The sequence below is a fragment of the Ochrobactrum sp. EDr1-4 genome (assembly GCF_049199085.1).
Classification (GTDB): domain Bacteria; phylum Pseudomonadota; class Alphaproteobacteria; order Rhizobiales; family Rhizobiaceae; genus Brucella.
The window spans coordinates 111856-168415 of sequence record NZ_JBLZOF010000001.1 but is presented as its reverse complement, the minus strand read 5'-3'; the positions used below and the strand labels follow the sequence as shown (position 1 = coordinate 168415).

Below are 56560 nucleotides of genomic sequence, written 5' to 3'. Positions count from 1 at the left end.
GTCACGCAGAATGCCGCCAACGCCAGTGGCAGCACCCTGATAAGGCTCAATGTAAGATGGGTGGTTGTGGCTTTCCATCTTGAAGACGACGCAGTCGCCGTCACCAATGTCTACTACACCGGCATTCTCGCCCGGGCCCTGAATGACGCGCGCGCCAGTGGTTGGCAGTGTACGCAGCCACTTCTTCGACGACTTATAGGAACAATGTTCGTTCCACATGGCCGAGAAGATGCCAAGTTCGGTGAAGCTCGGTTCACGCCCGATGAGATCGAGAATGCGCTGATATTCGTCCGGCTTCAGACCGTGGGATTGAATGAGTTCCGGCGTGATTTCGCGCTTATTGGAAATAGTCATCGAGATGAGGGACCCCGTCGCAGGCTGCGGTACCCGAAAACTTCTGCCGAAGGGCGGACACCTAAGGTTTTAAGGGGTCTCTTTAACCTAACTCTGCCAGAAGCGCGACAGGAAAATGCTGATTTCCCGGCTCAAATGCTACCTTCGTAGCCTGCTTGTTCATTTTCCAGTAGTCGTCGCAAAGTTACAAAGCCATTTTCGATGATCTTGCGGTCTGTGGGTGACGAAAAAGCTATGCGTACCCGGTGATATGTCTGGTCCACGCGTCCGGGTTTGAATTCGTCTTCATCGTCGATCAGGATGCCGTTTTCATAAGCGGCTGCTTTGAATGTCCCTGCCAACCATGGTTCCGGCAGTTTGAGCCAGAGGATAGGCACATGTGGCGACGAGTTGAATGTGTAACCCGCAAAGATTTTTCGCGCCAGTTGCTCTCGCCATTCAACTTCTGCCGAGCATTTATGCAATAGCGTATCAGCTTCACCGGATAGTACCATCTGCGCGGTCGTTTCTGCGAGTAGGAACGAAACGCCACCTGTCATCAGCTTATGCGTAACACGAACCCGCTGCGCGCAATGCGGAGGGCAGGACACCCAGCCACAGCGCAAGCCAGCACTGACCGCCTTTGAAAGGCTGCCAATCAAAAATGTGCGTTCTGGCGCAATATCCGCAATCTTTGGAATATTGGTGGGCGTCATGACGCCATAGGTATCGTCTTCGATCAGCCAGACATTGTGCCGCGCTGCAATGTCAGCGATGGCACGGCGGCGCTCAAAGGGCATGGTGGCCAGCGTGGGGTTGTGAATGCTTGGCATCAGGAAGGCCATTGTCGGGTGTTGCTGATTGCATACCCGCTCAAATTCTTCCGGGATCATGCCATATTCATCGCTTGCAGCGATAGCTGTGCGGCGACCGCTAATCCGCACCGACCGGCTGACTTGCGTATAGGTCAGATCTTCAAAAACAATTCGATCACCGGGCGAGGTGAAGGCTGTTATCACAGCAATCGCACCGGCATGTGCGCCGTTTGTAACCACGATATTGCTTGCATCAGCAGGAGCGTTTTCCTGTGCAAGCCATTGTCGTCCCGCCTCCAGCCAATGCTGTGGAAAGTAGCGCGTGTAGTTCACAAACTCATGTGGGAAGTCGCGGATAGTCGCACCGATTAGTTGATCCAGAACTCCTTGCTGGCCCACGTCCGGCGCTGCCGTTGTGTCGAACCTTATCTTGTCCAGTGGTGCATCCTGAATGCGGGTTCCGGCAATGCCATCGCTTGAATAAGCGGCGGGAGCATTTTTGCGATCATGTTTGGCGAGGACATAAGTTCCACGCCCAACTTCGCCGGTCACAAGCCCGCGCTCATGCGCAAGCGCATAAGCTCGTCCTATTGTACCGATTGTCACCTTTAAATCGAAAGCGAGATTGCGCTGCGGCGGTAGTTTCTCTCCCGCTGGCAAAGAATTGTTCGCAATTGCCTCTTCAATCGCGTCAGCGAGCTGAAGGTAGAGCGGGCCAGATTTGTCTGATAGGTTGGGAAGCCAAGTTGTCATGGTCACAATATAAGCATTGTATCGATATTTGAGTCAATTGTATTTACGCTTTAGCGCATCGGATTGATGCAAAGTTAGGATTATACGCAGCAATAAGGCGTTTTGCGATGACATTCGTCCCGATTGAGTATGATGAAATAGATACAATTGATACAATGCGGGTAGTTGAACGTGAAATCCCGGCGAACACGCGTTCTGTCTGGCAGAGATTTGCTGCGTGGGTTTCCCATCGCGCAATGTTGCGTCGCAGCCGTATTCAATTGATGGATCTGACCGACGAACAGCTCGTAGACATTGGGCTTTCGCGGAGCGCTGCTGATATGGAAGCGCGCAAAGTACGCTTCCATATTCGATAATTCGGCCTAGCCGCAGTCTTTCTGGCCGGATGCCCAGCGATTGATGTCTGCACTGATACGGCTACTATGCGCCTGCTGCATCATTGGCCCAAAAGCTTCAATTCGTGCAGGATTGCCTTCTGCCTGAACAACAAGCAGTGGGCGTCCTGCAAGATTGCGCGCAGGCACCACCAACATACGTGGGCGTCCAGTGAAAGAGTTCAGTTCCGGCGCAAAAGCGTAACCGCGGAAGTCCTTGTCCTTGGATTTAAACCAGCAACTATTGGCACCCACGGCGATACGCTCCATGGTTGCTAAGGCTGCTTTGCTGGCATTTGTGGAAGCCGGGCGAGGCGAAGGCTTCGGTGCGCAAGCCGCAAGAATTGAGAGCGCGGACAGAGCTGCAAGCGCGATGGTCTTATTCTTCAAGGAAGACTCCATGGGGCGTTTTGAAGATGCCAGCACAGCCCAGCTCGCTCAAAACAAATAGAAATTATGTTTAAAGCGTACCCGATGAGGGTACGCTTTGGATTGGATGGGGTAACTCAGGCAAGCTGAGGCATGAATGCCTTCAATCCGTCACTCATCTCATTTGTAATAAGCTCGAATATCGGATCCTGGTTTGCTTTCACCGCATATGTGTCGAATTTTGGGTATGCATCCAGCAAATCGCTCTTGCCTGAAAGCTTCTTGAGCGGCTCCATCAGAAAACGAATTGGCACGAGCCATGCATCGGCAAGAGTTGGTGCATCGGTGAGTGCAAAATCATTATCGGTCAGACGTGATTCCACAACGCTCAAGCCGGTGTTTAGCTTAGCGAACAGCCGATCAATGGACGCCTGATCCTTCTCAGGCTTGCTCAATAGAATCATCAGCTTCATTGCTGGTCCGAGTACGTCCAGTTCAGCGACGCGTGCGAGAAGCCGGATCAGTGCGCGCTCGCGCGGCGTTCCGGGCAGGACAGGCGTTTCAGGAAAATGATCTTCGAGATATTCCGCGATGACGGCTGCTTCAAACAGCGTTTCACCAGACCCTGTAATCAGCACTGGAACACGCTTAAGTGGTGTCACATGGCTGAAATCCGCCGGAAACGGATAAGGAAGGCTGATCGGTTTGAACGGAAGTTCCTTGAGGTAAAGAACACCACGTACAAAAGCGGAATAGGGGGAGAGTGGGCGTGAATATAATTGCATCGTTATAGTTCCCCGATTCGGTTGCCGCAGGAAGTATGCAATGCCCAAGCTGCCACGAATTTACATGACGCGCTAGTCGATTGCGTTTAGCGCATGCACTGAATCAGCTAATGCATATAGAATAAAAAACGGCCCTCGTTTGAGACGAAGGCCGCTTCAAAACTTTTATTTAGGTGTGCCTTTTTAAGCAGCAATTCCTAATGCGCCTGCAAAAAGTGCACGGCCATCATTGCCACCATGCGCACCTTCAATCAGGTTTTCAGGATGTGGCATCATGCCGAGAACATTGCCGCGTGCATTAACGATGCCGGCAATATCATTGACCGAACCGTTCGGGTTGGTGCCTTCCGCATAGCGGAATACAACCTGACCTTCACCTTCGATGCGCTTCAATGTTTCCGCATCGGCGAAATAATTGCCGTCATGATGCGCAACCGGGCAACGAATGATCTGGCCTGGCTGATAGCTGCGGGTAAACGACGTATTGGCGTTGCTGACTTCGAGCTTTACTTCGCGGCAAACGAACTTGAGCGAGGTGTTGCGCATCAGCGCACCCGGCAACATTCCTGCTTCAACCAGAATCTGGAAGCCGTTGCAAACGCCGATAACCATCACGCCTTTGTCGGCTTTCTCACGAATAGCCTGCATGACCGGCATACGCGCTGCAATCGCACCGCAACGCAAATAGTCACCATAGGAGAAGCCGCCGGGGATCAGAATAAGATCAACATCATCAGGGATGGATGTATCTGTCTGCCAGACGGTGATTGGTGCCTGACCGGAAATTTTGGTGACGGCTGCAATCATGTCGCGGTCACGGTTAAGGCCGGGGAGAAGAACGACTGCTGCTTTCATGGCGTTTTATGTCTCTTTGAATCTGAGGGCTTCAGAGCGCGTCAAGCGATCTGAAAGCGCGCAAAAAATACCTGCTGAGCGCAGTGCGTCAGGCGATGACGATTGCGTAGTCTTCAATAACCGTGTTGGCGAGCAGCTTCTCGCACATGGCTTTGATTTCGGCTTCAGCTTTAGCCTTGTCCGAGCCTTCGACTTCGAGATCGAAGACCTTGCCCTGGCGGACCGAGTTGACGCCTTCGAAATTCAGGCTGCCGAGCGCGCCGACAATAGCTTTGCCCTGCGGGTCGAGAACGCCGTTTTTGAGTGTAACGGTGACGCGTGCCTTAATCACTGAGTAGTTCCTGATTTACTTAGCCAAATGAAAACAGCCCGGTAACTTTCGTTCCGGGCTGTGCGGATTTTACTTCACAAGCGTAGGGCCGGAAGGACGGGGCGTTTCGTTCTCGTTCATGATGCCGAGACGACGTGCCACTTCCTGATAGGCCTCAACCAGTCCACCCATATCGCGGCGGAAGCGGTCCTTATCGAGCTTGTCATTGGTGTTGACATCCCAAAGGCGTGCTGAGTCTGGCGAAATTTCGTCGGCGACGACGATACGCATCATGTCGCCTTCAAATAGACGTCCACATTCCATCTTGAAATCGACAAGCTGGATGCCGATGCCGAGGAACAGACCGGTGAGGAAGTCGTTGACGCGAATGGCGAGAGCCATAATGTCGTCGATTTCCGCAGGGCTGGCCCAGCCAAAAGCAGTGATATGTTCTTCCGTGACCATTGGGTCGTTGAGAGCATCTGCCTTGTAATAAAACTCGATGATCGAGCGTGGCAGGACAGTGCCTTCTTCAATGCCGAGGCGTGTGGACAGCGAACCTGCTGCAACGTTACGGACAACGACTTCAAGCGGAATGATTTCAACTTCCTTGATCAGCTGCTCACGCATGTTGAGGCGGCGGATAAAGTGAGTCGGAATGCCGATACGGTTGAGTTGCGTGAAAATGTGCTCAGAAATGCGGTTGTTCAACACGCCTTTTCCGTCAACAACTTCATGCTTCTTCGCGTTGAACGCGGTTGCGTCATCTTTGAAGAACTGGACAAGAGTACCGGGTTCAGGGCCTTCATAAAGAATCTTGGCCTTGCCCTCGTAAATACGGCGGCGACGGTTCATGGCTTTTCTCGGATTTCCAAAAATGTGATGATCGGCTTTTGCCGCTATTCTCGCGGGCTACGTATAGCAATTGTGGGCTTTTAACAATCCTGCTTTGTACCCGTTCCCCCGTTTTAAGCGTTTCAGAGCCAGATAAATCAAGAAAGTGACTTTTGGCTCTTGTATAATCTTGCGCCCCTTGCCAGCTTTAGGCAAGAGAACGGTTGACGATCTCATATAAGTTAACAGCTTGGGAGTTCTATGAATGGCCACTGGCATGGACGATCGCCGCAACGCTTTTGAAAGCAAATTCGCACTCGATGCTGAATTGCGTTTTAAGGCTGAAGCCCGCCGCAACAAAATTCTCGGTCTCTGGGCTGCAGAACTTCTCGGCAAGCATGATGCGGATGCAGACGCCTATGCGCGTGAAGTTGTTGCAGCTGACTTTGAAGAAGCAGGCGATGAAGACGTGTTTCGCAAGCTGCGCACTGATTTTGATGCTGCCAGCGTGAGCGTTACAGATGCAACCATTCGTGAAAAGATGTTTGCTTTCCTTGAGGAAGCGATCCAGCAGGTCCAGAAAGACTAACTCGTCATAAAGGGCGGAAATGCTGATAGCGCATCCCGAAAAGTGGAAATCGGTTTTCGGGATAAGATGCGCGTTAAAATAAGCAGACAGCATTTCCGCCCTTAGTTTTGTAATGCAGGGGAATAAGCATGTCTTTGTCTTCGCGTCTTCGTGCCGGAGAAACCGTTCTATCGGCTTGGTCATCCTTGCCGGAAGCACTCACCGTCGAAGTGTTGGCGCATAGCGCTTTTGACGCTGTAACGCTCGATATGCAGCATGGCGGTCATGATGAGCAAAGTGTGTTGCGTAGCCTTGGGCTCATTCTCAACGCAGCCAAGCCGCCAGTTGTGCGTATTCCAGTCGGACGCTTTGACATGGCAAGCCGGGCACTCGATTTCGGCGCACAGGCCGTCATTGCACCCATGATCAACTCGGTTGAAGATGCACGTAAATTTGCCGCTTCAATGAAATATCCGCCGATCGGAGAGCGTTCATGGGGCGTGTTCCGCGCTAATGCTGATTACGGCACGCCTGGCTCTAACGATTATCTGGTCACCGCTAATCAGGACACGCTGGCTTTTGCCATGATCGAAACACGCGATGCATATGATGCGCTGGATGCGATCCTTGATGTGCGCGGCATTGATGGCGTTTTTGTTGGTCCTGCCGATTTTTCTATTGCGTGGAGCAACGGTCGTGAAGCAAATCCGGATTCAGAAGCCATCATTGAGCCGATTACGACAATTGCACGCAAGGCAGCTGCGGCTGGTAAATTTGCAGGCATCTATTCGCCATCAGCAGAATTTGCACGGCGCTATATCCCGCTTGGTTTTCAGTTTTTAACGCTCACCAGTGATGGTGGCTACATGCGCCTTGGTGCTAAAACACTCGTTGACGCCATTCGCGCTTAAAAAATAAAGCGGCAGATGTTTCATCTGCCGCTTCGCAAGTTAGTCTGAATCTATTTCATCAGAAAACTATATAATTCGTTGATTTAATGTGTTTTTGGTGGCTCAAGTTTAGTCATAAACTCAGCAAATACCATTGAGCCTTCTGGCCATGGCCCATGCCCAGACTCTGAATTGATATGTCCTGCATCACCGGCATCAATAAGCAGCGCACCCCAGTCTTTCACAATTTCTTCCGCAGCTTCAAAGCTTGAGAACGGATCATTGCGACTAACAACTGCAATGGTTGGAAACGGCAGACGCTCACGCGGATAAGGGCCAAATGTCATCAGGTGCTTGGGCCTGATCTTGTCATTCGAGACATCTGGGGGCGCCACAAAGAACGCACCAGCCACCTTATGCTGAATTTGCGGCATTGCATGTAGAGCTGTCGCAACGCCAAGCGAATGGGCCACAAGCACGATTGGCTTTGTCGCTTCATTGGCGGCTTTAACCAGCTGCGCTACCCAATCGTCTTTAACTGGCTTCGACCATTCGGCTTGCTCAACGCGTCGCGCCGTCGAGAGTTTGCTCTCCCAACGGGTCTGCCAGTGATCAGGTCCGGAATTGGTGTAACCAGGAATGATGAGAATATCGGAATCTTTAACTTTCATGATCCCTATTTAGAGCCGTTTCAAAGCATCTTCAAGGTGAGCTATAGCGCTGATGCATGAACGCAGGTGATGCAAATGATGAACAGCTTGTTCGCAGATCGCGATCTTGTGAAACGCTCTCTAAATTGTGATCTTTAGCGGGAAGATAACACCAAAGAGGATTTTGCGACTATGGCCATCAGCAGAAGGACGATACTCGGAACTGCGGGTGCTGCCGTCATGAGCAATATTCTTTCCGCACGCGCGGAAACGCCGTCGAAGGAGAATGAAATGATTGAAACTGAAAACAAAGTAGCCAATCAGAAAGTGGCTCCAAGTGCTCCTCTACCATTTGCAATGACGACGCCTGTTCGGGTGGCGCGCATTGGTTTAAAGGCGCGTGATGCTGAAACTCTGGCTGAGTATTATCGCGACGTTGTCGGCCTTCGCGAGATGACGCGCCGTGGCGCTTCGATTGTCCTTGGTGCTGGTGATCGCGAGTTGATGGAAATCGAGCAGTTTTCAGCTGCGAAAGCAGATGATCCACGCAGCGCTGGTCTCTATCACACTGCTTTTCTGCTACCGACACGTGGTGATCTGGCGCGCTGGTCGCGCCGCGCCATCGACAAGCAGCTGCCCGTTGCGGGTGCATCGGACCACAATGTCAGCGAAGCGATTTATCTCACCGATCCTGAAGGCAATGGAATCGAAATTTATTCCGACCGCCCACATAAGACGTGGCAGTGGAATGGTGATCGCGTGGTCATGGGCACAGAAGCGCTTGATGTGAAAAATCTTCTCGACGTTATTGATCGCGAAGGTGGTGAATGGAACGGTGCACCACAGAATACAGTGGTCGGTCATGTTCACTTGCGCGTTGGCAATGCCAAAGATGCGGAAGCTTTCTGGAACAAGGAACTGGGCTTTAACACCGTGCAGACCTATGGCGATAAGGCCGTGTTCTTATCGACCGGCGGTTATCACCACCATATCGGTGCTAACGCATGGCAGAGTTCAGGCGCTGGCTTGCGTGACAAGGACCGGACTGGTCTCGCATGGGTGGAAATGGAAGACACGCGCGGCGGCAACAACCACGTCTTCGAAGACCCATGGGGCAATGTGATCAATACGATCAAAAAGAGTGCCTGATATTAAAACAATAAAAAGCCCCATGTTTACAGAAACATGGGGCTTTTTTCGGACTCAATTTATGAAGACTAATGTTTAGCCGAAAACGCGCTTGAAAATCGTATCGACATGCTTCGTGTGATAGCCGAGATCGAACTTTTCGCGGATCTGCTCTTCTGAAAGCGCTGCACGCACTTCCTGGTCAGCAAGCAGTTCTTCAAGAAAGTCTGCACCTTGTTCCCAAACGCGCATCGCATTGCGCTGCACGAGGCGGTAGGAATCTTCACGCGAAACGCCAGCCTGTGTAAGCGCCAGCAGAACGCGCTGCGAATGCACTAGACCGCGGAACTTGTTCATGTTCTTGAGCATGTTTTCCGGGTAGATCACCAGCTTTTCGACAACGCCAGCCAGACGGTTCAGCGCGAAGTCGAGTGTGATGGTGGTGTCTGGGCCAATTGCGCGCTCAACGCTTGAATGCGAAATATCGCGTTCATGCCAGAGAGCGACGTTTTCCATTGCAGGCACAACCGACATACGAACCAGACGGGCGAGGCCGGTCAGGTTTTCTGTCAGAACAGGGTTACGCTTGTGCGGCATTGCCGACGAACCCTTCTGGCCGGGCGAGAAGAACTCTTCTGCTTCCAGAACTTCCGTGCGCTGCATATGGCGGATTTCGATGGCTACATTCTCAATCGACGAAGCGATAACGCCGAGTGTTGCAAAGAACATAGCATGGCGGTCACGCGGGATAACCTGCGTGGAAACTGGCTCTGCTTCGAGGCCAAGCTTTTCGCAGACATATTCTTCAACACGTGGGTCGATATTGGCGAAAGTGCCAACAGCACCCGATACGGCACCGGTTGCGATTTCCGCTCGTGCTGCAACGAGACGTGCGCGGTTGCGCAGCATTTCGGCGTAGAAACGGGCGAAAGTCAGGCCCATTGTGGTTGGTTCAGCATGAATGCCATGGCTGCGACCGATACGAACGGTATCTTTGTGTTCGAAAGCACGCGTTTTCAGTGCTGCAAGAACGCGGTCCATACCGGCGAGAAGCAGATCAGATGCGCGAACGAGCTGAACGTTGAGCGTTGTATCAAGTACGTCCGAAGACGTCATGCCCTGATGCACGAAACGGCTGTCAGGACCGATAAACTCAGCAAGATGCGTCAGGAACGCGATGACGTCATGCTTGGTAACGGCTTCGATTTCATCAATGCGCGCGACATCGAATTTTGCAGCGTCGCCCTTTTCCCAAATGGTCTTTGCGGCTTCCTTGGGGATTACGCCGAGTTCGGCAAGCGCCTCACATGCATAGGCCTCAATTTCAAACCAGATGCGGAATTTGGTTTCGGGAGACCAGATGGCGACCATTTCTGGTCGGGAATAGCGCGGGATCATGGGCATATCCTGTTTTGGCGGCCCGTCTGCCGGGCTGCAGGTCTTGGGTAAAGGGAATGCGTGGTGTTTAGCAGAGCCTGACGCTCCGCTCAACGCACATCACCCCGGAAAAATCTATTATCGCGCTGCTTCTGCGGCTTCGCGAATGGCTTTGATGTTGGCGGCATAGCTCTCGACAGAGTTGCCTTTGTAAACAGCAGAACCCGCAACGAGAATATTGGCACCGGCGGCAACAACCAGACCAGCGGTTTCTGGCGTGATGCCGCCATCGACTTCAATATCAATTGGGCGGTCGCCAATCATGTCACGCACGCGTTTGATCTTATCGAGCATTGGAGCGATGAACTTCTGGCCACCAAAGCCCGGATTAACTGTCATCACAAGCACAAGATCAACGTCATCGATAACATTGGTCAGCGCTTCGACAGGTGTCGCTGGATTGAGCGCAAGACCGGATTTTTTGCCGAAAGCACGAATATTCTGCAACGAACGGTGTGTGTGCGCACCTACTTCGGCATGAACAGTGATCAGATCACAGCCAGCATCGGCAAAAGCTTCCAGATAAAGATCGCATGGCGCGATCATCAGATGGGTATCAAAGAATGCCTGAGTACGCGGACGAATTGCTTTGACGACCTGCGGGCCGAACGTGATGTTTGGCACGAAATGGCCGTCCATAACGTCGATATGAATCCAGTCGGCACCGGCTTCGAGCACGGCGTCGACTTCTTCACCCAGACGCGCAAAGTCGGCGGACAGAATGGATGGGGCGATTGCGATAGGACGCATGGTTGTCTCCCTTGGCAAGCATTTGCCTTATTCAAACAAAAAAGCGTCCGGCCAGTTTTGACCGAACGCAGATATTGAGTTTAGCCCCAGCGCTTGTGGAACCACATCCACTGGCCGGGGTATTCGCGCACCCAGCCTTCAACGGTATCGTTGAGAAGCTGCGCAGTTGCGGCAATGTCGATCTCGCCTTTTTCGTCACGCGGCAGTTCCATGCGCTCTTTCAGCTCAAGCCGGTAACGGCCACCGGGCAGACGAATGCAGCGCGCCGGATAAACATCGCAATCGTACTGACGCGCAAGCTTCGCGAGCAGCGGATTGGTCTTTACCGGACGGTCGAAGAAGCTCGAAGGCACGCCGCGCTGGAACTTCTGGTCTACCAGCATGCCAACATTGCCGCCATTATCCAGAACACGCGCCAAGGACCATGCAGCACCGGCCTTGGAAGGCACCAAATGCCCCATATTTGTCTTGCGCGCTTTGAGAACGGTCTTGGCGATATAAGGATTGTTCGGCGGGCGGAAGAGGGCGGTTACATCAAGACCAAACGTACCGGCACAGATCGGCAGAAGCTCGAAATTGCCCGTATGCGCGGTGAAAAAGATATGCGGCTTTGTTTCATTGCACAGGCGCTCGAAAATGGGAATGCCGTCAACTTCAATCAGGCCGGGTTCGGTCGCATTGGGATCAAAATCAAAGATCGCATCGAGGAAGATATATTCCGCGAAAAGACGCGCCATCGAATCCCACATCTCGATGGCGATCTTCTCAATTTCAGCGTCGCTCTTCTCTGGATAGGCATGACGCAGATTGCTGGTCGCAACCTTATGCCGTGGTGTGAGTGGCCCGACCTTGCGCGCAAACCATGCCGAAAAGCGGATTGCGCTTTTGGCAGGTAGCAGACGCAACAGCGCCAGCGCGATAAACACAGCCTGCGCCCACAGCCAGTAATTAAACTGCTTGAGCTTACGCGACCACTTGAAGAGAAGAAGCTTGAACTTGAACATCAAATGCTTAGTCGATCTGCAATACGATCTTGCCGAAAACGTCGCGGCCTTCCATGCGCTTTAAGGCAGTGCCGATGTCATCAAAGCCAACGATAGTATCGATGACCGGATGAACAACGCCCTGCGCCATTTTCTGCATCGCATCAGCCATATTTTCCATACGGCAACCGAAAGAGCCGAGGATTTTAAGCTGCTGCTGGAAAAGCTGCATCAGGTTCATATTGGTCGAAACACCAGAGGTCGAACCACAGGTCACAAGACGTGCCCCGCGCTTCATGCAAAGCATTGACCCTGCCCATGTGTCGGCACCAACATGCTCAAACACAACGTCAACGCCCTTCTTCTTGGTGAGCTTGCGCACAACACCTTCAAAGCGGTCAACACGGTAATTGATGACGTGATCAGCACCGAGCGCCTTGGCCTTTTCGATCTTGTCGTCGGAGCCAACAGTGGTGATAACCGTGCAGCCCATTTTCTTGGCAAGCTGAATTGCAGCCGAACCAATGCCCGAACCGCCAGCCTGAACCAGAACGGTTTCGCCCGGCTGAAGCTTCGCATTGTCAAACAGCATATGCTCGACCGTACCAAAAGTAACAGGAGCGACAGCTGCGCCAATTGCGTCAACACCGGGAGGTGCTGGAACGAGCAAACGTGCTGGCAGATTGACGGCTTCACAGGCGAAACCATCAAGATGGAAGCCATGAACACCACCGACATGTTCACAGAGATTGTCGCGACCTTCGCGGCAGGCCTTGCAAAGTCCACAGGTGCGTGCGCCATAGATCGAAACGAGCTGGCCGGGCAGAACATTCGATACGCCCGGACCAATTGCATCGACAACGCCCGAAGCTTCGGCACCGATGATGAGTGGCATCTTGCGCTTGGCAAATGCCATGCCGCGCCAGCCCCAAACGTCGATATGGTTGAGCGCAACGGCCTTGATCTTCACGGTCACTTCGCCATTGCCGGGAGCAGGTGGCGGAGCAATGTCGGTCATTTCAAGACGACGATCGTCGAGAAGCTGCAAGGCGCGCATGAATTTATCCTTTTCAAGACATAATCCCGGAGAGCATTTTGCCGACCGGGATTACCGAGAATGTTCAAGCATGTCTCCCAAAAGTGGGAACCGGTTTTGGGTTAAAGACATGCGTATAAGCAAAGAACGAAAGCGCGTAGCGCTTTAGATTTGGACCCGATTAATTCGGATTTGCCGTCAATACAAGACTTGTGTTCTGTCCACCAAAACCAAATGAGTTCGAAATTACGGTAGAAACCTGCGCATCACGCTTCACATTTGGCACTACATCCAGCGGGATCGCCGGATCAGCATGGTCGTAATTGATGGTTGGAGGCAAGGTGCCAGTTTCAATCGTCAACAGTGAGAACACTGCTTCAATCGCGCCAGCAGCAGTCAGTGTATGACCGATCATCGACTTGTTGGACGAAACCGGGATCGAAGAGAGACGTTCACCAAAGACTGTGGAAAGAGCGAGATATTCCATCTTGTCATTTTCAGGTGTCGAAGTGCCATGCGCATTGACATAGGAAAGCTGATCTTCAGTCAGGCCCGCATCGGCAAGTGCCGCGCGCACAGTGCCAATCGCAGGCGAGGCGTCTGGCTTTGAACGGGTACGATGGAAATCGTCGGCCTTTTCGCCGCAACCGGCGAGAATGCCAAGCACCTTTGCACCTCGTGCAATGGCGCTTTCAAGCGATTCCATAACCAGCGCGCCTGAACCTTCAGCCATCGCAAAACCATCGCGATCTTTCGAGAAAGGCTTCGAGGCCTTTTCCGGCTTATCATTCTGCGTGGAGAGTGCCGAGAGCAGCGAGAAACGGATAAGCGATTCAGCCGATACAGAACCGTCCGTACCAATCGAGAGAACGCGGTCGCTTTCGCCACGGCGAATGGCTTCAACGCCAAGCTGGATAGCAGTTGCGCCCGAAGCACATGCAGTCGATAGCGTTACGGGCAGGCCGCGTGTGCCGAAAATCTCTGACAATCGCTCGGCGATATAGCCAAACTGTGTTGTGTTAAAAAGCTCATCCTGACGCGCACGACGGCAAGCTTCGAGCAGAAGCTGATAGCTGGCCGGGCCTTCGTCCTTAACGCTTGCATCAAGCGCAAAGCGGCTTTTCCAGTCGAGTTCAACCGGAGGTGCTGCGAGGAAAAGCGGACCACCAAAATCGCTGACCGAAAGGCCAGACTGTGCAAGGGCTTCTTCACCTGCAAGACGCGCGAGCGCCTCAGACAGAGCCGAAGAGCCAACATTGCTTTCAGGCAGAAAATCCACAGTGCCTGAAAAGCGTGTTTTTAGGCTGTCCGTTGGAAAACGGGTGATTTCATGAATACCGGAACGTCCGCTGGTCAGTGCTTCCCAGTTGTCTTGCTTGCCCTGTCCGAGCGAAGAAACAACACCAGCACCTGTGATAGCAACAATTGGACGGCCGAGATGGTCTGTATATTTGCTCATCTTATGCTCTCACCAGCTTTGCAGCACCCTCAGCGCGTGTTGCGCCGATGGTTGTGACAATGGCTTCTTTGACGTTGCCATTAATGGCTTTTTCAGACGCGCTGGAAGCAGCGATAGCCTCGCCCTTCCAGACGGAAATCGCCGCGAGCGCAAGAGCGAGCGGAAACTGTGCTTCGCGCAGATGACCGGTCAGACTTGTAATGCCACGATAGGCGGCAGAAATACCTTCAAGGGCCGCTTTCTCAGCAGCGGTTGCCTTATGTGCGCCGGAAGCGCCAGACACCACATATTCAGGTTCTTTGCCGCCATTGGCAGCAAGCACAAGTTCACGAACCGTCTTGGTGAGATCGGCTGCATCGCGGCGAACCTGCGCGCTTTCGATATTTGCAATCTCTGCATAGGCGCGGGCACCGCGCTTTTGCGCATGGTCTGCGCTTTCAAGCACAAGGAATACGCCGCCAGAGCCGGAAATCATGCCGCCACCGGCAGTTCCATCTCGGTCCCAGAGCGATGCCCAGCCGTCATGCTTGAGCAATCCGCCAAGCTCATGGCCAAGAATCATGTCGAAATGTTCGGAATTATACGATCCGCCAACCAGTGCATGCGTGCTTTGGCCAGAGCGAATGCGCGCTGCCGCCGTTTCAATCGCTGAAATTCCCGAACCTTCTTCGCCCATGAATGTGCGCGAGGAGCCGGTCACCTTATGGACGATGGAGATATTGCCTGCGAGCAAATTGGAAAGCTGAGCCAGAAACAGGGTAGGGCGCAGCTCGGTCGAGAGTTTCTCGTTGAGCATTACACCGCGATTGTTACTGGTGCGGCCTTCTTCAAGAATCTGCATATCGACGGTAATGTCGCGTTCGCCGCCACCGGCGCCTACGATCATGTCCATGCTGGCGCAGAGCGCTTCGTCATCCTTGATACCAGCATCGTCAAGCGCGAGGCCTGCCGCATAGGTACCAAGCCGCTGCCATGTCTCCATCTGGCGCTGGTCGCCACGCTTTGGGATTTGCAAACCCCAATCGACTTCGCCGAGGGGGTGAACGGTGTAAGGCGCAAAGGCTCCTTTTTCGAGGCGCGGTTCAGAACCTGCCGTGGAAAAAGCGTTCCAATGCGCATCCAGCCCTTCGCCTAGCGATGAGATGATGCCAATGCCAGTGATGACGACTTTATTGCTCTGCATGGTTCGGTCTACCCGTAAATGCTGATCCAGAAACGGAATCAGGGCGAACACGGATGTTCACCCTCTCATACCGTCAGGTTTCGTGGCTGTTTAGCCTTTTTTGGCGGCAACCAGCTCGTCGATCTTGGCACAAAGATTCTTTAGAACGAAGTATTCTTCGGTCGGAGCTTTGCCTTCGTTGACTTCCTGAGTCCACTGTTCAAGCGGAATCTTGATGCCGAATTCTTTGTCGATCGCAAATACGATGTCGAGGAAGTCTAGGCTGTCGATGCCAAGATCATCAATAGTGTGGCTATCCGGCGTGATGGTGTCACGGTCGATTTCGCTGGTTTCTGCGATGATGTCGGCGACTTTGTCAAAAGTAGAGGACAAGTTTCGATTCCTTTATTCCTGCAATGCCTCATGGGGCATGCGTCTGAGTATCTGCGCGTATCTAGCGTGTTTCCGGCGATAGGGAAAGTCATATTGCTTTCACAATAACCAGAGCTTTGATCGCGCATATAAGGTGTCTGCTATGCGAAGCGCAACATAAAGTGGATTACAATTTTTTGAAATGGGGACAAAATTGCATTGGTTAGGGTTCGCTCCTTAAGCTCTGAATGAAGTGCCAAAGCCCAATGATGCAAAACCCTATCATTACGATTGCGAGTGCATAACGCACAAAATGGTCGCCGGACGCGATGGCTGCGAGGCCTGATGTCGCACTTGCTAAGGCGCTGAGCCCCTGGGGATGTTTAAAAGCTGTTGCCAACGCTGTGTCTTGCTGACGTGCTTTCGGAAGTCCTTGGATTTTTGGTTCCATTGGCTCGACGAATGGCAGCGTCAAGGCCATTGCAATTGCTCGTGATCGCACACGTTCCACACGAGCCAACCAGCCTTTTCCGAATGTCGATGCTGTGGATAGGCCTTTGAGCCATGAGGCGCGTGCATCACAAAGCGCATTGATGATCTCCACGGGTGACCGACTGGAGATGGCAGCAATTGTCTGAGCGCCGATGACGCCATCTTCATGCTGGTTGACGGTACCTTGCAGCATTTTTGCCGCACGACCAGGCCCGGAATTAACCGCAAAATCGAAAACAGCGTAATCAACACCGGAAGGTAAATTGTCGCCATCAGTCTTGTTCCAGAATTGTTGCTGGTAAATTTTTGATGCGTCGGTCGGTGTAAGCTCCCTCACATCTTGTGGTGATACTGGATGCCCCCGCCATGCAGATAATGTATTGAGCGTAATTCCCATATTGGTTGCGCCTCCCGGATCATGGGGGTTATCAACAAATCCACCTTCTTCGCTAAAAATATACTCAATGGTTTTTTTGAAATTGGCTTTCATGTATAAAAACCTCAATTTGTATATTATAAAATAAATGTAATAGTTAAATATACTTGATATTATCGCATAATTTGAAGGAATAATATAAATTTTATTCTTCATGATTCATTTGAAAACACTCAATCGATTTCGGCATTTGGCTCTTGCACAGTAAGCGTTGATGCTGCTTGATATAGCTCTGTAACGACTTAAAAATGGGCGGATAAAGTGACATCGGAAATATTTGGATATGCCCCAGATGGGCAGGCGGTTCATCGTTTGACCATCGCCAATGGCCCGCTTGAGGCAAAAGTAATCACATGGGGCGCAGCCATTCAGGATTTGCGTCTGGAAAGCCATGAAGCACCGCTTGTCATTGGCTATCGTGATTTTAATGACTATCCCGCGCATTCACCGCATTTGGGTGCTATTGCCGGCCGCTTTTCAAACAGGATACGCAACGCTCGTTTTGAGCTTGATGGTACTACCTACGACGTCGAGCCAAACTTTGAGGGCATTCACAATCTTCATGGCGGCAGCCAAGGGCTTGGAAACCGGGTTTGGGATATTGTGGAAGCAGGTGCGGACTTTGTCACCCTCAAGATACTGTCCAAGGACGGTGAAATGGGTTTCCCCGGAAACCTGAACGTTAGTTGTACCTATACGCTGAAGAATGATGGTACGCTGGTCGTTCATCTCGAGGCTGTAACGGACAAGGCGACCCCTTGCAGCCTGCTGCATCATAGCTATTTCAATCTCGACGATGGCGGCGAGGGCGATATTCTCGACCATCAGCTCAAAATTGAAGCCGAAGCCTATATGCCAGTCGATGAAGCGCTGATTCCTGATGGTCGCATTTTGCCTGTCAAAGACACAGCTTATGATTTCCGTGATTTTCGGCCAATCCGCTATGATGAAAACGGCAAACAGCTCGAATACGATAGCAATTTATGCCTGACAGCCGCGCGTGGCCCATTGCGTCCTTGTGCATCCGTAAAGGGAGCGCGTTCGGGTATTCGTCTGGATATATCGACGACTGAACCCGGTGTTCAGTTTTATGCCGGTAACACGATGGCCAATGATTGCATTGGGCTGACGGGGAAGCCTTATGGCAAACATGCCGGTTTCTGCCTTGAGCCGCAGCTTTGGCCGGGATCGCTGGAATATTCCTATGTTCCGCAATCCATTCTACGTCCGGGCGAAGTTTACGCCCAGACAAGTCACTTTACCTTCACAAAAGATTAAGCCTTAAGAATAGGCGGCGCGTGCGGTTTCCATCGGAGCCAGCGCGCCGCGAATTTCGACCACGCGGGCAGCAACGGCATGCGCCTTTTGCGCTGCTTCAACAGGCGACAAACCTTTGAGGCGTGCCGCGAGATAGCCGCCATTAAAGCTATCACCTGCACCTGTTGTATCAACGGGATTGGCTTTCACAGAAGGCACGAGGCTTTGTTGGCCGTCCGCGATAACTAACGCTGGTTCAGTGCCGTCTTTCACAACGATTTCTTTGACGCCTAGTCCGATCAGCCGCTCAGCGCAGGCTTGGGCTGTTTCGTCGCCAAACAATGCCTGTTCATCCGGAAAAGTAGGCAAAGCTATATCGGCGATCTGCATGGCTTCACTGATGATCTTTTTGGCAACTTCGCGATCAGGCCAAAGCTGATGGCGGAAATTCGGATCAAACGCGATGAGTGCGCCATTTCCACGGCATTCGCGCAGAACCTCGAACAGCGTTTCGCGATGTTCAGGAAACACGATCCCCACCGAGATACCGGAAAAGTAAATCATATCACGGCCAGAAAGACTGGCTCTCAGCGCGTCTCTATCACTTGCAAGCCGCTTCGCTGCCGCATCGCTGCGCCAATAGGTGAATGAGCGTTCTGCACCATTGAGTGTAATGGCATAAAGTCCCGGATGCACGCCTTTGATAACCGGACTATGTGCTGTGCCAATACCATTGGTATCAAGAAATGCGCGTTGTTTCTGCGAAAAGTCGTCTTCGCCAAATGCGCTGACATAATCGACTGGAAATGACGGATCGGTCAGTGCACGCATATACCAGGCGGTATTCAGCGTGTCGCCCGCGTACCCCATGCGCCATTGATCGCTATCGCCTCCTGATAGTTCGATCATGCATTCACCAATCGACGCGAAACCACCCATTATTATCTCCTCATAGCTATTGGGGCATACGCCTATACGAATTTCCTCTGATGTAAAATCCTGATTTAGCCAGCCTTTATCGACTTGCCACATTCCTCGTGTAACGATCCCGGCAAAAGAGGAATCACTATGCGTTACGCGATTTATTTCACGCCGCCTTCGGGCGATGCGCTTTTGAAAGTTGCTGCAAATTGGTTGGGGCGCAGTGCGTTTAGTGGCGAGGCTGTGAAACTTCCGGCGATTCGCACTCTTGCAGCAGAAGATATCGCTGCACTCACGGAAGAACCGCGCCGTTACGGCTTTCATGGAACTTTGAAAGCACCATTCAGGCTTGATGATGGGTTTCAGGAAAGCGATCTGCTTTCTGCGCTTATGTATTTTGCGTCTTCGACCGCCCCGTTCGCTATTCCGCGCCTGAAAGTGCAGGGCATTGGTCCGTTCTTCGCGCTTGTTCCTGAAGAGCCCGTGGCTGAGCTCAACCAACTGGCGAATGACGTTGTTGTATCATTTGACCGTTTTCGTGCGCCCTTGCGTGATGCAGAAATCGCAAAGCGCCGCCCAGAACGATTGAGCGACGCACAGCGGCAAAATCTGGATCGCTGGGGTTACCCTTATGTATTCGAAGAGTTTCGGTTTCATATGACATTGACCGGCCCTGTTGATGAAAAACAGCGCCCACAGGTTGAACGTACACTGGATGAGTTTTTTGCACCGGTTCTTGATGAGCCAGTCGAGGTTGCCAATCTGGCGCTTTTTGTGGAACGCGAAAAAGGTGCGCCATTCGAGATTCATTCGCTTCATCCCATGACAGGGGGTGATAAGGTGCCCAAACGGTCCTCAAGGGCTGTGGGGAGGCCATAAGGAATGACGACTGAACTCATTTTAAAAAATGCCAATATTATTCTGCCCGATGAGGTGATTAACGGAACGGTAAAAATCATCGATGGTATGATCGCTGATATTTCATCTGGCACATCTGTTTCCGGCAAGGATATGGAAGGCGATTATCTGACGCCGGGTCTGGTAGAGCTACACACCGATCATCTTGAAGGCCACTATGCGCCGCGCCCAAAGGTGCGCTGGAACCCGATTGCGGCGGTGCAGGCGCATGATGCGCAGATTGCAGCATCTGGCATTACAACCGTGTTTGATGCATTGCGTATTGGGTTTGACGAGGAAGCTGCTACCGGCGTTGAAGATATGCGCAAGCTTTCCTCTGCCATCGCAGAAGGCCGTGAAGCCGGACGACTGCGCGCCGATCATTATCTGCATTTGCGCTGCGAGGTTTCGGCACCTGATTGCCTGAGTGCTTTTGAGCGCTTTGGTGTGCACCCGTTGGTCAAACTTGTATCACTGATGGACCATGCACCCGGTCAGCGCCAATTTACCGATATTGAGACCTATAAGCTTTATTACATGAGCAAGCTTAGGGTCTCGGAAGAAGAGTTCATTCGCTATTGTGAAAAGCGTATGGGCCAGTCTCAGCAGCATTCTTCCTCGAACCGGATTGCGATCTCTGATGCCTGCAATGCACGCGGAATTGTGCTTGCTAGCCATGATGATGCAACAGCAGACCAGGTCGCAGAAGCCAAAACGCAGGGCATTCGCGTTGCCGAATTTCCGACCACGCATTTAGCTGCGAAAACTTCAAAAGATTCCGGCATGTCAGTTCTGATGGGAGCACCCAATGTTGTGCGCGGTGGCTCGCACTCCGGCAATGTTTCTGCGCGTGAATTGGCCGAGGCCGGTCATCTCGATATTATTTCGTCGGATTATATCCCGGCAAGCATGATGCAGGCGGCATTCTTCATGGCTGATGTGATGGATGAAATCACATTGCCGCAGGCAATGCGGTTTGTGTCCGCCAATCCAGCAAAAGCTGTTGGTTTTGATGATCGCGGCGAGATCGCAATTGGCAAACGTGGTGATCTTGTGCGCGTACAGATTGCCGAGCATGTGCCGATCATCCGCACGGTCTGGCGCGAAGGGCGGCGCGTGATTTAACACGCGCCTTTCATATTCGTATTAAATTGAAGCGTCGGTCAGCGACAGGATACCTGTTTCGGCATCGACCGACAGTTTCAGTTCTTTATAGCTATTGATGCTCTTATGAGCGGTTTCTGGCGAATGCGGATGTGTTGCAGTCACCACGACGACATGCGCGCCAGCCGTTTCACCTGCAACAATACCGGCAGGCGCATCTTCAAAAACCAGACAATTATGCGGATCAAAACCAAGCCGCTTTGCACCAAGCTGGAAACATTCAGGGCTTGGCTTTCCGCGCTCCACGTCTTCCGCTGAAACAATGACCTTTGGCAGCGCAATGCCGGCGGCCGCAAGGCGACGAAGCGCCAATTCGATGGGGGCGGAAGTGACAATGGCCCAACGGTCTTCTGGCAACGATTTGAGGAAATCAATTGCACCTTCAATGGCTTCAATTCCGTCCAGATCGGCCATTTCTGCATCAAGCAGGATCTTGGCTTCTGTATCGGGGTCGAGATGCGGCAGACCAAGCCTGCGCACCGTATCCACTGCACGCACACCATGAATGGTTGGCACAAATGTCACCGGATCAATACCGTGGCGAGTGGCCCATTGTCCCCAGACGCGTTCGGTCGCTGCAATCGAGCTTAGAACAGTGCCGTCCATATCGAATAGAAAGGCATCGAACGACTTATTGAAGGGGGACAGGTCGGTCAAAATATGGTCCTCAAGTTTTGGTATTAAGAATCGCGTATCATGATCTTAATTCGTAATAGGCGCGGAAGTCACACTATTCGATGATTTGATCGCCTTCGCGGCCCAAAAACTTGATCATTTGTATTGTTTGTGGCTTTTTGCGCCACTTACAGCACGGCCTTCAATCTTAAGCTTTCATGCTCAGATGAATCGCATTCTCAGGATAATTGTTTAAATGACTGATATAAAAAATAAAAAGAGCAATTATCCCGACCATCGGTTCTCCGTAGCGCCGATGTTGGATTGGTCTGATAGACATTGTAGATATTTTCACAGGCTGTTTTCAAAGCGTGCTCTTCTCTACACCGAGATGGTTGTGGCGGATGCTGCGATCCACGGCCCACGTGAGCGGTTGATGGGGTTTGACGCAGCAGAGCACCCGATTGCGCTTCAGCTTGGCGGCTCCGATCCCGTTAAATTGCAGGAAGCTGCACGGATCGGCGCAGGCTTTGGCTATGATGAAATTAATCTCAATGTTGGTTGCCCGTCTGATCGTGTGCAGTCGGGAACCTTCGGCGCTTGCCTCATGCAGACGCCCGATGTGGTTGCCCGCTGTGTGGCTGCAATGAAAGAGGCTGTTTCTGTGCCAGTCACTGTCAAATGCCGGATTGGCGTTGATGATCAGGACCCGGAAGTGGCACTCGATGCGGTTGCCGATCAGGTTCTTAACGCTGGAGCGGACGCGCTTTGGGTCCATGCCCGCAAAGCATGGTTGAAAGGTCTTTCGCCCAAGGAAAATCGTGATATTCCGCCGCTTGATTATGATCGTGTTTATCGTTTGAAGCAGCGTCTGCCGGAGGCATTTATCGGCATAAATGGTGGCATTGCTACGCTTGAAGAGGCCGTTGCGCATCTTGATCATACAGATGGCGTTATGTTGGGCCGCGTCGCCTATCACAATCCGGCAATTTTAGCCGATGTCGATCATCTGATCTATGGCGAAGACGAAAAGCATGTCGATTTGGCTGAGATTATTGAGGCAATGTGCGAATATGTAGACAGGCATATTGCCGATGGTGGCAAGCTTTCGCATATCAGCCGCCATATGATTGGTTTGTTCACGGGGCAACCCGGCGCACGTCGCTGGCGTCAGATGCTCTCGACGGATGCATCAAAGCCCGATGCGAATAGTGATTTGCTGCGTCAGGCATATGCGTCCGTCATGGAAGCCAGCGCTGAAGCGGCCTGATCAGTCCATCATAATTAACTGATCGCCGCGCACGCTGAAACCGCCCAGTGTTTGCAAGAAGTTCATACCAAGCAAACTGCCGGTCATAAGACCTTCCTGCGTAACCATGGCGCGGATATTGTGCCGTTCTATGTCGCCGATCTGCAAGCTCGCGATGGTGATGCTTGCTGCCGTTGCCCTGCCATTGGCCGTGCTGATTGGGACATTATAGGCCAGCGACGATGTGTCGATGCCCGCACGTTCCGCATCTTCCTTCGAAAGTACGACCGAAGATGCACCCGTATCGACAAGGAAATGCACGCGCGCGCCGTTGACGCGACCGTTAACGTCGAAATGGCCATTTGCAGATTTTGCAAGCGTGACCGTCAGCGAACCATCTGTTGCGCGGCCCGAAATCGGACTGCCGGGAATAAGGCCAGCCGTGATACGGCTTCCTACGTCCTGAAGCTCATAGCGATATTGATAGGCCGCAACGAGCGCTAGTATAATAACTGCCCAGACGGCCATGTTCCGGGCGAAATCGCTAAGCTTGATGCCAGAGCCGAGAATGCCAGCTGCCAGCACGACACCCCATATGCCCATATAGGCTGCCTGACCAAAGGCGTCATTGGCCATTCCAAGCGTTGTGCCGCTGTCATCGTTTGCCATCAGCAGCAAAATAACAACTGCAATGGCTGCAATTACGACCCAGAACAAACGCCCCATCAGTTTTCTCTCTTTTCCAGTCTTTCATGCCGCTGAGCTAAAAGCGCCATGACTGCGCGCCGTTCATCGCTGTCCATCATGGACCAACCGGCAATTTCATCAAGCGTCCGCGCGCAGCCCAGACAAAACCCTGTTTGGCTGTCTATCACGCACACCAGAATGCATGGCGATTCGATTGCTGCCGCGTTCATGAAATCAATGTGGTTGCATCAAAGCGCACTGACAAGGCCAAGCAGGACAGTGAGCGCACAAATCTGTTGTGCCGCTCCCAGCGTATCTCCGGTCTGTCCGCCAATTTTGGCTATGCAGAGCCTTGCAAAACTAAAGACTAAGACAATGCTGAAAAGCAGTGCTTTTACGAAGCCTGCAAATCCCGCCACTGGAATGCTGGTGATCGTCAGAATGCCAAGACCAAGCAAACAGCCGCAGACAAGCGTTTCCCAGCTAGGCTGTCCCAGATTATCGGCAAGCCCACCGGGACGCGCTGATGGAAGACCATACCAGAGAGCGAGCATAGCCGCACGGCTTGCAGATTCCGCACCAATGAGCGCAAGAGCGGCGTAACAAGGGCCAACTCTCTCGATAAGTGTTGCGAGAAGTGCCGCTTTAAGGCCTGTCCAGATGATGAGTATTAGCGCCGCAAAGGTGCCAATACGTGAGTCCTTCATAATTTCGAGACGACGTTGGGGTTTTGAGGCCCCGAAAAAACCGTCTGCGCTGTCGCCAAGGCCATCTTCGTGGAGTGCGCCTGTCATCGCTGCGAGTGCACCAATAGCAATCAGGCTTGAAACAAGTGCGGGCAGGTTCAGATAATCGGATATAAGCAGCGCAATGCCTGCAAGTAACCCAAGCACCGCACCGGCTAACGGAAAAGCGCGCACACTTGTTTTTAGCGAATCGCCCGAGCCCTCAAGCCATGCAGCACGCAACGGCAAACGGCTTAGAAACCCCAGAGAACGGATTGTGTCTCCAATGAAGCTATTTCGCTGCAAGTGCTTGCTCCGCTTTAAGAACGACATGGCATGGGAAGGAATATTTGCAGCCAATAAGCCTTGGCGCAAAGAGGTGATTTGAAAAAATGCGTAAGTGCTTATAGGACGAGCAAAATAGTTTTGCATCCTCCATTGATTGATTGGACCAGACGATATGAGTGCCAGTGGCCTTCCTTTTGACGATTTTCGTGAACTCATCCGCAATCTGCCGGGACCAGATCTTGGTGCGGAAGCGGCTGTGCGTGCGCGGGAAGCGACACTGACAAAGCCAGCAGGCTCACTCGGACAGCTTGAAGAAATCGTCGCATGGCTGGCTGCATGGACTGGAAAATCCATTCCGCAGATCAATCGTCCGCTGGTCGCAGTCTTTGCAGGCAATCATGGTGTGACGGAAAAAAACATCACGCCATTCCCTTCAAGTGTCACGGCGCAGATGGTTGAGAACTTTGCCGCCGGTGGCGCTGCGATTAATCAGCTCTGCATTGCGCATGATCTGGGCCTCAAGGTTTTCGATCTGGCGCTCGAACACCCAACGGGTGACATCACCGAAGAAGCAGCGATGGACGAGCGCACCTGTGCGGCCACCATGGCCTTCGGCATGGAAGGTATTGCCGGCGGTACAGATCTTCTTTGCATCGGCGAAATGGGCATCGGCAACACAACGATTGCCGCAGCCATTGCTATGGGCCTGTTTGGTGGTTCGGCTGAAGACTGGGTTGGACCGGGTACTGGCTCAACGGGAGAATTGTTGCATCGCAAGCTCGCGGCTGTTCGTGCGGCGGTCAACCTGCATCAGGATCACCTCAGAGACCCGTTGGAAGTTTTGCGTCGCCTTGGCGGACGTGAATTGGCTGCAATGGCTGGCGCGATCCTTGCGGCGCGCATGGAAAAAATTCCAGTTATCGTTGATGGCTTCGTCGCAAGTGCTGCCGCCGCTGTGCTTTATGCGGCTAATCCGACATCGCTCGATCATTGCTTGTTCGGTCATGTTTCGGCTGAGCCGGGTCATCGTTTGCTGCTTGAAAAAATGGGCAAGAAGCCACTTCTCGATCTTGGGATGCGTCTTGGAGAGGGAACGGGTGCGGCACTTGCTGCTGGTATCGTCAAGGCGGCTGCGCTTTGCCACAGTGGAATGGCAACATTTGAACAAGCAGGCGTTACAAGTACCGTGAAATAAAAATAAAAAAGCCCGGATATAGCGCATCCCGAAAAGTGTGAAACGGTTTTCGGACAAGATGCGCGCCGAAAAAGTCCGGGCTTTTTTTATGGTAATGCGTATTAATTGTTCTCTTTGTCGAGCACCATGTAGTCGAGCGGTAGCTCGGTTGTGTACTTAATCTGCTCCATAGCAAACGATGAAGACACATCGCGAATTTCGATCTTGCTAATCAGGCGCTTATAGAACGCATCATAAGCACCAATGTCAGGCACCGCCACGCGCAGCAGATAATCGACATCGCCGCTCATGCGGTAAAACTCGATGACCTCTGGAAACTCCTGGACAACTTCTGAAAAACGCTTGAGCCATTCATTGCTGTGCGAACTGGTGCGAACTGAAACAAATACCGTTACCCGCGCATTGATACGCACAGGATCGAGGATAGCGACACGGCGTTTGATAACGCCGTCTTCCTCAAGTTTCTGGATGCGGCGCCAGCAAGGGGTTGTGGATAGGCCAACCTTCTTTGCGACATCGGCTACCGCCAGTGTTGCGTCTTCCTGCAATAAGCGCAGTATTTTTCTGTCTAGCCTGTCCATGCGATTTTTATCCCGATATTAGAAACTGTTTCCCGAACCCAATGGATGCGTGAAACTTAATACCTTATCGTTTGCCTTGGTATGAATTTACAGGAAAAATATTCTGTTGAGAATGGTTGTTCTAAAAATTATTTTCTGGAGCCAATCAGTTTGCGTATTTTTTGCTGCAAAGCAGGCACGACGTCTGCGTCAAACCATGGATTGCGTTTGAGCCAGCCGCTGTTGCGCCACGATGGATGCGGCAAGGGCAAAATGGTTCGACCATCAGCGTTTGGCGTTTCCATAAAACTGCGCCAATTCTCAACCGTTTCGGTCAGGCTCGTCTTGCGCCATTCAGGAAGATGGTAAGCAAGCGAATATTGCCCGACGACCAGAATGAATTCGAGTTGAGGCATGGATGCAAAAACGCGATCATGCCATGTGGGACGGCACTCACGACGTGGTGGAAGGTCGCCACCATGTTTGTCATAGCCGGGAAAGCAAAAGCCCATCGGCACAATCGCAAAAAGTGACGGATCGTAAAACTCTTCGCGGGTTGTGCCGAGCCATTGCCGCAGGCGATCACCGGACGGATCGTTAAAGGGCAGGGAGCTGTTATGCACGCGAATGCCAGGCGCCTGTCCGCAGATCGCGATGCGTGCCGTATTGGAAATAATACAGACCGGATTGGGTTCGTGCGGTAAAGGTGGCAGATATTGGGGCGTGTCACGACAAATGCGGCACGCCTGGATCGAGTGTCTGAGCTCGTCCAGATTTTCCATTCTTCCTGTAATGCTCCAGATCAGATTGCATTTAGCAGTTTAACGACTTGGCCTTTGATATAATGAATCATGTCGCTGATTACATCGGATGATCGTGTTTCATGGCCGGTTGCAGCATCGGCATTTGGTTGCTGATGGTCTTTGCGCCACTGATATGGCACTTCGAAGCTGCCAGCCCATATGCCGCGCTTCTCGCGACGCGCAGTGGCCTCTTCGCTACGATAGTCCCCATAAGCAACTGCCCAGCCTTGTTCCACCATCCATTGGTTGAGATCAGTCTCGCCCAGATAACACCGCCCTAGGTCGCGGCCATATTTGTCGATGCCGGAAATTTCACACCGAATCGACTGACCATTGATTCTGTTGCGCAGTGCATTTCGTGCATCTCTGCCGCAAAGATAGTCACGTCCTGCGATCTGACAGTTTTGCGCTACTTCCGGGGCATCTATTCCAAGCAGGCGGATATGGACCTTGTCGAGAATGACCGTGTCGCCATCAATCACATAGACACTGCCCGTTAGCGATCCTGCCCGCTGGCGGTTATCAGGCAGTGATACAATAATCGCGATGAGTACAAAAAAGATAAAGAAAGTTAAGAGGATACTGCTTAAAGCTCCACGGCTTTTCCGCCTTCGCGACTGATGCCGACGAGTGTAATCGCGTCGTTTATTACTCATTCAGGATGCCCCCAGCACAGGTAAACATCATATCTCAGTATAGAGCTTTTCAAAATCTCTGGTTTTTGAATGAAAAGTCTTCAGCAATTTATTGGGATCAATAACAGGTGGTTTTGTGATGATTCAGCAACAGTCTTTATTATTGCTTTAGGCTAGAAGGAGGGAGGCACATTTTGCCCATTTCCCGCCACAAAGGGGCGTCACCGCTAGGGAAAGGCGAAAGCTATTAACAGAATTGGAACGCTTTGGTTCCCTCAGGACAGGAAAAAATGAAGAAGGACGCATTGTTTCACAACGATCCGTTTTCGGAAGGTGGAAAAGCCGTTCGATCTTTGTTTTTTCGTTCTAATGAAGAACGAGCTTTTTTCCGCCAAAATCGGGTCTCAGTGTTGACGAAAATTCAATGCACTCTGTTACTTATGTCATTAACTTCTAATCAGTGTGAAAGACCAGCGTTGTGATGCGTATCCGCAGTTTTTCATATCCCCTTATCGCTGCAGCACTTGGCTTGGCCATTGTCTGCAACAGCGCTTCGGCTTTTGATTTAAACGATGACTCTGAGAAATCGCGTAGCCCGTTTGAACTCTTCAAGTTTGGTTTTTCTGCCTATAAAAGCGGTCACAAGGACGAGGCGATCAAGGCGCTGCGTTACGCTGCCGATCGTGGTCATCAGGGCGCGAAGTGGAAACTCGCCCGTATGTACGCCGATGGCGACGGCGTGGCAGAGAATGATTACGAAGCCTATCAAATTTTTGAAAAGATCGTTCGTGATGGTGCAGAGCCAGGTTCAGAAAATGAGCCTTATGTTGCCGATGCGCTGGTCGCACTCGCTGGTTATGTGAAGCGTGGCATTCCGGGCTCTCCGGTCAATGCCAATCCTAAGTTCGCTCGTAATCTCTATGTGCAGGCTGCATCGAATTTCGGCGATCCGGCAGCTCAGTTTGAACTCGGCAAAATGTTGCTTGACGGTGAGGGCGGAGAGCCCAATCCAATGCAGGCCGCACGCTGGTTCCAGCTTTCTGCCAAGAAGGGCAATGCAAGCGCGCAAGCCATGCTCGGCAATATGTTGTTTCAGGCTGGCAAGACCGTGCGTGGCTTAGCTATGCTGACCGCAGCTTTTGAGCGTTGTCCAACAGAAGACTGCACCTGGATACGCGATATGCAGGAACAGGCTTTCTCTATTGCTGGTGAAGCGGACCGCCGTAATGCAGTGGCGCTCTCCAGCAATCTGACCACCAAGGGCGATTTTTGATAATTAAAATCCGCCCATGATCGGACGGATATAAATTAGACGGATAGTGTCACCGTTACAGGCACATGGTCTGACGGTTTTTCCCACGCTCTCACGTGTTTTTCGATATCAGTAGAAACGAAATGGTTAGCCGCTTCCGGCGACAGCATCATATGATCGATGCGAATGCCATTGTTTTTCTGCCATGCACCGGCCTGATAATCCCAGAACGTGTAAACGCCTTCATCGTCCGTTGCAGCTCTGACTGCTTCGGTGAAGCCCAGATTTTCCAGGCGACGAAACGCCTGACGTGATTGCGGCTGAAACAGTGCATCCCCCAGCCATTGCTGCGGGTTTTTCGCGTCATAGGGTTCAGGAATGACATTATAGTCGCCTGCAAGCACAAGCGGCTCTTCCAGCTCAAGTCTGCTCTTGGCCCATGCTTCAAGGCGCTGCATCCAAGAAAGCTTATACGGAAACTTTTCCGTATCAATCGGGTTGCCGTTTGGCAGATAGAGCGACACGACACGCAGAACGCCCTTATCGGTCGAGAAAACGGCCTCGATGAAACGAGCCTGTTCGTCGCTATCATCGCCGGGAAGACCACGAATGACTTCATCAGGTGATTTTTTGGAAAGAATCGCAACGCCGTTAAAGCCTTTTTGCCCGTGCGTTTCGACGTGATAGCCGAGCGCTTCGAGTTCCAGCCGTGGGAACATATCGTCCACCGACTTAATTTCCTGAAGGCAAGCGATGTCAGGCGATGATTCCTTCAGCCAATGCTGGAGGTTTTCAATACGCGCTTTGACGCCGTTAATATTCCATGTCGCGATTTTCATGCTGAAATGATTAGGCGGAAGATGGGGCGAGGGCAAGCGCTGCACGCATTCCATCACAGAATTTGCAGCTATTCGCATAAATGCTTGGTCAGCTATTTGTATTGGCGCATTTGCGTTCCTATCTCCATAAAATCGTAGCCAAACAGGAGATTTGTATGTTCGACGCCAAAAAGCTTCTCGATCAGTTTCTGGGATCGCAGATACCGGGTATGTCAGGAAGCGTTCGCGACAAGGCAGGGCAGGCCACCGATCTCGCAAAGAAAAATCCATTGGCTACTGGCGCAATTGCTGCGGCAATCTTTGGCACCAAAACGGGACGCAAACTTGCCGGCAACGTCGCGACCGCAGGCGGTTTAGCTGCAATCGCTGGTCTCGGTTATCTCGCGTATAAGAACTACAAGTCTGGCCAGCAGCCACAAACTGCTCCGCAACCAGCGGCAGCCGAGCCTGAACTGCTCCCTCCGCCACCAGCGGATTCGCCGTTTCATCTGCAATCACCATCAATGAGCAATAGTTTTGCGCTGACACTTATTCAGGCGATGATTGCGGCTGCAAAGGCTGATGGTCACATCGATGCGGCTGAACGCGCACTGATTATGGAGAAAGTGCAAATTTCAGGCCTCGATAACGAGGCAGAAGCGTTCTTTGAGAAAGAACTGGCAGACCCAATTGATATTGATGCGCTGGTCGCAGCTGCACAGACGGAAGAACAGAAGGTCGAACTTTACACGGCTTCGCGCTTAACTATCGATCCGGATAGCCGTGCAGAACGCGGTTATCTCGATATGTTGGCAGGTCGTCTTGGTTTGCCGGATGCGCTGGTCGATCATATTGATGCGACCGTTTCATCCGTGAAAGCCTGATAAAACGAAACCGGCTGTGCCAAAGCACTTCCAGCAAAAGTGGGAACCGGTTTTGCGTTCGGAAGTGCGTGAAGGCAAAAAGATAGAGCGGCTCCAGTGAAACTGGAACCGCTCTATACAGCCGGTTTTTCATATCAAAATTTTGGCCTGATCAAATCGCGAAGCTTGTTCCGCAACCGCATGATGCTGTCGCATTTGGATTGCGTATCTGGAACGACTGCCCCATCAGATCGTCAACGAAGTCAATTTCTGAACCATCCATATAGGGTACTGAGATAGAATCGATTAGCACCTTGGCGCCAAGCTTCTCGATAACAATGTCATCATCGGACTGATCATCGACAAGATCATATTTGTAGGAAAAGCCGGAACAGCCGCCACCTTCGACAGAAACACGCAATGCGGTTTTGCCGGGCTCTGAATTGATAATCTTTGCAATCCGCTTGGCTGCGGATTCAGAAACGCTAATGTCTGTCATCTGCCTTGTTCCGCTTACAATTGCGTATAACGAAGTGGAATTACGAAATTCACAATCAACGCATACTTGCCATCATGTTTAGCTGATAGCTATGAACGCAGTGCGTGGAAGTCAATGTCCACCTGTCATTTACGTAATCATATTACAGTGAGGTACGCATCGCAATGTCCGGTCAGGAAATTGGGTCACTTGAAGGCATCGGCTTCGGTTATCGTGAACGCGCGCCTTATGCTTGCAATCCAACTTTGAGCCGTGGGCGGCTGGTATCTGAGCCTGAAAGCGCCACGCGAACCCCTTTTCAGCGCGACCGCGACAGAATCATTCATTCGACGGCTTTTCGTCGCCTGAAGCATAAGACGCAGGTTTTCATTGCGCATGAAGGCGATCATTACCGCACCCGTCTGACACATACGATTGAAGTGGCGCAGATTGCGCGTGCATTGGCGCGTGCCTTGCGATTGGATGAAGACCTCGCGGAAGCTGTGGCGCTTGTTCATGATTTTGGACATACGCCGTTTGGACATACCGGCGAAGACGCGCTCAACGAACGGATGAAGTCCTATGGCGGGTTTGATCACAATGCGCAGTCTTTGCGTATAGTGACGAAGCTTGAGCATCGTTATGCGGATTTTGACGGTCTGAACTTGTCATGGGAAACGCTTGAAGGACTGGTAAAGCACAATGGTCCGCTGATTGGCCCGTTTGTGTCTCATGCTGACGAGCCAGTTCCACAGCCTATCCTCGACTTTAACGAGCGCTACGATCTCGAATTGTCGCGTTTTGCGAGCCTTGAGGCGCAATGTGCGGCAATCGCTGACGACATTGCTTACAATGCGCATGATATTGACGACGGTCTTCGCTCTGGACTGCTGACGCTTGAAGGGCTCGATGAGGTGCCTCTGACGAAGCGGCTGCTGGATATTGTCAGAACGCGTTATCCGGCGCTTGATGCCGTGCGCACCGGGCATGAGCTTGTTCGTCGTCAGATCACGATCATGGTCGAAGATGTAATTGCTGAATCACAACGTCGTATCGCCAGCGCCAACCCACAAAGCGTTGAAGAGGTGCATGCGCAACCCCGCGCACTCGTAGGCTTCTCAGAAACGATGCGAGATGATGAAAAAGTTTTGAAACGCTTTTTGTTCAAGAACCTCTATTTTCATGACAGTGTCGTGGTCCGCAGGCAGGCTGCGGATAAGATTGTTCAAGACCTATTCGATATTTCATTTGAAAAGCCATCCATTATGCCAGCCGAGTGGCAGGCGGACTGGGAAACACTTGATCAGGCAGGCCGGGCACGTCGCGTTGCCGACTATTTGGCGGGCATGACTGACAATTATGCCGTGCGCGAACACCGACGATTGTTTGACCACACACCCGATTTAGCTTAATCGGGGCGTAACGAAGCGGGTGCTGGTGCTAAAACGCGTTGGTATTGCTGCTATTTTTATGACGAGCCAAGGCCGGAAAACACACTTATAGCCGGACGGAAGCCTGACAGGACGAACCATGAATATCTTTGCAGATTTCGACGCACGTATCAAAAAAACGTTGCAAGAGATTGATCTGAAAACGAAAGATGGCAGCGAGCTTGATCTGTCGCGTATCAGCGTGGAGCCACCGCGCGATGCTTCGCATGGTGATATTGCGACGAATGCTGCCATGGTTCTTTCCAAAGCTGTTGGTCAGAATCCGCGTGAGCTTGCAACGGCAATTGCCGATGCATTGAAGGCTGATGCTGATGTTGCAAGTGTTGACGTTGCAGGTCCGGGCTTCATTAATCTGCGTTTGAAAGATGTTTACTGGCAGCGCGAATTATCCGCGATGCTCAATGAAGCGACTGATTTTGGCCGCTCAAAGCTCGGCGCTGGGAAAAAAGTCAACGTTGAATATGTGTCGGCAAACCCAACCGGGCCAATGCATGTCGGTCATTGCCGTGGTGCGGTTGTCGGTGACGTGCTTGCAAACCTGCTGAAATTCGCTGGCTTTGATGTCGTCAAAGAATATTACGTCAATGATGCAGGCTCACAGATCGACGTGCTAGCCAATTCAGCAATGCTGCGTTATCGCGAAGCGCTAGGCGAAGAGATTGGCGAAATTCCTGCCGGTCTTTATCCTGGCGATTATCTGGTGCCAGTCGGCGAGGCGCTTGCCAAGGAATTTGGCAAAAAGCTTCTGGAAATGCCGGAAGAAGAAGCGCTCGTTCTCGTGAAAGAACGCACCATCAACGCGATGATGGCGATGATTCGGGCTGATCTTGATGCGCTGAATGTTCATCATGACGTGTTTTATTCTGAACGCACATTGCATGCAGATCATGCGCGCGCCATTCGTGCTGCAATCAACGATCTGACGCTCAAGGGCCACGTCTATAAGGGCAAGCTGCCACCGCCAAAGGGCCAGCTGCCAGAGGAGTGGGAAGACCGCGAACAGACCTTGTTCCGCTCGACCGAAGTGGGTGATGATATTGACCGTCCGCTGATGAAGTCAGACGGCGCCTTCACCTATTTTGCGGCTGACGTTGCTTACTTCAAAGACAAATATGACCGTGGTTTCAATGAGATGGTCTATGTGCTCGGCGCAGACCATGGCGGCTACGTAAAGCGTCTTGAAGCTGTCGCTCGCGCTGTTTCTGACGGTAAGGCCAAGTTGACAGTTCTGCTTTGTCAGCTCGTCAAACTGTTCCGCGACGGCGAACCCGTACGCATGTCGAAGCGTTCGGGCGAATTCATCACGCTACGTGAAGTGGTGGATGAGGTGGGTCGCGATCCGGTCCGTTTCATGATGCTTTACCGGAAGAATGATGCGCCACTTGATTTCGATTTTGCGAAAGTAACCGAGCAGTCAAAAGATAATCCGGTATTCTACGTGCAATACGCTTCGGCGCGTTGCCATTCGGTCTTCCGTCAGGCTGTTGATCAGCTTGGTCTTGCCGATCTGGATCGTGTTTCGCTTGGTGCACATCTTCACAAGCTGACCGATGAGAGCGAAATTGCACTTATCCGCAAGCTTGCTGAATATCCACGTTTGATCGACGCTGCGGCCACCCATCAGGAGCCTCATCGCCTCGCTTTTTACCTTTATGACCTTGCCAGCGCGCTGCATTCGCAATGGAATAGGGGTACAGAAAACCCAGACTTACGTTTTATTAAGGTTAACGATCCAGAATTGTCACTAGCAAGGCTAGGGCTGGTGCAGGTCGTTTCCGATGTTCTGACTTCTGGTTTGACGATTATCGGTGCGGATGCTCCAACGGAAATGCGCTAAGACGAACTGATCACTCGCAAGTTCAACAACAGTGTTGAGTGGGTGGTGGTAAGTCAAAAAGATGGAAGATCGACGGCGGGTTAAGTCGTCGGCCTTCCATAAGGCGCAGGTAACTTCCGTCAACTTTTGCCCACATTGCCTCGCTAAAATGTGATGTATCGAGACGTCTTGCGACGTCCAGGGTTTGAGTTAGGAACACACCATGACGGACAGCAGTGCTAATCCCCGTAATTACGGCGAGCGTCCGCTGCACGAAGACGATCCGCTGATGGAACTATCAAGGATCATGGACTTCGGCGCGTCTGCTGATACCAATGCCGCCCAAAATGATTTCCGGGGCGACTACAGGCCTGAGCCAAATTTTGATTCTGGTGACAGCGAGATTGCGTTCGATCTTGAGCGTGAGTTGCTGGGTGATTTTGGCAATGAACCAGAGCCGCAGCAATATACGGTGCCGTTTTCATCCCATTCTTATCAGGATGAAGCGCCCGCTCTGCATGAGGACCATCTGGCATCTGCTCTTGAAGAAGAGTTTGATCTGCAGATGGATGCACATGAACCAGCAGTTCAGTCCGCTGCTCCAGCGCAGTCTTTTGATTTTGTAGAAGCTGATCGCGCAGAACCTGTGCCGCAGTTCGACTACAATGATTATTCCGAAGCGCGTACAGCTTACGAAGACGTTCAACTGGATGCATATGCTGCAACCGCTGCCAACGCCCCTTCAGAGCAGGGCTACTCAAACTACAGCTCACCTGAATTTCAGGAGCGGGAATCGCAATTTGCTGATCCCTACGCGGGCGAGCCTGCCGGATATTCAACAAGCAGCCAGAACATCGGTAATGAATGGGAAATCCCATCCGCTACACCGTTTGAAGCCTCCCAGCCTGTAGAGCCTGCACATCAGGCGCTATCGCTTGAAGACGAGCTGGAAAGCTTATTGTTTGGTGATGAGCCTCAGGCTTCGTCTGCGCCAGAATCAGTTTATCAGCCGGCCTATCAAGATGAGCAGCAGCAGTTTGAAAACTATGCGCCTCGTTTTGAGAGCAATGTTGCTGAAGAGCCAGCCTATGCTGAGCCAGCATTTGATGATTTCTCGCTAGAAGATCCGCAGGCCTATACTTCTGTTGAACCAGCGACGAGTTACGCACCAGAAACCTATGCGCCTCGAACAACGTCTACCGCAGAAACTCCAGCTTATCCGCATTACACCCTGAGCAACTTCGCTGCCGGTGCTGCGACTGCTGGTGTGCTTACTTCTGAACCAGTGCAGCACGCGGCGCCTGCTTTCGAATCAGAGCAGCCCGAACTCGAAGACGATTTTTCGTTTGGTGACGATTTCTCACTCTCAGATGAGCCGGACTTTGCACGCGCTGTATCAGAATCAACCGATGATGATCAGTCAGGTCTGGAAGAAATTTCGTTCAGTGAAGACGACTTCGGTTTTGAGCCTTCGGGCGATGCCGCTACTGCTGCACCTGCTGATGCTTCGGCTGTCTTCACCGAAGAAGATTTCTTCACCGATGAAGATTTTGATTTGTCGCCCGATGCAGAAGAAGAGCCGGTCAGCCAGCCCGCTTATGCGCATGCAACTTATAGCGACGAAGATCGCCACCCTTCGGCACCATCATTTGCAAACTATGCAGACCAGCGTTCAGTGTTCGTCGCACCAGCGCCTGAAATCGAAACACTAAGCGTCTCTGAAGGCAAGGTTGATCAAACTCATTCGCTTGATCTGCCAGAAGTGAGCTATGGCGATGAAGATAACGGCACATCGCTAAACGATTTGGAAGCTGAGTTCGCTGAAGTGTTCAGCACCATCGATGTGGATGAATCAGCGGCGAAGGTCGAAGTCCAGAGCGAAGCCGACAAGGCTTTTGAGGACATCTTCCGCGAAAGCGCTTCGTCTTACATGCCAAGCGGTGGTGTTGCGGCTGGTGCAGCCCTTGGTCTTGGCGCTGCTGCGGCCACCGTTGCCTATGGACGCGCCAATCCAACCATCCCGTCGGCAACGCCACAAAATGCTGCTGCCAACAGCGACGACTTCTACAATCATTGGGCTGCGCAAGGTGCGCAGACCATGGAAAGTGGCGAATTTGGTACGCGTGCCGGTATGCAGCCAGAAGATGATCTTGGTGTTGCTGCGGAAGCCTATCGCAATCGTCCGGTTCGTGGACGCCGTGGTCTGATCCTCGCAAGCGTCGCGGGTCTGGCTGTTCTCATCGGCGGAATTGGCTATCACTTCCTTGGTGGCAGCGGCTCCGGCGAGCCTGTAGTGATTCGCGCGGATAACCAGCCGATCAAGATGCAGCCGGAAAATCCGGGCGGTGCGACTGTTCCTAATCAGGATAAGGCCGTTTACGACCGCGTTGCAGGTACATTGCCGAATAATCCTGAACAGAAGTCGCTTATTTCTGCGGGTGAAGAGCCTGTCGATCTTGGCGCTCAGGATAACGATGTTGGTGTGGATGATGGCCCAGAGCCAACCACTGCCGCTGCGCAGAATTCTGGACAGGATGCGCCATTGATCCAACCACGTGAAGTGGAAACAATGATCGTGCGTCCTGATGGCTCGATCGTTCAGGCACAACAGCCTGCGCAAACGGCACCACAGCCGACTGTTCCAGTTGCTGCGACGAATAATGATGCGCCGATTGCGCCACCAGCTGAAACCGATGAAATCGGAGCGCTTGCTGCTGCGGGAGAACTTCAGGCCCCAGTTGCCAATACGCCGACTGCACAGCCGGCAACACAGGCTCCAGCAGCACCTGTTCGTGCACCTGTGATTCCTTCACGCCCTGCTGAACAGCCAACCACGATTGTTGGTAACGTGCCGCAGCGCACACAGACGCCAGCACAGGCAGCCCCTGTGGCTGCTCCACAGGTCGCATCTGCGGCTGGTGGTGGTTACTTCATCCAGATCGCTTCGCAGCCATCTGCTGAACTGGCACAGAAGTCATATGCCAATATGGCGCAGCGTTATGGCAGCGTGATCGGTGGTCGTGCAGTTGACATCAAGCGCGCCGATATTCCGAACAAGGGCACTTATTACCGTGTTCGTGTTCAGGCCGGTTCGAAAGAAGAAGCGAATGCGCTTTGCGGTCGCTTTAAGACGGCGGGCGGCAGCTGCTTCGTAACGCAGTAAGCAATCGGATAAATGAATTTGAAGAGGGCGGCTTTGGCCGCCCTTTTTCGTGAGACTACCAAGCTAAATGTTTTTCGGTTAAGTCATAATCACTGATTTTGAGTGCAAATGAATCGAAGGAATATCGCATGAGCGAATGCAAGGCGTGGATTGCAGGTGTAGCCGGTACAGAGCTGACGCCAGATGAGATAGCCTTCTTCCGTGATGAAAAGCCTTGGGGCTTTATTCTCTTCGCACGCAATGTCGAAAGCCTTGAACAGGTTGCCGATTTGACCGCACAATTGCGCGACGTGACAGATCGCCCGCAGATGCCGGTGTTTATCGATCAGGAAGGTGGGCGCGTGCAGCGCCTTCGTCCGCCACTGGTTCCAAATTATCCCGCAGCTGCGGAAATTGGCGCGATCTATAACCGCGATCATGAAGCAGGTCTGCGCGCTGCATGGCTCCATGCGCGGTTGCACGCATTCGACCTGCTTAAAGTTGGGGTGAATGCAGATTGTCTGCCTGTGCTCGATGTGCCGATTGAGGGCGCGCATGATGTGATTGGTGCACGTGCTTATTCTAAAAATCCGCATGAAGTGGCGCTGATGGGACGTGCTGCCGCCGAGGGCTTGCTTGCGGGTGGTGTCTTGCCAGTTATCAAGCATATGCCGGGGCACGGTCGTGCATTCAGCGATACGCATAAGGAACTGGCACGGGTTGATGTGCCTTTGTCTGAGCTGGTCACGCATGATTTCGTGCCATTCAAAGCGCTCAATGATCTGCCAATGGCCATGACTGCGCATGTGATCTTTGATAGCGTTGATCCGAAAAACCCGTCAACGCTTTCGCCAACGGTAATCAACACTGTCATTCGTGATGTCATCCAGTTTGATGGTTTGATCATCAGCGACGATATTTCGATGAAGGCGCTTTCCGGCGATCTTGGTGATATTGCGGAAGGCATCACCAATGCGGGTTGCGATATTGTTCTTTATTGCGCGGGCGTGATGGAAGAACTCAAAAAGGTCGCCCCCCGCGTTCCAATTTTGGAGGGCAAATCGCTCAAACGTGCAGAGCTGGCTGAAGTCTATGCTGGTGAACCTGATTTGTCAGATGAGGCGGAACTACGCGAAGAGTTTGGACAACTGTTTCAGGCAATAGCTTAACAGGCAATTCTTAGGATAAGATGTCCTGAAAAGGTCAGTGGCGTTTATGCACTGGCCATCAGGACGACAGGATAAGCGGGTGGCCGGATCAGAAACCAACACAAGCAGCAAAGACGGTGCAAATGTGCCGATGGATGCTCTGTGGCAAAATGAATCTGACATCGACAATGATGAACCCTCACTGTTAGTCGATGTGCAGGGCTTTGAAGGTCCGCTGGATTTGCTGCTGCATCTTGCGCGAACGCAGCGTGTTGATCTCTCCCGCATTTCTGTTTTGGCGCTTGCGGAACAATATCTGGGCTTTGTAGAGCAGGCGCAAGCTCTCAAGCTTGAATTGGCCGCCGATTATCTCGTTATGGCGGCGTGGCTTGCTTATTTGAAGTCCAAGCTTCTGATCCCCAAGCAGAAAGGCGATGACGAAGCCACAGGTGAAGAACTGATCGCCACGCTGCAATTCCGCCTTAAGCGCCTCGAAGCCATGCGCGACGCTGCGGCGAATCTCGTTAACCGTAAACGTCTGGGACGAGACGTTTTTGCACGTGGAATGCCGGAACTGGTTGTCGTTGATCGCTCAAGCCAGTTTTCTGCTACGCTTTATGAGTTACTGACTGCTTACACATCGCAGCGACAGCGCCAGAGCGTCACACATGTTCAGATCGAAAAACGTGCCGTTTGGTCTTTGAAAGAAGCACGCAGCGCGCTTGTACGGCTAATGGGAATAAGTGAGGACTGGATCGCGCTCGACCGCTTCCTGATAAATTATGCGCTGACGCCGCAAGAACGCGCATCGGCTTTGGCAAGCTCGTTTGCTGCAAGTCTTGAGCTTGTGCGCGAAGGCAAGCTGGAAGTGCGTCAGAATGCGCCCTTTGAACCAATCTATATGCGCGCTCATGCTCGATTGAACGAACTGGATGAGGACGCAGATGTCTGAGACAGAAATCGCAATGGATGACTTTGATAACGATGCTGAAAATCCAGAATCATCAATGACACTTGCTGAGTTTAGCCGGATTGCCGAGGCGATTATTTTTGCCTCTGCAGAACCAGTCACAGAGCGGGCACTGTCCGAACGTCTGCCGGGCAATGTTGATTTACCCGCTGTGCTCAATCATTTGCAAAAAATCTATGAGGGCAGGGGCGTCAATCTGCTTCGGGTTGGCACAGCATGGGCTTTTCGTACCGCACCTGATCTCGGATTTCTTTTAAGCCGTGAAACAGTTCAGCAACGCAAACTATCGCGTGCTGCGATGGAAGTGCTGGCGATCATTGCCTATCATCAGCCTGTGACGCGCGCAGAGCTGGAAGATATTCGCGGCGTTGAAACATCAAAGGGTACGCTTGATGTGCTGATGGAAACGGGCTGGATCAAGCTGCGCGGTCGCCGCCGCACGCCGGGTCGTCCGGTGACTTATGGCACGACCGACGCTTTTCTCGACCAGTTTGGTTTGCCAGAGATTCGCGATCTTCCGGGATTGGAAGAATTGCGCGGGGCAGGGCTTTTGTCTGCGCGCATTCCGTCTGGTTTTTCGGTGCCGGTACCAAATGTTGATCCCGACGAATTGACTGATGACGAAGAGCCACTGGAAGATATTGATCTTGAAGGATTGGGGCTGCTCGCGCCGCGCGGTGATTGATTTAAAACAAGATACGACAAATAAAATTGGTGTATCTTCATTCACGGTCACACTTCTGTTTGAAAGATTTGTTGAAAACGCTTAAATCGTAATCAGCAATACAGGAATAAGCCGTGGTTCACGGCATTGAGAGGAATAAAATGGGTAGCTTTTCTATCTGGCACTGGCTGATCGTTCTCGCAGTTGTGCTGCTTCTGTTCGGTCGTGGCAAAATTCCAGAACTGATGGGCGATGTTGCCAAGGGTATCAAGAACTTCAAGCAGGGCATGTCTGAAGAAGATGCTGCGAAGGAAGATGCTAAGGCTGACGCACGAACAATTGATGCGCGTGCTGACGATACCGTCAAGGATGTCAAGAAGACGACAAAGTCCTGATGTGATCTGGTTCGGGCTGCGTGCAATGCGGTACGCAGCATGAATAACAATTCAAGCGGATTGCAATAACCTCTATGGAGGTAAAATTGTGATCTGAGTTGCGGTTTTCCGCCGAAATACGGGGCGCGCGCAAAAGCGCGGAGTATCAAATATGTTCGATATCGGTTGGTCTGAACTGCTGATTATCGCGATCGTGATGATCGTGGTGGTTGGGCCTAAGGATTTGCCGAAGATGCTCAGGGCTTTCGGTAAGGCGACTTCGCGGATGCGCAGCACCGCAAATGAGTTTCGCAATCAGTTCAATGAAGCTTTGAAAGAAGCTGAGCTTGAAGATGTGAAGAACATTGTTGATGAGGCGCGCAAGCTTGATCCGCGCTCGAAACTTACACAGGTCTTTGATCCGATTCGCAGTGCTGGTGAGGATATTCGCGCTGGTCTCCAGTCTACGACGTCCATGTCACCCGCTGAGCCCGCAAAATTTGCAGAAGTGACAACGCCTGTTGAGCCAAATGGCGCAACGGTTCCTGTTGAAGCGCCGGTCGAGAAGCCCGTTGCTAAGCCAAAAGCACCGCGCAAGAAGGCCGCCGCCGCAGTCGAAGCACCCGTGGCAGAAAAGCCGGTTAAAGCAAAAGCGACGACAGCGAAGCCTAAAGCAGTTGTTGCAGCATCTGACGCTGTTGCAAAGCCAGCCGCGCCCAAGCCCGCTAAGGTCGCTGTCGCGAAGAAACCAGCTGTGGCAAAAGCTACGACCACAAAACCTGCCGCTCCCGCTAAAAAGACCACGAAGAAGACGACTGAAAAGACAGGAAGCAAAGCTTGAAACCGGATGAGGCTGAAATTGAACAGAGCGCAGCACCGCTGCTCGAACATCTGATCGAACTGCGCCGCCGCCTGATTTGGGCGATTCTGGCGTTTTTCATTGCGTTTGTTATCTGTTTTGCCTTTGCGAAGCATCTCTTCAATCTGCTCGTCTTGCCCTATCAGTGGGCAATAGACTGGGCCGGTATGGATCGCTCGAAAGCCGAATTGATTTATACAGCGCCGCAGGAATTCTTCTTCACGCAGGTAAAAGTCGCCATGTTTGGTGGCATTGTGCTGGCATTTCCGATCATCGCGGCGCAGATTTATAAGTTCGTCGCTCCTGGTCTTTATAAACATGAGCGTATGGCATTCCTGCCATTCCTGATTGCCTCGCCGATCCTGTTTCTGATTGGTGGTGCGCTAGTCTATTTCTTCTTCACCCCGATGGTGATGTGGTTCTTCCTTGCCATGCAGCAGAGCGGCGGCAACGGTGAAGTGCAGATTTCACTTCTGCCTAAGGTTTCAGAATATCTGAGCCTCATCATGACGCTCATTTTCGCCTTTGGTCTGGTGTTTCAGTTGCCAGTCATTACAAGCCTGATGGCGCGTGTTGGCTTGGTCACATCGCAAGGCCTGAAAGACAAACGCAAATATGCGATTGTTATTGCTTTTGTGGTGGCTGCGGTTCTGACCCCTCCAGACCCTGCGAGCCAGATCGGTCTTGCTATACCTGCAATCCTTCTCTACGAGATTTCTATCATATTGGCCCGAATGATCGAGAAGCAGCGGAACGAAGCGAAGGACGAGGCTGACGCCGAGGACAGCGCTCCAACTTCCTGATCTGGACTTATGTTAAACAGAGGCTGCATGATCGCAGCCTCTCTCTTGTTAAATTACACGAAACGGCTTTTCCCATGCTCGACATCAAATGGATTCGCGAAAACCCTGAAGCTCTTGATAAGGCGCTTGCTAAGCGCGGATCTGAGTCGCGTTCGTCCGAACTGATCGCGCTGGATGAAAAGCGCCGTGAGCATGTCGGCAAGGTTCAGGCTGCTCAGGAACGTCGCAACGCTGCTTCCAAAGAAATCGGCAAGGCTATGGCCGAAAAAGACGCTGAAACAGCTGATCGACTGAAAGCGGAAGTCGGCGAGCTGAAGGCCTTTTTGACGGAAGCGGAAGAAACCGAACGTCGTCTGATCAAAGAACTCAATGACGCGCTTTCGACGCTGCCAAATATTCCGGGCGACGATGTTCCGCTTGGCGAAGATGAAGCAGGCAATGTTGAAATCCGTCGCATTGGAAATCAGCGCAATTTTTCGTTCACGCCAAAAGAGCATTATGAGCTTGGCGAAGCGCTAGGTTATATGGACTTTGAACGCGCTGCAAAAATTGCAGGTTCGCGTTTCACGGTTCTTAAAGGCCCGCTTGCGCGTCTTGAGCGTGCACTCGGACAGTTCATGCTTGATTTGCACACCACTGAGCACGGCTACATGGAAACCATGCCGCCGCTGATGGTGCGTGACGAAGCTGTTTATGGCACAGGACAGTTGCCAAAATTCACTGAAGATCTTTTCCGCACAACCGATGGTCGATGGCTCATTCCAACGGCAGAAGTGCCGCTGACCAATCTGGTTGCCGATGAAATCGTTGACGTGAAAACCTTGCCGCAGCGCTACACAGCATTGACGCCATGTTTCCGCTCGGAAGCGGGTTCTGCCGGCCGTGATACGCGCGGCATGCTGCGCCAGCACCAGTTCCTTAAAGTGGAAATGGTGTCGATTACTGATGCAGACAGCTCGGCTGCGGAACATGAACGCATGACTGCTTGTGCCGAGGAAGTGCTGAAACGTCTTGGATTGCCGTTCCGCACGGTTGTGCTTTGCACTGGCGATATGGGCTTTGGCGCGCAGAAGACATATGACATCGAAGTATGGATGCCGGGTCAGAATGCTTATCGCGAAATTTCGAGCTGCTCGGTTTGCGGTGACTTCCAGGGCCGTCGCATGAATGCGCGCTATCGTCCGGAAGCGGAAAAAGCGACGCGCTTTGTGCATACGCTCAATGGTTCGGGCGTTGCTGTTGGCCGTGCATTGATTGCTGTTATGGAAAATTATCAGCAGGAAGATGGCAGCATTCATATTCCTGAAGCATTACAGCCATACATGGGCGGCCTTACGCGCATTGAGAAAGCCGCGTAGTTAAATCTTATGATCTGAATGAAGGAGTGACGACGTGCGAATTTTGCTGACGAACGATGATGGTATCCACGCTGAAGGCCTCGCAGTTCTGGAGCGTATCGCACGCAAGCTCTCAGACGATGTCTGGGTTGTTGCTCCCGAAACAGATCAGAGCGGCCTTGCGCATTCGCTCACACTGTCAGAGCCGCTTCGCCTGCGCCAGATTGATGAACGTCACTTCGCACTGCGCGGCACACCGACCGATTGCGTTATCATGGGCGTGCGTCACGTGCTGCCTGAAGCGCCAGACCTCATTCTGTCGGGCGTTAATTCTGGCGCTAACATGGCTGACGATGTCACTTATTCCGGCACTGTTGCAGGTGCTATGGAAGGTACACTTCTCGGTGTGAAGGCAATCGCTCTTTCGCAGGAGTATGATTACGACGATGGCCGTCGTGTTCTGCCTTGGGAAACTGCAGAAACGCATGCGCCTGAGCTGATTAAAAAACTCGTCGAAGCTGGCTGGCCTGAAGGCGTTTTGATCAATTTGAATTTCCCGAATTGCGCACCTGATGAAGTCAAAGGCACTCGCGTGACTGCGCAGGGCAAACTCAGCCATGATGCGCGTCTTGATGAGCGTCTCGATGGTCGTGGCTTCCCTTATTTCTGGCTGCAATTTGGCCGCACGAAAGCTGAAGTTGCAGCGGACAGTGATGTCGCTGCGATCAAGGGTGATTTTATTTCCGTAACGCCGCTCCAGCTCGATCTGACCGCGCAGAAGGTCCGTGCAGATCTCAGCAAGGCACTTGGTGTTGAAGCACTTGGGGTCGAAGCATGAATCAGGCTGTGTCTGAACGCCCGCAGCTTTCGGACAGGGAAGGATTTGCATCCTTCGTCATGCGCATGAGAGCGCGCGGCATCAATGATGCCCGCCTCTTTGGCGCAATTGAAGCAACGCCACGTCAGAGCTTTATGGGCTCTGCGTGGTCGCATCTTGCTTTCAGCCAACGCACTGCGCCGCTTGATTGCGGCGAATATATCGAAGGCATCGACGATCAGGCGCGCATGATTGCAGCGCTTGATCTTGAGGCGGGTCATCGTGTGCTGGAAATTGGCACAGGTTCCGGCTTTACCGCCGCTGTCATGTCGATGTTGTCTGGCCGTGTGACGACGGTTGAGCGTTATCGCAAGCTTTGCGACCGCGCCTTGCAGCAGTTCGTGACACTTAAGCGTGAAAACATCATGGTCAAACATGCTGATGGTCGTCATGGCATGCCGGGCGGACCATTTGACCGAATCATAATCTGGCTGGCGTGTGAAGATATTCCACGTCATTTCGTGGAGCTTCTTGCGACACATGGTGTTCTGGTAGCACCAGTCGGCCCGGGTGACGACGTGCAAATGGTAACGCGTATTGCGAAAGTTGGTAGCCGTTTTGAGCAGGCCAATATTATGCCTGTTCGTTATCAGCCGTTTATTGAAGGCATATCCTCCGTTTTGTGAGGAAATTGCTCGCCTTTGGTTCCATACAAAAAACTTTTTTACAGCGCATATTTGCTTACGGCGCGGCGTTTCTGTGTGCTTATGGTGTCTAATTGGTGAATATTTTTTATAAGAAATCTCCATTCTTAACCAGCGAGTAACATTAACGCGTTTTAATGAGTCCAAGTGAGTTCTAGAGTTGGGCGAGTTGATCATGCGTTTTCCAATATTGCAGCATACGTCTGAACGTCTCCTGCGAAATGCAGCGATCGTTCTCATTGCAGGTTTTGGTGCAGGGTGTAGCGCCGATACAATGCGCTTTACCGATGGCATGTTTACGGGCTCCACGCCTAATCAGCGTGTTGTTCAGCAGCAGCCGGCTAATGATGTTTACGCATCTGCACCGATAGCTGCGGCACCACCTGTTTCAAGTGGGTCCGTTCAGCGCAACAGTTTGCCGCCAGTGTCTTCGGCACCTGTCGCTGCCGCTGCAACGCAGGCACAAAATCAGGTGAACCAGACGCGTGACGTGGCAGCGAGCCATGTCAATAATGCCGGAACGCAGGTAGCAAGCGCTGCCGGTGCTGCAAACAATGCAGCCGCTAATGCGAAGGCGAATGTTCTTGGACAGTTGCCAGCAACCGCTAATGGTGCGCCAATTCCTGCTGCTGGTCATGTTGTGGCGCCTGTTGCTGCCGCTGCTGCGGGTGGTTATGCGGTTAAATCTGGTGATTCGCTCTTCTCGATTGCGCAGAAGCACAACGTACCAGTTGAACAGTTAAAGCAGGCGAATGGCCTTTCCAACGGTGCAATCCGTGTAGGCCAGAATCTTGTTATTCCATCGACAGCGGGTGCCGCAACGCAGGTTGCAGCCGTATCGCCACAGCCGGTCAAGCCAGCCGTTGCCGCACCAGTGCAGACTGCTTCGGTTGCACCGAATGAAGCTTCAAACGTCAAGCCTTATACGCCGCCATCAGCGAGCAATAAGGTCATCGAAGACGCTGAAAAGGATCAGTCCGCAGCACCATCATCGACCGGAATTTCGCAGATGCGCTGGCCGGTTCGTGGTCGCGTTCTCGCAAGCTTCGGTCAGCGTGATGGCACTTCGGTCAATGACGGTATCGACATCATGGTGCCGGAAGGTACTGCTGTAAAAGCTGCTGAAAACGGCGTTGTTATCTATTCGGGCGATGGCTTGAAGGAATTCGGACAGACGGTTTTGATCCGTCACGACAATGGGCTTGTAACCGTCTACGGACATAACAGCCAAATCCTCGTGCAGCGTGGCCAGAAGGTTCGTCGCGGCGAAGATATTGCAAAGTCCGGCATGAGCGGCAACGCGAAGTCGCCAAAGCTGCACTTTGAAGTGCGTAAGAATTCATCGCCGGTCAATCCTTCCAAATATCTGGAATCATAACCGGAACTCGATCGCAGAAGTATGAAAGGCGGGTTTTAAACCCGCCTTTTTTTATCGAAATCTATATTGCTTTTCCAAGTCGGCCAGCCAGATCCTGAATATACTGCCAGGCAACACGGCCCGAGCGATTGCCGCGTGTGGTTGACCATGTCAACGCCTCTGCATGCAGTAGCTTTGAATCGTAATCCAGCTGGTAATTCGCGGCATAGCCATCAACCATCGCCAGATAGTCTTCCTGATTGCATTTGTGGAAACCAAGCCACAGGCCAAAGCGATCAGACAATGATACTTTTTCTTCAATCGCCTCCGATGGGTTCACAGCAGTTGAGCGTTCATTGTCGATCATGTCACGCGGCATTAGGTGACGGCGATTGGATGTCGCATAGAAAATCACATTGTCCGGGCGACCTTCTACACCGCCTTCAAGGGCTGCTTTCAGCGACTTGTAAGACGTATCATCATGATCGAATGACAGATCATCGCAGAACAGGATAAAGCGGTAAGGCCCTTCCTTTATGAGGTTCATCAGGGCAGGGAGGCTGTCGATGTCTTCGCGATGAATTTCAACGAGTTTCAGCGGAAGCTTGTCGGCCTGTTCAGCATTGACGCTGGCTTGCGCTGCCTTGACGAGCGAGGATTTGCCCATGCCGCGCGCGCCCCAAAGAAGGACGTTATTAGCCGGATAACCTTTAGCGAAGCGGCGTGTATTATCGACAAGCTGATCGCGCACCAGATCGACGCCACGGATAAGTCCGATATCGACGCGGTTGACGCGCTTAACCGCATCAAGTGTCAGACGCTCAGGCGCCCAGACAAAACAGTCTGCAGATTCAAGATCGGGTGTTGTGGGTTGTGGCGGCGCGATACGCTCCAAAGCCGCGATCAGGCGGTCGAGTTTCTGGCTCAGTATATTTTCGGTGGTCATTCCATGCCCTCAGCTAATGAGGATGATGGCTTAACATGCAACAACCAGCAGGAAAAGTGTTAGACCTTGACCGACTGAAGCCATCGTCGGTTGCAATTGGCGCACTAACCATTGTAATGCCATTAAGAATTTGTCTTTGAGACTTCCAGAGGAGTACCTAATGTTTGTAACACCAGCTTATGCTCAAGCTTCCGGCGGCGTAATGGGCCCAGATATGCTCATGAGCATTCTGCCTTTCGTTCTGATCTTCGTTATCATGTATTTCCTCATCATCCGTCCACAGCGGACGCAGATGAAGAAGCGTCAGGAAATGCTGGCTGCTGTTCGTCGCGGTGATACAGTTGTAACGGGTGGCGGCATTGTCGGTAAAGTCCAGAAGGTCCATGACGATGGTGAACTCGACGTTGAAATCGCCGAAGGCGTAAAGATTCGCGTTCTGCGCAGCGCTCTTTCTGAAGTGCGCGTTAAGGGCGAACCAGTCGCTGATAACAAGAATAAGTAATTTTTGATTTGAACAGGCCCCGGTAAGGATTCCCTACCGCATAATTCTTAAACTTGAGACAGTTTAAGAATTATGCAGAAGATATAAATGGTTAGTGCGCTGTGCGCTCTAACCGGGGCCTGTTCATTATTGTGAAGCGCGCGTAAAGCGCATGCTTCCCACAACACCGGCTGTATTTCGCATCCGGTTTAAGTTCTTCCAGCCGAAACGGAATTGCTGCCCGATGCTATATTTTTCACGTTGGAAATCGGCTCTGATTTGGTTGGCAATCATCGCCAGCTTCATCATTGCATCGCCCAATTTTTTCTCGCGTGAAACTCTGGCTAATCTGCCCGGCTTTCTACCCACAAAACAGGTCGCTCTCGGGCTTGATCTGTCGGGTGGTTCCCGCCTTGTCCTTCAGGTGCAAAACCCTGGCCGAGGCGATGTCGACCGCACCAAAGACGTTATGCGTCAGCGTCTTGAGGAATTGGGTTATGGCAACCCGATTGTTGATGAAGAAGGCCGCAATCGTATTCGTGTTGAAGTTCCGGGGCTTTATGACGCGCAGCTTCTAAAAGATATTCTCAGCATTCGAGGCGAACTGTCGTTCCTTGCTGTTGATGATAGCATGTCGCCCGATGATGTGATTCGCGGTGGTGCTTCGCCGACGGATAGTTCGATTATTTATTCTTCTGACGATCCGCCCGTTGGCTATCTCGTTAAAAAGCAGCCAATTTTCACAGGAGCGGACGTTGTCGATGCAAAAGCGACGCTTGGTGGCGATGACAATGAACCTGTCATCACTCTGACACTGGATGAGAAGGGGCGCAGTGCGCTCGCAGCCGCGACCGCTCAGGTCACCGATAAGACTTTTGCTATCGTCGTCGATAATCAGGTCGTTTCTGCACCTGTCGTTGACGAGCCGCTTGATACCGATGAATTGCAGATTTCGGGTGCCTTCGATTTGCAATCGGCCAACAATATGTCGGTCGTTCTGCGTTCAGGTGCTCTGCCCAAGGCCGTTACAGTTCTGGAAGAACGCACAATCGCATCTGCATTGGGTGACGATTATGCGAGTGCTGCAGTTTCCGCAGCATTGCTCGCAATGGTGCTCGTCGGCCTGTTTATGATCCTGTCCTATGGCGTCCTCGGCGTGATTGCCATGGTGGCGCTTGTCGTCAATATGGTCATTCTCGTTGCGGTGATATCGCTGATCGGGGCATCCATAACGCTTGCGAGTGTTGCGGGTATCGTCCTTATTATCGGTATGGCGGTTGACGCCAATATTCTGATTTATGAACGCGTTCGTGAAGATCGGCGCAAGGGCTATTCCGTTGTTCAGGCAATGGAATCGGGCTTCTACCGTGCGCTTTCCACGATTGTTGACGCCAACTTGACCACGATGATTGCAGCGCTCGTGCTGTTCCTGATGGGGTCAGGCCCGGTTCATGGTTTTGCGCTTACCGTCACAATTGGTATTCTGACGACACTGTTCACGACGCTGACTTTCACGCGTCTGCTGATCGCACAATGGGTGCGGACTGCAAAGCCGAAGGAAATTCCAAAGCGTCGTCTGAAGCTGGTGCCGACGGTTACACATATTCCGTTTATGCGTTTGCAATTCGTAACGCTTGCGATTTCAGTCCTTGCTTCAGCAATCGTTGTCGCGCTCTTCGTCAATATTGGCTTCAACTACGGTATCGATTTCCGTGGCGGCTCAATGGTCGAATTGCAGGCGCGCAGCGGTGACGCAGATCTGCCAGACATTGAAGAACGCATGAGCGAGCTGAACATCGACAGCGCGCGTGTGCTGCCTGCAAAGTCGCCACGCTCAGCTCTTGTTATCATCGGCAGTCAGGAAGTGGGTGACGATGCCGAGCAGACCGTTGCAGTGAAACTGCGTGGCGAGTTCGAGCAGGATTATTCGTTCCAGCGTGTTGAAGTGGTCGGCCCGACAGTATCCGAGCAGCTTTCACAGGCAGGGCTTCTGGCACTGTTTTTGTCTCTCGCCGGTATTTTCGTCTATGTCTGGGTGAGATTCCGTTGGCAACTGGCGTTGGGTGCGGTTCTTTCCACACTTCACGACGTGATCATTCTGGCGGGCGTGTTCATCGTCTTCCGAATGGAATTCAATCTGTGGAGTGTTGCGGCGGTTTTGACGATCATCGGTTACTCGCTCAACGATACCATCGTGATCTATGACCGCGTGCGTGAAAACCTGCGCCGTTATAGCAGTGCTCCATTGCCCGCGATTATCGACGCCTCGATCAACCAGACCTTGTCGCGTACCCTGCCGACAGCCTTTGTGACTTTCATTGCGCATATTCCGCTCTATATGTTTGGTGGTGCCGATATTCGAATGTTCGCACTGGCACTGAGCGTGGGTATCATCGTTGCGACGTATTCTTCGATATTTATCGCAGCACCTTTGCTGGTTCAGTTCGGCCTCAAACCGCGAGAAGCAGACAAAGATGCAATGAGTGATGATCTTGAGCAGTCGCTCAATCTGGATAATTAGAGCACATCCCGAAAAGTGGGAACCGGTTTTCGGAACAAGATGTGCGCAAAAATGGACAGAGCATTTCTAATGACTCAACCTAAACTGGAAAAGCTCTGGCATGGCTAAGGGTATAGAAATTCGCGAAGCCCATTTTCCGGGCCGCGCACCGATTGATGCCTATGGCAATGGTGGTTTCCGCTTTGCCGATATGTCGCATATCGGGTCAATCCTTTGCCTGCCATCCGGGATTCATGGATGGGAGCCCAAGACGCCGCCGATTATTTCGGTCAATGATCTGGGTGCTATTCTGGAACAGGCGAGTGATATCGAAATTCTGCTCGTTGGAACTGGCATGGATTTGCGCCGCATCCCGGAAGATGTGCGCGCTATGCTGCGCGAACACCGTATTTCGTCCGACCCGATGAGCACCGGCGCTGCGGTGCGCACTTATAATGTCCTGCTTGCGGAAGATCGTGCGGTTGCAGCGGCGCTGCTTGCGGTAGACTGAACTTATGAACCAGAATGAAGAACATTGCCTGGCGCTTTTGCGTGAGGCTGACCGGGATCGCTATCTTTCAGTGCTGTATGCGCCGGAGGACAAGCGCGGAGCATTGGCGGCCCTCTACGCCTTTAACACCGAAATCGCGCGTATCCGTGATCTGGTTCATGAACCATTGCCTGGAGAAGTTCGTCTGCAATGGTGGCGCGATCTTATCAATGGTGAAGCGCGCGGAAGTGCGGAAGCGCATCCATTAGCAGCCGCGCTGATCGACACGATTACGAAATATGATCTACCTCGCGCGGCTTTCGATAATTACTGCGAAGCACGTATTTTCGATCTCTATGATGATCAGATGCCAAGCCGGAATGATCTGGAAGGCTATTGCGGCGAAACGGCCTCTGCGCTGATCCAGCTTGCAGGGCTTATTCTTGATCGTGATGCAGCACAGGCGCACACAGAAACGATCGGCCACGCCGGTGTTGCTCAGGCGGTGACGGGTCTTTTGCGTCTTCTGCCGATCCATCGTCGTCGTGGACAGCTTTATGTGCCCGCGGATATGTTGCAGGCGGTTGGCGTGTCGCGTGAAGCATTTCTGGCCAATGATGACAAATCTGCCCATGAACGGGTTGTCAGTGTGATGATCGCGCTTGCGCGCGAACATCTGGCGATTTTCGATAAAGCAAAGAAAGATTTGCCGAAAAGCCTCGGTCCGGCATTTCTGCCGATGGCGCTTGTTCCAGCCTATCTCAATGCCATTGAGCGGCTCGGCAGCAAAGCCGCCGATCAGGTTGCAGACCTTTCGGCTATACGCAAACAATGGCTGATGTTTAGAGCTGGTTTTTAAAAAATAAGGCGGTAACCTCATTGAGAAAGCCGCCTTATCTCTTTGTTTTACAATATTTTAAAACTAAGCGTTGTTGCTCAGCCATTCCTGAAAATCAGCAAGTGCACGCGCAGACATTGCGCGCTTTTTCGCAATCGTCTTTTCTTTGCCGCGAAGACGCTTACCTTCGGTTTTTGGGACTTCAATCGGCGGGAACAAGCCGAAATTCACATTCATTGGCTGGAATGAACGCTTGCCCGGCTCTGCATCATCAGCAACGATGTGACCGCCAGTGATGTGGCCGAGCAGTGCGCCAAAAGCAGTGGTTAGCGGTGGTGCAACAGGCGTTTTGCCTAGCTTTTCGGCAGCGGTAAAACGTCCGGCCAGCAGACCAATGGCCGATGATTCGACATAGCCCTCGCAACCGGTGATCTGACCCGCAAAGCGCACGCTCTCGCGTGATTTGAGACGCAGCACATTGTCGAGCAGCACTGGGGAATTGAGGTAGGTATTGCGATGCAAACCGCCCAGACGTGCAAATTCTGCATTCTCAAGACCGGGGATCATCTTGAAGATGCCAGTCTGGGAACCGTATTTCAGCTTCGTTTGGAAACCGACCATGTTGTAGAGCGTGCCAAGCGCATTGTCCTGACGAAGCTGCACGACCGCATAGGCTTTGACCGTCGGATTATGCTCATTGGTGAGGCCCATTGGCTTCATCGGGCCGTGACGCAATGTTTCAGCACCGCGTTCTGCCATGACTTCGATTGGCAGGCAGCCATCAAAATAGGGCGTGCCTTCCCATTCCTTGAAATCTGTCGTGTCGCCTTCGATGAGGGCCGCAACGAAAGCCTCATACTGCTCCTTGTCCATAGGGCAGTTGATGTAATCCTTGCCGGTGCCTCCGGGACCAACCTTGTCATAACGCGACTGGAACCAGCAGACATCCATATTGATCGAATCAAAATGCACGATCGGCGCGATGGCATCGAAAAACGCCAAAGCATTCGCGCCGGTTTGCGCCTGAATAGATTCAGCCAATGATGGCGCGGTCAGAGGACCAGTTGCAACAATCGCCTGACCCCATTCTTCCGGCGGCAAGCCGGTGACTTCTTCGCGCTCTATGGTGATGAGCGGATGCGCTTCAAGCTTTTCGGTCACTGCCTGCGAAAAGCCGTCACGATCAACGGCCAAAGCACCACCAGCCGGAACCTGATTAGCGTCGGCGCAAGCCATGATCAGCGATCCTGCGAGGCGCATTTCTGCGTGAAGCACGCCAACAGCATTGGTTTCGGCATCGTCCGAGCGGAAAGAGTTTGAACAAACCAGTTCTGCAAGATGATCTGTCTTGTGCGCATCTGTGCCGCGAACGGGACGCATTTCATGCAGAACAACAGGCACGCCAGCTTGCGCAAGCTGCCAAGCGGCTTCTGAGCCAGCGAGGCCGCCGCCGATGACATGTACGGGGGAGAGATTTGTATCTTTTGACATGGCAAATCCCTTACCTCCTTTGCATGCCGCCTTCAATGGGAGAAGAGCGTCGCGAGAGGGTAAACAGGTGCCAGAAAAACTAATGGCATCCATCGCGGGAGGAGGTGCGATGGATGCCATTATTGTCAGACCGGAATTGGGAGGAGGAGAGTCCGGTCCTATAGTATCGCAAAGCTTGGGAGGAGGAGTGCTTTGCGACGAACCGGGCCTGATGGGAGGAGGATTCAGGCCCAGCAAATTTGAATTCGTTTTAGAGCCGGTTGGGCTTAACGACCCTTAGACTGACGCGCTACATATGGGATGTCTGCGCGGGAAATGCCAAGGTCGTTGAGTTCGCGAGTCGAAAGCTGGTTAAGCTCGTTGACTGTATCGCGGTAACGGCGCCAATTGCTGTAAGAGCGGATAAGGTTCATGGTGGTATTCCTTCATCGTTGAGGAACTGATTATCAATTCATCTTGTTTGCTGCCCATGATATAACGCATTGTTTTCACTACTTGCAGACCCAAGTTTGCATAGCTGCTTTGCGGGTTCCGCACGACGCTCTAAATCGATTAGAAAAGCATCGGCCCAAAAATCGATTTTGATTTTTGGAAAGCACGATGCTTAGAGTAAAAAGCTAGAGCGTCCTTTGTGCGTCCATTCGGACGCACGGCGCTCTAGTAAGGCACGAAATTGCCATAAAGCGCCCGAAGGTAATTGTTTGCCGGCTGGCGAGTTTCCTATATGTTCTCAGCCACTTGGTGGGTTGATACCGTCAACGGATAGATTCTTCGGGAGTTGTTTTGTCGTTTTCAGTTTCAGTAGAGCGCCTAGTGGCGCGCTGGCAGCATGAAGGCCTTATCGATGCAGAGACTGCATCACGGCTCAACGCTGACCTCGAAAAACGTGGACCCCGGTTCAGCCTTGGTTCGGTTCTGGCAACGCTGGGTGGGCTTTTGCTGGGAGCAGCCGTCATCATGCTGGTGGCTGCGAACTGGCAGGATATGCCCCGCATGGCACGTATCGGCCTGATCTTTGCGCTAATATGGGTTTGCTATGTCGGTGGTGCATGGCGGCAGACCCGTGGTGATACTGTTTTGCCCCAGGCTCTCTATGTAATTGCCGCAGCATCGTTCGGTGCCGGTATCGCGCTTGTTGGGCAGATGTATCATATGTCGGGCGATGTGCATTCTGCGGCCGTTGTCTGGGCAGTTGGTGTTTTTGCAGCGGCTTTCCTGCTCCGCTCATCGGTGCTTACGGCTTTTGGTGCGGCAGTCGCCTGTTTCTATCTTTCAACCTATATGTTCGATAATGATTATGGCAGTCTGAGCTATCGCTGGATCGGGCCTTTGTTGGTTCTGGTGGGAGCTATTGCTGCACGCTTCACACAATCCCGACATGCGGCGCATATTCTGTGCCTGTTCGTTTTGGGCTGGGCCACGCTTCTCTATTCAGAAAATGAAAGCCGTGTGATCCTCGGTTTGATGTTGGCCTCCGGCGTTGCGCTTATGCTTGCCGACGCCTTTGCGCATCAAGCGGTGCAGAAGCTTACGCGCTTTGCGCACCCATTGGCATCATACGGTCTACTGCTTGCATTGCTGGCGTTGGGTATTCTCCAGCTCGACACCATGCTTTCAACGATCTTCGACAAGGACGTGACGCAAGATGTGGTCTTTGGCATTACCATTCTGGCGCTCTCCGTCGGCGCGCTTGCACTATGCGGGCGGGATAATGGCAGTTTACGTTCGATTGCCTATGCGGCTTTTTCATTTGAAGTACTTTATCTGGCCTTCACAACCGTCGGCTCAATGATCGGCACATCTGGCTTCTTCCTGATTGCCGGCGTTCTGGTTCTTCTTCTGGCGGCCTTCGTTCGTCGCATGGAAAATAGGTTCGGACGAAAGCGCCAAGGGGAGTTGAAGCTATGAGCTTATTAAAGAGTAAGTGGCTTTATGCCGGTGCTGTAGTTGCAGCCGTACTTCAAACTGGCATTCTTTACGCGAGCATCGAGGAGCGTGCTTCTGTGCTGCGCTCCGGCCATGAGGTCGTGCTTCAAACGCGCGCTATTGATCCTCGCGACTTGATGCGCGGAGATTATGTGATCCTTGGCTATGATATCACGTCGATTGACCGCAAGTTGATCAACGGATCGCCCGTCGATGGTTCGCGCACTGTTTATGTATCTTTGAAGCCCGGTGATGGCGGCGTTTGGCATGTTGCGCGTGCATCTTTCGTCCCCTTCACGGACCTTGCTTCTGATGAAGTTCAGATTCGCGGAGAATCGACCTACGCGATTACTGATTATCCGGATGCCACGCTCAATATGCGTTACGGCATAGAGCGCTATTATGTGCCTGAAGGTGAGGGGCGTGTGATTGAGGATAGCCAGCGTGATTTAGAAATCACCGCGGTAGTTGCTGTGGATGATGCAGGTACCGCTGTAATCAAGGCTTTGCGCGACAAAGGTACGCAACTTTACCAAGAGCCACTCTATTAATCAGACTTTGAATAAAAAGAGCTTGGCTAAGGCGATAAGATCGCTATATAGGGGCGGAAAGCACGAAAGCGCTTCGGCTCGAAAGAGCTGAAAATCAATCTAGTTAAAACGGCTTTTTTCCTTTGAACCGGGAAATTTGAATGTTATAGAGACGCGCGCTTTCGAGAGGCGGTTCAATATCTGAGACGATACTGTGCATTCGGTGGAGTGCACCTCGGTTCAGAAGCGGATATGGCGAAATTGGTAGACGCACCAGATTTAGGTTCTGGCGGGAGACCGTGGGGGTTCGAGTCCCTCTATCCGCACCATTATTCTTGAAGTAAAAATTAACTAACCAATTGATATTAAAGCGTAAATCAACAATGGACACATTGGTGATTTACAAACTTGCCCTAAACTGTGATACATAGCGTGCTACACGGTGAGCTTTTTGACACTGTTTTGGGGTGCGTTTATGGGGCGAATTACGAGTAAACTGGATCCGGATCGGTTCCTGTTCGAGCGGACTGGCAACTATTATTACCGCCGTCGCGTCCCCGGAAATATCGCTCACGTTGACGAACGCGCACCAACGATTCGCATTTCACTGAAGACTGATGATCTGGCTCTTGCTCGCTCGAAGCGCGATTTGATGGAAGAGGCCGACAATATCCTTTGGGCCTCAATGATACTCGATGAGCCGCGAGACCCTGCGCGA

60 protein-coding genes and 1 tRNA gene (2 of these 61 running past the window's edge) are annotated in these 56560 nt (G+C 52.2%); 32 read left to right on the top strand and 29 right to left on the bottom strand.

The window, feature by feature from the left end:
- Both purL and ACOZHT_RS00885 read right to left on the bottom strand, forming a co-directional pair.
- On the bottom strand, window positions 1-354 hold the start of the coding sequence (gene purL / locus ACOZHT_RS00890; protein ID WP_339508426.1) for a phosphoribosylformylglycinamidine synthase subunit PurL. It extends 1869 nt beyond the left edge of the window; the window shows 354 of its 2223 coding nt (coding positions 1-354); it begins with the start codon at window positions 352-354; its stop codon lies beyond the left edge, outside the window.
- A 131-nt stretch (window positions 355-485) separates the two neighbouring features.
- The gene (locus ACOZHT_RS00885; protein ID WP_339508914.1) at window positions 486-1901 is read right to left on the bottom strand and encodes a PLP-dependent aminotransferase family protein; all 1416 of its coding nucleotides are present in this window, start codon (window positions 1899-1901) and stop codon (window positions 486-488) included.
- A 107-nt stretch (window positions 1902-2008) separates the two neighbouring features.
- Here ACOZHT_RS00885 and ACOZHT_RS00880 point away from each other — a divergent pair, with 107 nt between their 5' ends.
- Window positions 2009-2257, top strand: a complete 249-nt coding sequence (locus ACOZHT_RS00880; RefSeq protein WP_339508427.1) for a DUF1127 domain-containing protein — start codon at window positions 2009-2011, stop codon at window positions 2255-2257.
- A 6-nt stretch (window positions 2258-2263) separates the two neighbouring features.
- Here ACOZHT_RS00880 and ACOZHT_RS00875 read toward each other — a convergent pair whose 3' ends face one another.
- The 5 genes from ACOZHT_RS00875 to purC form a co-directional block, all read right to left on the bottom strand.
- Window positions 2264-2665: a hypothetical protein gene (locus tag ACOZHT_RS00875; RefSeq protein WP_339508429.1), complete on the bottom strand. Its 402-nt coding sequence runs from the start codon at window positions 2663-2665 to the stop codon at window positions 2264-2266.
- Window positions 2666-2781: 116 nt separating this feature from the next.
- The gene (locus tag ACOZHT_RS00870) at window positions 2782-3429 is read right to left on the bottom strand and encodes a glutathione S-transferase family protein (protein ID WP_339508430.1); all 648 of its coding nucleotides are present in this window, start codon (window positions 3427-3429) and stop codon (window positions 2782-2784) included.
- 183 nt (window positions 3430-3612) lie between these two features.
- On the bottom strand, window positions 3613-4284 hold the full coding sequence (gene purQ, locus ACOZHT_RS00865; protein WP_339508431.1) for a phosphoribosylformylglycinamidine synthase subunit PurQ: 672 nt from the start codon (window positions 4282-4284) through the stop codon (window positions 3613-3615).
- Window positions 4285-4372: 88 nt separating this feature from the next.
- The gene (gene purS / locus ACOZHT_RS00860) at window positions 4373-4615 is read right to left on the bottom strand and encodes a phosphoribosylformylglycinamidine synthase subunit PurS (RefSeq protein WP_250039681.1); all 243 of its coding nucleotides are present in this window, start codon (window positions 4613-4615) and stop codon (window positions 4373-4375) included.
- A 69-nt stretch (window positions 4616-4684) separates the two neighbouring features.
- Window positions 4685-5449 carry a phosphoribosylaminoimidazolesuccinocarboxamide synthase gene (purC, locus tag ACOZHT_RS00855; protein WP_339508433.1) on the bottom strand — a complete coding sequence of 255 codons (765 nt, stop codon included), beginning with the start codon at window positions 5447-5449 and terminating at the stop codon, window positions 4685-4687.
- A 244-nt stretch (window positions 5450-5693) separates the two neighbouring features.
- Between purC and ACOZHT_RS00850 the strand changes: the two genes are divergently transcribed.
- Both ACOZHT_RS00850 and ACOZHT_RS00845 read left to right on the top strand, forming a co-directional pair.
- Window positions 5694-6017, top strand: a complete 324-nt coding sequence (locus ACOZHT_RS00850; RefSeq protein WP_339508434.1) for a DUF1476 domain-containing protein — start codon at window positions 5694-5696, stop codon at window positions 6015-6017.
- A 122-nt stretch (window positions 6018-6139) separates the two neighbouring features.
- Window positions 6140-6907 carry an HpcH/HpaI aldolase/citrate lyase family protein gene (locus ACOZHT_RS00845; protein WP_339508915.1) on the top strand — a complete coding sequence of 256 codons (768 nt, stop codon included), beginning with the start codon at window positions 6140-6142 and terminating at the stop codon, window positions 6905-6907.
- Between the two features lie 83 nt (window positions 6908-6990).
- On the opposite strand, the gene ACOZHT_RS00840 is transcribed toward ACOZHT_RS00845, so the two are convergent.
- Complete coding sequence (locus tag ACOZHT_RS00840) at window positions 6991-7557, bottom strand: alpha/beta hydrolase (protein ID WP_339508436.1); 567 nt, start codon at window positions 7555-7557, stop codon at window positions 6991-6993.
- 270 nt (window positions 7558-7827) lie between these two features.
- Here ACOZHT_RS00840 and ACOZHT_RS00835 point away from each other — a divergent pair, with 270 nt between their 5' ends.
- Complete coding sequence (locus ACOZHT_RS00835; RefSeq protein WP_339508916.1) at window positions 7828-8685, top strand: VOC family protein; 858 nt, start codon at window positions 7828-7830, stop codon at window positions 8683-8685.
- A gap of 75 nt (window positions 8686-8760) precedes the next feature.
- On the opposite strand, the gene purB is transcribed toward ACOZHT_RS00835, so the two are convergent.
- The 8 genes from purB to ACOZHT_RS00795 all read right to left on the bottom strand — a co-directional run bounded on the left by purB (window position 8761) and on the right by ACOZHT_RS00795 (window position 16845).
- Window positions 8761-10062, bottom strand: a complete 1302-nt coding sequence (gene purB, locus ACOZHT_RS00830) for an adenylosuccinate lyase (RefSeq protein WP_339508437.1) — start codon at window positions 10060-10062, stop codon at window positions 8761-8763.
- 117 nt (window positions 10063-10179) lie between these two features.
- Window positions 10180-10851 (bottom strand): ribulose-phosphate 3-epimerase, encoded by a 672-nt coding sequence (gene rpe / locus ACOZHT_RS00825; protein ID WP_339508439.1) that lies wholly within the window; start codon window positions 10849-10851, stop codon window positions 10180-10182.
- 80 nt (window positions 10852-10931) lie between these two features.
- Window positions 10932-11858, bottom strand: coding sequence for a lipid A biosynthesis lauroyl acyltransferase (locus ACOZHT_RS00820; protein ID WP_339508440.1), 927 nt, complete (start codon window positions 11856-11858; stop codon window positions 10932-10934).
- A 4-nt stretch (window positions 11859-11862) separates the two neighbouring features.
- Entirely contained in the window at window positions 11863-12891 is a 1029-nt protein-coding gene (locus ACOZHT_RS00815; protein ID WP_094506997.1) for a zinc-binding dehydrogenase, read from the bottom strand.
- Between the two features lie 160 nt (window positions 12892-13051).
- Entirely contained in the window at window positions 13052-14329 is a 1278-nt protein-coding gene (locus tag ACOZHT_RS00810) for a beta-ketoacyl-ACP synthase (RefSeq protein ID WP_339508443.1), read from the bottom strand.
- Between the two features lies 1 nt (window position 14330).
- Complete coding sequence (locus tag ACOZHT_RS00805) at window positions 14331-15512, bottom strand: beta-ketoacyl-ACP synthase (RefSeq protein ID WP_339508445.1); 1182 nt, start codon at window positions 15510-15512, stop codon at window positions 14331-14333.
- 90 nt (window positions 15513-15602) lie between these two features.
- Window positions 15603-15884 carry an acyl carrier protein gene (locus tag ACOZHT_RS00800; protein WP_024897522.1) on the bottom strand — a complete coding sequence of 94 codons (282 nt, stop codon included), beginning with the start codon at window positions 15882-15884 and terminating at the stop codon, window positions 15603-15605.
- 202 nt (window positions 15885-16086) lie between these two features.
- Window positions 16087-16845, bottom strand: coding sequence for a glycoside hydrolase family 108 protein (locus tag ACOZHT_RS00795; protein WP_421565390.1), 759 nt, complete (start codon window positions 16843-16845; stop codon window positions 16087-16089).
- 207 nt (window positions 16846-17052) lie between these two features.
- Between ACOZHT_RS00795 and ACOZHT_RS00790 the strand changes: the two genes are divergently transcribed.
- Window positions 17053-18069: an aldose epimerase family protein gene (locus tag ACOZHT_RS00790; protein WP_339508449.1), complete on the top strand. Its 1017-nt coding sequence runs from the start codon at window positions 17053-17055 to the stop codon at window positions 18067-18069.
- A 3-nt stretch (window positions 18070-18072) separates the two neighbouring features.
- Here the strand turns inward: ACOZHT_RS00790 and ACOZHT_RS00785 are convergent, their stop codons facing one another.
- Entirely contained in the window at window positions 18073-18987 is a 915-nt protein-coding gene (locus ACOZHT_RS00785) for a sugar kinase (RefSeq protein WP_339508451.1), read from the bottom strand.
- A gap of 129 nt (window positions 18988-19116) precedes the next feature.
- Between ACOZHT_RS00785 and ACOZHT_RS00780 the strand changes: the two genes are divergently transcribed.
- Both ACOZHT_RS00780 and ACOZHT_RS00775 read left to right on the top strand, forming a co-directional pair.
- Entirely contained in the window at window positions 19117-19848 is a 732-nt protein-coding gene (locus tag ACOZHT_RS00780; protein ID WP_339508453.1) for a DUF1045 domain-containing protein, read from the top strand.
- Between the two features lie 3 nt (window positions 19849-19851).
- Window positions 19852-20991 carry an alpha-D-ribose 1-methylphosphonate 5-triphosphate diphosphatase gene (locus ACOZHT_RS00775; protein WP_339508454.1) on the top strand — a complete coding sequence of 380 codons (1140 nt, stop codon included), beginning with the start codon at window positions 19852-19854 and terminating at the stop codon, window positions 20989-20991.
- Between the two features lie 21 nt (window positions 20992-21012).
- On the opposite strand, the gene ACOZHT_RS00770 is transcribed toward ACOZHT_RS00775, so the two are convergent.
- Window positions 21013-21687 carry an HAD family hydrolase gene (locus ACOZHT_RS00770; RefSeq protein WP_339508456.1) on the bottom strand — a complete coding sequence of 225 codons (675 nt, stop codon included), beginning with the start codon at window positions 21685-21687 and terminating at the stop codon, window positions 21013-21015.
- A gap of 214 nt (window positions 21688-21901) precedes the next feature.
- Here ACOZHT_RS00770 and dusA point away from each other — a divergent pair, with 214 nt between their 5' ends.
- Complete coding sequence (dusA, locus tag ACOZHT_RS00765; protein WP_339508458.1) at window positions 21902-22915, top strand: tRNA dihydrouridine(20/20a) synthase DusA; 1014 nt, start codon at window positions 21902-21904, stop codon at window positions 22913-22915.
- Here dusA and ACOZHT_RS00760 read toward each other — a convergent pair whose 3' ends face one another.
- Genes ACOZHT_RS00760 through ACOZHT_RS00750 form a run of 3 tightly spaced genes read right to left on the bottom strand, consistent with a single transcriptional unit; the run spans window position 22916 to window position 24612 of the window.
- Window positions 22916-23620: a TIGR02281 family clan AA aspartic protease gene (locus ACOZHT_RS00760; protein ID WP_339508460.1), complete on the bottom strand. Its 705-nt coding sequence runs from the start codon at window positions 23618-23620 to the stop codon at window positions 22916-22918.
- Window positions 23620-23811: a DUF1289 domain-containing protein gene (locus ACOZHT_RS00755; RefSeq protein ID WP_339508461.1), complete on the bottom strand. Its 192-nt coding sequence runs from the start codon at window positions 23809-23811 to the stop codon at window positions 23620-23622. Before ACOZHT_RS00755 ends, ACOZHT_RS00760 begins: the two co-directional genes overlap by 1 nt.
- Window positions 23812-23829: 18 nt before the next feature.
- Window positions 23830-24612, bottom strand: a complete 783-nt coding sequence (locus ACOZHT_RS00750) for an adenosylcobinamide-GDP ribazoletransferase (protein WP_339508463.1) — start codon at window positions 24610-24612, stop codon at window positions 23830-23832.
- A 154-nt stretch (window positions 24613-24766) separates the two neighbouring features.
- On the opposite strand from ACOZHT_RS00750, the gene cobT reads away from it, so the two are divergent.
- Window positions 24767-25789, top strand: coding sequence for a nicotinate-nucleotide--dimethylbenzimidazole phosphoribosyltransferase (gene cobT, locus ACOZHT_RS00745; RefSeq protein WP_339508464.1), 1023 nt, complete (start codon window positions 24767-24769; stop codon window positions 25787-25789).
- 101 nt (window positions 25790-25890) lie between these two features.
- Here the strand turns inward: cobT and ACOZHT_RS00740 are convergent, their stop codons facing one another.
- From ACOZHT_RS00740 to ACOZHT_RS00730, 3 genes are all read right to left on the bottom strand, one after another.
- Entirely contained in the window at window positions 25891-26370 is a 480-nt protein-coding gene (locus ACOZHT_RS00740; protein WP_339508465.1) for an Lrp/AsnC family transcriptional regulator, read from the bottom strand.
- Window positions 26371-26498: 128 nt separating this feature from the next.
- Window positions 26499-27131 (bottom strand): uracil-DNA glycosylase family protein, encoded by a 633-nt coding sequence (locus tag ACOZHT_RS00735; protein WP_339508466.1) that lies wholly within the window; start codon window positions 27129-27131, stop codon window positions 26499-26501.
- Between the two features lie 20 nt (window positions 27132-27151).
- Window positions 27152-27808, bottom strand: coding sequence for a thermonuclease family protein (locus ACOZHT_RS00730; RefSeq protein WP_421565256.1), 657 nt, complete (start codon window positions 27806-27808; stop codon window positions 27152-27154).
- Between the two features lie 460 nt (window positions 27809-28268).
- Here ACOZHT_RS00730 and ACOZHT_RS00725 point away from each other — a divergent pair, with 460 nt between their 5' ends.
- Window positions 28269-29060: a tetratricopeptide repeat protein gene (locus ACOZHT_RS00725; RefSeq protein ID WP_250039714.1), complete on the top strand. Its 792-nt coding sequence runs from the start codon at window positions 28269-28271 to the stop codon at window positions 29058-29060.
- A 35-nt stretch (window positions 29061-29095) separates the two neighbouring features.
- On the opposite strand, the gene xth is transcribed toward ACOZHT_RS00725, so the two are convergent.
- Window positions 29096-29878 (bottom strand): exodeoxyribonuclease III, encoded by a 783-nt coding sequence (gene xth / locus ACOZHT_RS00720; protein ID WP_339508468.1) that lies wholly within the window; start codon window positions 29876-29878, stop codon window positions 29096-29098.
- Between the two features lie 155 nt (window positions 29879-30033).
- Here xth and ACOZHT_RS00715 point away from each other — a divergent pair, with 155 nt between their 5' ends.
- The gene (locus ACOZHT_RS00715; protein WP_421565255.1) at window positions 30034-30741 is read left to right on the top strand and encodes a tellurite resistance TerB family protein; all 708 of its coding nucleotides are present in this window, start codon (window positions 30034-30036) and stop codon (window positions 30739-30741) included.
- A 151-nt stretch (window positions 30742-30892) separates the two neighbouring features.
- On the opposite strand, the gene erpA is transcribed toward ACOZHT_RS00715, so the two are convergent.
- A complete protein-coding gene (erpA, locus tag ACOZHT_RS00710) occupies window positions 30893-31219 on the bottom strand; it encodes an iron-sulfur cluster insertion protein ErpA (protein WP_421565254.1) in 327 nt (108 codons plus the stop codon).
- A gap of 164 nt (window positions 31220-31383) precedes the next feature.
- On the opposite strand from erpA, the gene ACOZHT_RS00705 reads away from it, so the two are divergent.
- From ACOZHT_RS00705 to dipM, 13 genes are all read left to right on the top strand, one after another.
- The gene (locus ACOZHT_RS00705) at window positions 31384-32610 is read left to right on the top strand and encodes a deoxyguanosinetriphosphate triphosphohydrolase (RefSeq protein WP_339508471.1); all 1227 of its coding nucleotides are present in this window, start codon (window positions 31384-31386) and stop codon (window positions 32608-32610) included.
- 118 nt (window positions 32611-32728) lie between these two features.
- Window positions 32729-34486 carry an arginine--tRNA ligase gene (gene argS, locus ACOZHT_RS00700; RefSeq protein WP_339508472.1) on the top strand — a complete coding sequence of 586 codons (1758 nt, stop codon included), beginning with the start codon at window positions 32729-32731 and terminating at the stop codon, window positions 34484-34486.
- Between the two features lie 202 nt (window positions 34487-34688).
- Entirely contained in the window at window positions 34689-37628 is a 2940-nt protein-coding gene (locus ACOZHT_RS00695; RefSeq protein ID WP_339508473.1) for an SPOR domain-containing protein, read from the top strand.
- A 128-nt stretch (window positions 37629-37756) separates the two neighbouring features.
- Complete coding sequence (gene nagZ, locus ACOZHT_RS00690) at window positions 37757-38776, top strand: beta-N-acetylhexosaminidase (protein ID WP_339508474.1); 1020 nt, start codon at window positions 37757-37759, stop codon at window positions 38774-38776.
- A gap of 79 nt (window positions 38777-38855) precedes the next feature.
- A complete protein-coding gene (locus ACOZHT_RS00685; protein ID WP_421565253.1) occupies window positions 38856-39707 on the top strand; it encodes a segregation and condensation protein A in 852 nt (283 codons plus the stop codon).
- Window positions 39700-40410 carry an SMC-Scp complex subunit ScpB gene (gene scpB / locus ACOZHT_RS00680; protein WP_421565252.1) on the top strand — a complete coding sequence of 237 codons (711 nt, stop codon included), beginning with the start codon at window positions 39700-39702 and terminating at the stop codon, window positions 40408-40410. The genes ACOZHT_RS00685 and scpB overlap by 8 nt, the downstream gene beginning before the upstream one ends.
- Before the next feature lie 140 nt (window positions 40411-40550).
- Entirely contained in the window at window positions 40551-40784 is a 234-nt protein-coding gene (locus ACOZHT_RS00675; protein WP_250039724.1) for a twin-arginine translocase TatA/TatE family subunit, read from the top strand.
- 151 nt (window positions 40785-40935) lie between these two features.
- Complete coding sequence (gene tatB / locus ACOZHT_RS00670) at window positions 40936-41604, top strand: Sec-independent protein translocase protein TatB (protein ID WP_339508477.1); 669 nt, start codon at window positions 40936-40938, stop codon at window positions 41602-41604.
- The gene (tatC, locus tag ACOZHT_RS00665; protein ID WP_339508478.1) at window positions 41601-42425 is read left to right on the top strand and encodes a twin-arginine translocase subunit TatC; all 825 of its coding nucleotides are present in this window, start codon (window positions 41601-41603) and stop codon (window positions 42423-42425) included. Before tatB ends, tatC begins: the two co-directional genes overlap by 4 nt.
- A 74-nt stretch (window positions 42426-42499) precedes the next feature.
- A complete protein-coding gene (gene serS / locus ACOZHT_RS00660; protein WP_339508479.1) occupies window positions 42500-43783 on the top strand; it encodes a serine--tRNA ligase in 1284 nt (427 codons plus the stop codon).
- Between the two features lie 34 nt (window positions 43784-43817).
- A complete protein-coding gene (surE, locus tag ACOZHT_RS00655; RefSeq protein ID WP_421565251.1) occupies window positions 43818-44600 on the top strand; it encodes a 5'/3'-nucleotidase SurE in 783 nt (260 codons plus the stop codon).
- A complete protein-coding gene (locus ACOZHT_RS00650) occupies window positions 44597-45265 on the top strand; it encodes a protein-L-isoaspartate(D-aspartate) O-methyltransferase (RefSeq protein ID WP_339508483.1) in 669 nt (222 codons plus the stop codon). The genes surE and ACOZHT_RS00650 overlap by 4 nt, the downstream gene beginning before the upstream one ends.
- A gap of 178 nt (window positions 45266-45443) precedes the next feature.
- On the top strand, window positions 45444-46661 hold the full coding sequence (gene dipM / locus ACOZHT_RS00645) for a cell division endopeptidase DipM (protein ID WP_339508485.1): 1218 nt from the start codon (window positions 45444-45446) through the stop codon (window positions 46659-46661).
- A gap of 61 nt (window positions 46662-46722) precedes the next feature.
- Here dipM and ACOZHT_RS00640 read toward each other — a convergent pair whose 3' ends face one another.
- Window positions 46723-47586 (bottom strand): ATP-binding protein, encoded by an 864-nt coding sequence (locus tag ACOZHT_RS00640; protein WP_339508487.1) that lies wholly within the window; start codon window positions 47584-47586, stop codon window positions 46723-46725.
- Between the two features lie 160 nt (window positions 47587-47746).
- Here ACOZHT_RS00640 and yajC point away from each other — a divergent pair, with 160 nt between their 5' ends.
- The 4 genes from yajC (at window position 47747) to ACOZHT_RS00620 (ending at window position 51916) form a co-directional block, all read left to right on the top strand.
- Entirely contained in the window at window positions 47747-48088 is a 342-nt protein-coding gene (yajC, locus tag ACOZHT_RS00635; RefSeq protein ID WP_339508489.1) for a preprotein translocase subunit YajC, read from the top strand.
- 151 nt (window positions 48089-48239) lie between these two features.
- The gene (gene secDF / locus ACOZHT_RS00630) at window positions 48240-50588 is read left to right on the top strand and encodes a protein translocase subunit SecDF (RefSeq protein ID WP_339508491.1); all 2349 of its coding nucleotides are present in this window, start codon (window positions 48240-48242) and stop codon (window positions 50586-50588) included.
- Between the two features lie 100 nt (window positions 50589-50688).
- Complete coding sequence (locus ACOZHT_RS00625) at window positions 50689-51078, top strand: Mth938-like domain-containing protein (RefSeq protein WP_339508493.1); 390 nt, start codon at window positions 50689-50691, stop codon at window positions 51076-51078.
- A 4-nt stretch (window positions 51079-51082) separates the two neighbouring features.
- A complete protein-coding gene (locus ACOZHT_RS00620) occupies window positions 51083-51916 on the top strand; it encodes a phytoene/squalene synthase family protein (RefSeq protein WP_339508495.1) in 834 nt (277 codons plus the stop codon).
- A 63-nt stretch (window positions 51917-51979) separates the two neighbouring features.
- On the opposite strand, the gene trmFO is transcribed toward ACOZHT_RS00620, so the two are convergent.
- Together trmFO and ACOZHT_RS00610 are read right to left on the bottom strand one after the other, a co-directional pair.
- Window positions 51980-53386 (bottom strand): methylenetetrahydrofolate--tRNA-(uracil(54)-C(5))-methyltransferase (FADH(2)-oxidizing) TrmFO, encoded by a 1407-nt coding sequence (trmFO, locus tag ACOZHT_RS00615; RefSeq protein WP_339508497.1) that lies wholly within the window; start codon window positions 53384-53386, stop codon window positions 51980-51982.
- Window positions 53387-53652: 266 nt separating this feature from the next.
- Window positions 53653-53799 (bottom strand): DUF1127 domain-containing protein, encoded by a 147-nt coding sequence (locus ACOZHT_RS00610; RefSeq protein WP_250039747.1) that lies wholly within the window; start codon window positions 53797-53799, stop codon window positions 53653-53655.
- A gap of 370 nt (window positions 53800-54169) precedes the next feature.
- On the opposite strand from ACOZHT_RS00610, the gene ACOZHT_RS00605 reads away from it, so the two are divergent.
- From ACOZHT_RS00605 to ACOZHT_RS00590, 4 genes are all read left to right on the top strand, one after another.
- Complete coding sequence (locus tag ACOZHT_RS00605) at window positions 54170-55294, top strand: DUF2157 domain-containing protein (protein WP_339508500.1); 1125 nt, start codon at window positions 54170-54172, stop codon at window positions 55292-55294.
- The gene (locus tag ACOZHT_RS00600) at window positions 55291-55863 is read left to right on the top strand and encodes a GDYXXLXY domain-containing protein (RefSeq protein ID WP_339508502.1); all 573 of its coding nucleotides are present in this window, start codon (window positions 55291-55293) and stop codon (window positions 55861-55863) included. Before ACOZHT_RS00605 ends, ACOZHT_RS00600 begins: the two co-directional genes overlap by 4 nt.
- A 225-nt stretch (window positions 55864-56088) precedes the next feature.
- Window positions 56089-56171: transfer RNA gene (locus ACOZHT_RS00595), tRNA-Leu, on the top strand.
- A 146-nt stretch (window positions 56172-56317) separates the two neighbouring features.
- On the top strand, window positions 56318-56560 hold the beginning of the coding sequence (locus ACOZHT_RS00590) for a DUF6538 domain-containing protein (protein ID WP_421565250.1). 1119 nt of this gene lie beyond the right edge of the window; the window shows 243 of its 1362 coding nt (coding positions 1-243); its start codon is at window positions 56318-56320; the stop codon falls past the right edge of the window.

Coding starts and splice junctions, on each gene's coding strand:
- ACOZHT_RS00835 (WP_339508916.1), top strand. CDS start 7,828: ATGATTGAAACTGAAAACAAAGTAGCCAATCAGAAAGTGGCTCCAAGT.
- ACOZHT_RS00675 (WP_250039724.1), top strand. CDS start 40,551: ATGGGTAGCTTTTCTATCTGGCACTGGCTGATCGTTCTCGCAGTTGTG.
- nagZ (WP_339508474.1), top strand. CDS start 37,757: ATGAGCGAATGCAAGGCGTGGATTGCAGGTGTAGCCGGTACAGAGCTG.
- erpA (WP_421565254.1), bottom strand. CDS start 31,219: ATGACAGACATTAGCGTTTCTGAATCCGCAGCCAAGCGGATTGCAAAG.
- ACOZHT_RS00775 (WP_339508454.1), top strand. CDS start 19,852: ATGACGACTGAACTCATTTTAAAAAATGCCAATATTATTCTGCCCGAT.
- tatB (WP_339508477.1), top strand. CDS start 40,936: ATGTTCGATATCGGTTGGTCTGAACTGCTGATTATCGCGATCGTGATG.
- cobT (WP_339508464.1), top strand. CDS start 24,767: ATGAGTGCCAGTGGCCTTCCTTTTGACGATTTTCGTGAACTCATCCGC.
- dusA (WP_339508458.1), top strand. CDS start 21,902: ATGACTGATATAAAAAATAAAAAGAGCAATTATCCCGACCATCGGTTC.
- ACOZHT_RS00870 (WP_339508430.1), bottom strand. CDS start 3,429: ATGCAATTATATTCACGCCCACTCTCCCCCTATTCCGCTTTTGTACGT.
- ACOZHT_RS00705 (WP_339508471.1), top strand. CDS start 31,384: ATGTCCGGTCAGGAAATTGGGTCACTTGAAGGCATCGGCTTCGGTTAT.
- ACOZHT_RS00755 (WP_339508461.1), bottom strand. CDS start 23,811: ATGAACGCGGCAGCAATCGAATCGCCATGCATTCTGGTGTGCGTGATA.
- ACOZHT_RS00640 (WP_339508487.1), bottom strand. CDS start 47,586: ATGACCACCGAAAATATACTGAGCCAGAAACTCGACCGCCTGATCGCG.
- ACOZHT_RS00785 (WP_339508451.1), bottom strand. CDS start 18,987: ATGGGTGGTTTCGCGTCGATTGGTGAATGCATGATCGAACTATCAGGA.
- ACOZHT_RS00760 (WP_339508460.1), bottom strand. CDS start 23,620: ATGGGGCGTTTGTTCTGGGTCGTAATTGCAGCCATTGCAGTTGTTATT.
- ACOZHT_RS00815 (WP_094506997.1), bottom strand. CDS start 12,891: ATGCGCGCCTTGCAGCTTCTCGACGATCGTCGTCTTGAAATGACCGAC.
- purQ (WP_339508431.1), bottom strand. CDS start 4,284: ATGAAAGCAGCAGTCGTTCTTCTCCCCGGCCTTAACCGTGACCGCGAC.
- ACOZHT_RS00715 (WP_421565255.1), top strand. CDS start 30,034: ATGTTCGACGCCAAAAAGCTTCTCGATCAGTTTCTGGGATCGCAGATA.
- ACOZHT_RS00850 (WP_339508434.1), top strand. CDS start 5,694: ATGGCCACTGGCATGGACGATCGCCGCAACGCTTTTGAAAGCAAATTC.
- ACOZHT_RS00695 (WP_339508473.1), top strand. CDS start 34,689: ATGACGGACAGCAGTGCTAATCCCCGTAATTACGGCGAGCGTCCGCTG.
- ACOZHT_RS00840 (WP_339508436.1), bottom strand. CDS start 7,557: ATGAAAGTTAAAGATTCCGATATTCTCATCATTCCTGGTTACACCAAT.
- purB (WP_339508437.1), bottom strand. CDS start 10,062: ATGATCCCGCGCTATTCCCGACCAGAAATGGTCGCCATCTGGTCTCCC.
- ACOZHT_RS00600 (WP_339508502.1), top strand. CDS start 55,291: ATGAGCTTATTAAAGAGTAAGTGGCTTTATGCCGGTGCTGTAGTTGCA.
- purC (WP_339508433.1), bottom strand. CDS start 5,449: ATGAACCGTCGCCGCCGTATTTACGAGGGCAAGGCCAAGATTCTTTAT.
- ACOZHT_RS00725 (WP_250039714.1), top strand. CDS start 28,269: ATGCGTATCCGCAGTTTTTCATATCCCCTTATCGCTGCAGCACTTGGC.
- ACOZHT_RS00795 (WP_421565390.1), bottom strand. CDS start 16,845: ATGAAAGCCAATTTCAAAAAAACCATTGAGTATATTTTTAGCGAAGAA.
- argS (WP_339508472.1), top strand. CDS start 32,729: ATGAATATCTTTGCAGATTTCGACGCACGTATCAAAAAAACGTTGCAA.
- rpe (WP_339508439.1), bottom strand. CDS start 10,851: ATGCGTCCTATCGCAATCGCCCCATCCATTCTGTCCGCCGACTTTGCG.
- ACOZHT_RS00805 (WP_339508445.1), bottom strand. CDS start 15,512: ATGCAGAGCAATAAAGTCGTCATCACTGGCATTGGCATCATCTCATCG.
- trmFO (WP_339508497.1), bottom strand. CDS start 53,386: ATGTCAAAAGATACAAATCTCTCCCCCGTACATGTCATCGGCGGCGGC.
- scpB (WP_421565252.1), top strand. CDS start 39,700: ATGTCTGAGACAGAAATCGCAATGGATGACTTTGATAACGATGCTGAA.
- ACOZHT_RS00885 (WP_339508914.1), bottom strand. CDS start 1,901: ATGACAACTTGGCTTCCCAACCTATCAGACAAATCTGGCCCGCTCTAC.
- ACOZHT_RS00625 (WP_339508493.1), top strand. CDS start 50,689: ATGGCTAAGGGTATAGAAATTCGCGAAGCCCATTTTCCGGGCCGCGCA.
- ACOZHT_RS00650 (WP_339508483.1), top strand. CDS start 44,597: ATGAATCAGGCTGTGTCTGAACGCCCGCAGCTTTCGGACAGGGAAGGA.
- ACOZHT_RS00730 (WP_421565256.1), bottom strand. CDS start 27,808: ATGAGTAATAAACGACGCGATTACACTCGTCGGCATCAGTCGCGAAGG.
- secDF (WP_339508491.1), top strand. CDS start 48,240: ATGCTTCCCACAACACCGGCTGTATTTCGCATCCGGTTTAAGTTCTTC.
- yajC (WP_339508489.1), top strand. CDS start 47,747: ATGTTTGTAACACCAGCTTATGCTCAAGCTTCCGGCGGCGTAATGGGC.
- xth (WP_339508468.1), bottom strand. CDS start 29,878: ATGAAAATCGCGACATGGAATATTAACGGCGTCAAAGCGCGTATTGAA.
- ACOZHT_RS00620 (WP_339508495.1), top strand. CDS start 51,083: ATGAACCAGAATGAAGAACATTGCCTGGCGCTTTTGCGTGAGGCTGAC.
- ACOZHT_RS00880 (WP_339508427.1), top strand. CDS start 2,009: ATGACATTCGTCCCGATTGAGTATGATGAAATAGATACAATTGATACA.
- serS (WP_339508479.1), top strand. CDS start 42,500: ATGCTCGACATCAAATGGATTCGCGAAAACCCTGAAGCTCTTGATAAG.
- ACOZHT_RS00610 (WP_250039747.1), bottom strand. CDS start 53,799: ATGAACCTTATCCGCTCTTACAGCAATTGGCGCCGTTACCGCGATACA.
- ACOZHT_RS00810 (WP_339508443.1), bottom strand. CDS start 14,329: ATGAGCAAATATACAGACCATCTCGGCCGTCCAATTGTTGCTATCACA.
- ACOZHT_RS00735 (WP_339508466.1), bottom strand. CDS start 27,131: ATGGAAAATCTGGACGAGCTCAGACACTCGATCCAGGCGTGCCGCATT.
- ACOZHT_RS00740 (WP_339508465.1), bottom strand. CDS start 26,370: ATGGACAGGCTAGACAGAAAAATACTGCGCTTATTGCAGGAAGACGCA.
- ACOZHT_RS00780 (WP_339508453.1), top strand. CDS start 19,117: ATGCGTTACGCGATTTATTTCACGCCGCCTTCGGGCGATGCGCTTTTG.